The following is a 52,735-nucleotide window of genomic DNA, read 5'->3' on the forward strand; positions in this document are numbered from 1 at the left end:
TAGTGTTTCCGAACCGACTTTTGCCGGTTTTATTGTTTAACTTTTAATTTTTCGGTAAAAATTTACCGAAGTATTGAATAGTATATCCATATTTAAGTTCTTCAATGTACATGTGATAAGGTTTGAGTATCCATTCAGCACAAAATGAATGAATAGTACCAATCCATAATTGCTTAGTATCTATTCCTAATAATTCTATTCGTTCTTTTATTTCATCTGCAGCACGATTGGTATATGTAATAGCTATAATATATTGCTTGTTTGATTTCAAATTAGACAATTCATAAGCAATTTTATAAGTTAGAGTTCTCGTTTTACCACTACCAGGACATGCTATTAATAAAACACTATTTTCATTAAATATGGCACTTTCTTGCTCTGGATTTAGTTCTCCATTTTTCCACACAAACATTTTAAAGTCGATTTAATATATATAAAATAGGTTCTTCCTTCTCTAATTTTTCATACAACTCTTTTATTAAATCAGTTAATGGCAACTCTCCCTTTTTGCATTTTAATATATTTTTATTTAAACTCTTTATTTTATCAGACTGTTCATATCTACTTACCACATAGCTAAATATTTGCAATAACAATTCTTCTGAATATTCTGGTTTGACAAATAAAATAGCATCCAATATATAATTTGGTATACAAGTCGTTGGAGTAATATAATTACTAAGGAGTATAGCATACCAACCCTTCCCTATATAATTTGCCATAGTTAGAATTCTTTTTCCATACTTCTTAATATCCTTTGAATTTATATCTTTTTCCGATTTTTGAATTGCTGTCTTATCCACATATACATCTTTTATTGTGGATAAAACTTCATCTTTATTATTAGCTTTTAAAAAATCAATTTCAAATGTATATGGTGCATAAAATACCCCAATCCATTTATTTCTTTTTTTCAATGCATCCAATTTTTCTTTTCTTGTTTTTCCCCTTTTAGAAGCTTCTGTTTTTTGTCCTGTAATTGATGTGTCTAAATCTGTTATAATTGCGCACTTTTTCTTGATTCTTTGATTATGAAAAAGCTGTGCTAAGTTTTCAAAGCCAGTGCTTCTTATGTTTATAATACTAATTCCTAATTCGTCTAAGCTAACACCTAAAGTTTGCTTTACCATAATAGGAATAAGTATTTCTTCAGCATCTCCTTCTACTAATATAACGCTTTTGGCAAACAATAAATTGCTTCTTATAGCATCTAGAAACCTTTGTGTTTTCACTATTTCTTCTTCTTTTAGCCCGATAAATGGCTGATATACTTCAGAGTAATTACGAAATTTTCCTAAAATATTCATGTTGGAAATATTTGATACTTCAGAAATATGAGTAGAATGTGTCGAATAAATAATTTGTGTATCAGTATAATTTAGTTTATCAAATAATGCTTTCTGTATATGTGTATGAATATGGGCCTCTGGTTCTTCTATTAAAAGAAAATTTGCTATTTTATCTTTTTCTTTTCTATATTTGTATTCAAGTAGTTTCAATGTTAAAAATATAAGATTTGCTCCTCCCAAACTTAATTCATGAATACCGCCTTCATAGTCTTCTCCTGGTTCTCCTATAAATAGCTTTAATGACTGAAGTAATTTTTCTGCTTCACTTGGTAAGTTAGATTTAATAGATAATGAAGATGGAGAATACGTAGTGCCTACAGCCTCCTTAATAGTTTCAGATATGTTATTTGTAATCATCTGTATATCATCCAATTCTTCTATGGATTTATTCAGATCATCAACTTTTGTTGATATTGGTTTAAAATCTTCTTCTTTTATGTCTTCACTTTTATTTTTAAGAAGTGTTAATAATGGATTTTTCCTATTGTCTTGGAAATCTGACACAACATCTCTTAACGCTTTTATGAAAGTGAATGAAACTTCTCGACTTATAGACAATTGGTGTGGTATACGGCCTCCATATTTTAATTCGTCTATATCGAATTTAAAAATAACATTATCAAAATCGCCCATTAATTCACGCTGAACATTCTTATTATTAAAATCAGCTGTACTTTTCCCTGTAAAAAATGTTTCATAATCTTCAGTTGTAATTTTATCTAATATCTTGTTTAGTCCATCTTTATCGCCAGCTTTCAACTCTGAAAGTTGTTTTCTAATTTCTGGTTTGGGTCTAAAAAATAAATTATATGTTGCTTTTGGGGTAGCTTTTCCTTCTACAACTCCACTTCCATAAATAAATAAAGATTGAACAGCTTCATCGTTAGATATTTCACTAAACTCCAAACTAATAATAATCCACTTTCCTTTCCAATTCTTCAAATTACGATTAAAATCATTTTCATTTAGTTTATATGCTGATGACAACAAAGTGTCATCTAAAATTAAGCGAATAGCTCGAAATAGATTGGTTTTACCAGATGCGTTTTCTCCTATAATTGTATTTATTCCTTTGTTAAAGAGAAAAAAAGAATTTTCAAAATTACGGTAGTTTACTAATGAAACTTTTGATATATACATGGTTTATGTCCTCCTTTTAATTTACTGTTTACAAATATAGTAATTATATAATTTTTTACTGTTGTTTTTTAGGAAATAATATATGTAGTGACTTTTATATTTTTTAGGTAACCACTGTTAAAAACAAGTCACTACTACTGTGTTGTTCCTATTTTTATATTTGCAATTATGTTCCGTAAAGTAAGTGAGTAGGCTGTATTGCTTTTCCTCTATAGCCAATACGTTATTGCGTAACTTCTTCGGCTCTACATATCCATTGTTGTTTAGCTGCTTGGTGTATTGTATGAAGATTTGACCACGTAAATCATCCAGTTCTTTATTCGACTTGGATATTTTTGGCACTAGTGTTTTTTCCGCTCTTATTAACTGTACGACCTGATTTTATATCCCAATCTTTCAGGGAGAATTGTTTTCTTCATGCTGAATTGCTTGGTTTCTCCATCGACTGTTATACGTACTATAATAGTCACTGTCCGTCTTTCTTCGGTTCGTTCTTTTTTAAATAGAAGAGGATTCTAAATGTACTTTTTATACCGTAACGTTTTTAATTTACAAAATTAATTTTCTGTGTTCGGAATAATATGCTTGAAACGGCTTTTTTCTGCTACCTGCCAGAAAAAATAAATCCCTGATAATGTCTGATTATCAGGGATTTGCTTGATTTTTCTTTTGTTTTCAGTGATCCGCCTGGGTCTTTAACCCATCCGGTTCACTGTCCTAAATATCAATATGTTATCTATCATCACCCTTTAGAGGGGGTACGATTTGGATACTGACTTTTTTAAGGGTTTCTGTCCGCATTTGGCGGATGTCTGTCTCCATTTATCTTGGGTTCAAAAGTACGCATTCATTTTGAATTATGCAAGTGTTTGATTATTAATCTTTCAACTTAGGTGCAAGGTGCAAGCTATATATACATATATATCCTTGCACCTTGCACCTACTTGCAGCCTAAATCTGCTTTTGCACTTTGTTATGCTTCTATTTATTTGTATTCCAAGTATATTTGACTATATTTGCAAAATATTCGTGTAATGCAAAACCATTATATTCGTGTTTTACAGTAATCGAATAATCGTGTAATACATAAAAGAATCAAGATTATGGCAACGATAGCAGAGCTGTTAGCATCTTCTTTGGATGCGCTCAAACAAGTGCAACAGGGTAATGATTTTACGATAATTAGAAGTAGCGACTTATCCCGGACACACATAAAAAGGTTGGTTGATAATCATTTTCTCAAACCTATCATAAAAGGCTGGTATGTGGTTACCGACCCAAGAGCAATGCCGGGCGACAGTACGGCATGGTATGCTTCGTTTTGGAACTTTATTACCCGATATGCAAATGAACGCTACGGCGATGAGTGGTGTTTATCTGCCGAACAATCGTTGTCGATATATACAGGTGCTACCACCATACCTAACCAAATTCTGATAAGAGCGCCTAAAGGCAACGATTATATGGTTCCGTTAATTCCCCCTACTTCTATTTTCAATTTAGGGGCTGAATTGCCCTCGAAGATTGATGCGAACAATCCGTATAATCTCAACCTCTATACACTGGCGGAAGCTATTATTGTAGCTACGCCTACCATGTATCGCAATGATGCGCTAACGATGCGGACTGCCCTTGCAATGGTTCATGATAGTTCGGATATTTTGAAGATATTGGTAGATACAGGTCAAACAGTCCGTGCAGGCAGGGTGATTGGCGCATTTCGTAATATCGGACGAACGGATATAGCCGATGAAATAGCCGGAACAATGAAACGTATGGGTTACACCATTAATGAAGAAGACCCGTTTGAAAAGGTGATGGAAATTCATGTGTCGCAATCTCCCTATGCTGTCCGTTTGCGCTTGATGTGGCAGCATATGAGAGAGGATGTAATTGCTAATTTCACCCGGCTTAAAAGCAATCTTTCCGCCAAAGAATTTTTAGAGCGAATGGAAACCCGATACAAATTAGATGCTTATCACTCCCTGTCTATCGAGGGGTATCGGGTTACCGATGAATTGATAAACAAGGTAAAAAGCGGTGCATGGAAGCCGGATGGAGAAGATATGGATTCAAAGAATGCGCTCGCCGCACGTGGTTATTGGCAAGCCTTTCGGGAAGTCAAAAAGAGCGTATCTGATATTCTTAAAGGTAGCAACAGTGCGGATGTGGCGGAACGGGATTTATCGGTATGGCACAGCGAAATGTTCATGCCTTGCGTTACGGCAGGCATTATCAAACCATCCGATATTGTCGGTTATCGTTCCCATCAGGTCTATATTCGCAATTCGATGCACACCCCTCTGAATCCGGGCGCACTTCGTGACGCCATGACCACTTTATTTGAATTGCTCAAAGAAGAACCGGAAGCCTGCGTAAGAGCCGTTTTAGGTCATTTCCTGTTTACTTATATTCATCCTTTTATGGATGGAAACGGTCGTATTGGGCGATTCTTAATGAATGCGATGTTGGCATCAGGCGGTTACGATTGGCTGATTATCCCGGTGGAAAGACGGGATGAATATATGGCAGCCCTCGAAAAAGCAAGCGTTGAGGGGAATATAGTTCCTTTTGTGAGATTTTTATCGAGTATTTAATTCAATTCCAGTGAAAGGTCTTTTGATACATAAGAGACGGATTTTTCAGTATCAGTGCTTTATCATGGATTGAACTAATAAATATAATCTTAATCGAATATTCCTTAAAGTATAGTGGCTGCATACGTTTTATTTCCGTAATCGTTCCTGTTTAGTCATTGTCTTTTATACTTTTGCAAAAACTATTTAAATTTCTAATTCACAACATGTATGGATATTACAACCATCGAAGCATTACAAAACGGTGACCATAAGGCTTTTGAAGAGGTGTTTTTGACCTACTTTGATAAGGTTAAATATCTCTTGACCGGGTTATTGAGGTCTGAAAGTGATGCGGAAGAATTGGCACAGGATATTTTCGTAAAGTTGTGGATAAACCGTCAATCCATAGACCCAAGTAAAGCATTCAACACTTATATATATACAATTGCACGTAATACAGCTTTAAACTACTTAAAACATAAACTGGTTGAAGATAACTTTCTGAATAGCTTAAATGACTTTGATGTAGAGGAAGCAGACAGTTCAGACGAAATCCTGTTTGCGAAAGAAATCAGCCTTTTGGTGGAAATGACTGTGTGCAGAATGCCCGTTCAAAGAAGAAAAATTTATCAGATGAGCCGTGAAAAAGGAATATCTAATAATGAGATAGCGGAAGAATTGGGAATATCCAAGAAAACCGTTGAGAATCAGATCAGTTTGGCTTTACAGGAAATCAAGCGTGTCATTTCAGCTTTCTTAATTTTTTTCGTTTAGGAGAAAAATATCCGATTTAGGTCGGGAGTAATAAGCTACATGGTTGTATATATAGTATAAGCACTCTAAAAGAAAGGAAAACAATCATGAATAAGCGAGTTACTATATTGTTATTACTGTTTTTGACATCTGTTCCTGCCCTTTTCGCTCAATCCATTGAGGATAAACGGATAGATGTACAAAGTAAATCTTCTGTAAATGCAGGGGAACAGCTATTAAACACCGAACATATTAAACCGGAATTACCGGACGAGGTGAATAAAAAGGGGGTAATAAAAAAGGAACTATCTTCTTCATCAGAAATAGCACCTGTCAATTCTTCACAGGGGTTATCTCCTTTTTTCTATGCTTATCCAATGATTATGAAAAATATTCCTATTCTTACTGATTTCTACCGATTTCAGCAAAATCATATATACAAACAGTTTTCGTTTGTCGGTAGTGGTCAGAAAGTATCTTATATAGGATTGGGAGAGTATATTTCGATTAATGGTGCTATACGTTGGATGCCATCTAAAAGATTATCTATTGATGCCGGGGGAATGTTCAGCCGCCAGTTTTATTTTTCATCACCTCTTTTCCGTCAGGATATTATGGGGGTAAATACAAGAATGCAATATGCCCTTACAAATAATATCAGCTTGAATATATGGGGACAATATATTTTTCCGGGAGAACAATCTCCATTTTCTACTTATAATCCATTATTCCCCCATACAGGTGTAGGTGCATCTGTTTCTGTCGATTTAAAGAAAGATGCAGAAATGAGTGTTGGAGCAGAATATCAGTATGATAATAAATCGCAGAAATGGAAATTAGAATCGTCCGGACGTGTTTCTATTGGTTTCTAACAATATAAAAATGCAACTATGAAAGAGAATTATATATATCAGATACTCAAACAGTTCTTTCTAAATTCATATCCTCCTGAAATCGAAAGCAAGGTACAAAAGTGGATAATCAAAGATAAATGGACTGCTGAAAAGAATAATGCCATGTCTGCCATTTGGGATGAAATAGAAATTCCTCCAAATGATAATACATACAGGGCGTTGGATAGAGTGAAGAATACCATCAGGCAAATAGAAAGTAAAAAGAAGCATTTAAAAATGCGACGTGTTTTGCTGGGAAGTGCTGCTGTGATTATTCCTATACTCTTGTTGCTGGGCGGTTATTTCTATATAAATCAAGACGTAAAAATGATAGAGGTGATAACTTCAAGCAATCAACAAAAGCAATGCACCTTATCTGACGGAACGACCATTTTATTAAATTCTTGTACAAAAGTAACTTATCCGTCTGAATTTAAGGATTCCGTCCGAGTGGTAACATTGGTAGGAGAAGCCTATTTCTCGGTAGCAAGCGATGCCGCTAAACCATTTATTGTAAAGACGAAAGACTTATCTGTAAGAGTTCTTGGAACGCAATTCAACATATCGGCTTATCCATCGGACGACCGTACAATTGCTACGCTGAATCGTGGCAAAATACAGGTTGATATTCAATCCGAAAAAGCAGATAGCAGGTATATTCTTAAACCTAATCAGGAGATTGTATTTAATAAGATTGATAAATCCGTATTGATAAATACTGTTACAGGTGAAAATATCGGTTGGAAAGAGGGTTCACTTGTCTTTCAGGATGCTACATTCAATGATATTATAAATACGATTGAACGCCGATTTGGGGTAACTGTTGAGTATGACAAACAAGGATTCTCCAATATACCTTATACCCTGAAATTCATTAATAATGAAAGTCTTGAAGATGTCTTGGATATATTGCAAGATGTTGTAGGTGGTTTTGAATACAAAAAGGAAGATAGTAAAATAACGTTGATACAGAAAGGGGGTGGTAAATAGAAAAAAGAACCGGAAATTGTTTAGAAGCCACTTCCCGGTTCATAAAAGTCAAATTTGTTCCATTTAGAAATAGTATTTAACTTTTTAATTATTAAAATATGTCTTTATCGAAGTTCAAATTTAGGCAAAATAGTTCGGGCTATAAAATAATCTGCCTGATTATTTTCCTTTTTATCTCTATTCATTCAAATGCCCAAAATGAGAAATTCACTATTTCGGGGCGTGGCATCACTATTAAACAGGTCTTTGAGCAGATTGAAGCACAAAGCAAATACACGGTGGCTTATAGTAAAGCTCAAATAGATGTCGGACGGAAGATTACAATAAACGTCAAAAAAGCAGAACTCAAAGAAGTTCTTGAAAAGGCGCTGAAAGACACCGGATTCACTTATAAAATCAACGGGCTGCATATTATTATCATTCCTGTGCCCTCCAATTCTTCCCAACCCGTTACTCCCCGACAAACCATAAAGGGAATTGTCAAAGATGCTGCATCCGGTTCTTCCATTCCATACGCCAATGTGGTTCTTTCAAATACTCATCCGCAAATAGGAACGACAAGCGACAGCTTGGGGTATTTCAGGTTTACTAATATTCCTATTGGCAGATATGATATTCAGGTATCTTATCTTGGTTATGAGCCTGCCGTAATGAAAGAAATCTTGCTTACTTCTACCAAAGAAGTAAATTGTGAGATTGCGTTGGTTGAAAACTCCCAAAAGCTGGATGAAGTCGTGGTACGTGCAAGAGTGAATAAAGAACGTCCGCTTAATGCAATGGCTTTGACGGGTGGGCGTATGATAAGTGTCGAGGAAGCTAACCGATTTGCTGGCGGATTGGACGACCCGGCTCGTCTTGCTACATCTTTTGCCGGTGTAGCCGGAACTCCGGGGACAAATGCTATTGCTATACGAGGTAACTCACCTCAATTTTTGCAGTGGAAAATGGAAGGCATAGAAATTCCTAATCCTACTCACTTTGCCGATGTAGCAGGCGTGGGCGGTGGCTTGTTTTCAGGATTGAGCAGCCAAGTAATGGGTAATTCGGACTTTTTCAATGGGGCTTTTCCGGCGGAGTATAATAATGCCTTGTCCGGAGTATTTGATATGTCTATCAGAAATGGAAATAATGAAAAGTATGAGCACGCCGTTCAGATAGGGCTTTTGGGATTGGACTTTGCTTCCGAGGGTCCTATCAGTAGGAAAAGCGGAAGTTCATATATTTTCAATTATCGTTATTCCGCAACAGGATTGATGGGGGCTTTTACCGATAACACAGGTATAAGCTACCAAGACCTTACTTTCAAACTGAATTTCCCGACACGCAGGGCGGGAACATTTTCTGTTTGGGGCATCGGCTTATTGGATATGAACAAAGATGATGCGTTGGAGAATCATTCGGAATGGGAAACTTATGCTGACAGGCAGAAGTCTAAAACAACGATGGCTAAAGGCGCGGGCGGAATTACGCATAGGTACAATTTAGATAAAGATGCTTATTTCAAAACGTCTTTGGCGGCAACCTATTCGGATAATCGCCCCAAAGTGGAACAACTGCTTGGGAAAAATTCATCCTACTATTTGCCTGTTGTGGATATGAAAAGCACCAATTTGGATATTGTCTTAAACTCCTACTTTAATAAAAAGTATAGTGCCCGGCACACCAACCGTTCGGGCATTACTATTACCGGGCTATTGTATGATTTGGATTTTAACTTATCCCCTAATTTCGGGCAAAATCTGCCGATGCAAAAGATTGTCAAAGGCAATGGGGAAGCTATGGTTCTATCGGCATACAGTAACTCTATTTTCAAATTGGCAGACGAATTGACAGCCAGCGTAGGAGTGAATGCTCAATTCTTCACCCTTAATTCAAACTGGACGGTAGAACCACGTTTAGCTTTAAAGTGGAACTTCGGTCCCAAGCAATCTCTTTCCTTAGCTTACGGATTACATAGCCGCCGTGAGAAATTGGATTATTACTATGTGAAAACTTCTCAAACAGGAAATGAAGAAGTGAATAAAGACTTGGATTTTGCTAAAGCACATCATTTTGTATTGGCTTATGATTTAAGCATTTCAGAAAACACCCATTTGAAGATAGAGCCTTATTATCAGGCATTGTTTAATGTACCTGTCGAACCCGGAACGTCTTTCTCTATTATCAATCACGATACTTACTACTTAGACCGTCAATTAGTGAATAAAGGTAAGGGACGGAATTACGGCATAGATATAACGTTGGAACGTTATCTGAATAAAGGATATTATTATATGCTGACCGGTTCCGTCTTTAAATCCGAATATCGTGGCGGTGATAACATTTGGCGCAATACACGGCTTGACCGGGGATATTTGTTCAATGCTTTAGGCGGTAAGGAATGGATATGGGGAAAGCAACGCCAACACATGTTTAACACAAATATTCGTCTGTCTTATCAGGGTGGCGACCGTTATACACCTATTGATGAAGCAAGTTCTTTAACGGAAAAGGATATTATCTATGATGAAACGCAGGCATTTAGCAAACAATTCTCACCTGCATTTACTGTCGATTTAGGTGTTAGTTATAAGCTAAACAAGAAACGTGTCTCCCACGAGTTCGGGCTTCAACTCCTGAACCTGACCGGATATACCGGGCAGCACGGGTATCAGTATAACGAACAGACGAAAATGATAGAAAAAGTAGATATAAGCAATATATTACCTAATCTTAGTTATAAGATTCAGTTTTAAATGGATGAAACAGTTTTTCCATAGGATATTAGCAATAACAGATAAGGAAATAGATAGTGCAGATGTCAATGAAGACCTAAATATTGATACTGCACTATAATAATGTAAATTAAGAAGATGAAACATATAAATATCAAAATTTTTTCAATCTTATTCTTATGTATCACTGCTTTATGCAGTTGTCATACAAAGAAACAAATCAGCCGATTTACAACAGATAAAGTTGAACTTGGAATTAGCAAAAGCAATTTCTTAGCTAAATTTGGTCAGCCATTTAGCCAAACACAGTCTTTTACTCATGGAAATGAATTAGAAGAGAAGTTGCACTATAAAGAAAAATTTAATTTAAGTCCTTTATATAAAGAAACTGGCTTCATAGTTACTACAATTTTTACTTTTCAAGATTCAAAACTCATCAAACAAGAGATAAAAGAGGATAAGATGTTTGAACAATGTGATTGTCAGAAGCAATGAAATGTTTAATCTTATTTATATAGATTTGATTATGAACAATTTCAATATAAGTAGTTATATATGATGAAACCGTTTTCTAATGAAATAATATCTAAAATCAATTCAGAGATAGAAATGTCCTGTATAGATGGTGATATATCTTCGGATAAGGCTTTGCACATGATTAACTTCATCAGACCTTTGTTTGAAGAGTTAAGGGAATTTACTCATCAATATAGCTTTCAGGATGTCAATGAAGAAATATCGTTCTTTAAAGATATTAAACCGTTTGTTTTAAGCAAATTGATATATTTTAATGACATATATCTGCTTGAACTAAGAAAGCCAAATGGCAGTAAAGAGGTTCTTAAAGAATATTACAAGAAGAAACAAATGGCAATCACAGAATTTTGTAATGCTAATCTTGACTTCTATCAGTATTATCGTTCTAAATCCACTCATTTAGATAAATACTATTTTCTTAGAGGTCGTGAAAATTACAAACTTTGTCATGGCTGTGGTATGTTTGATAAAGACCCTTTGTTTGCCACTTGCTACGACCATAAGGTAGCGAAGATTTTAGCCTATGATATGCTGGAAATCTATTTGGAGCAAAGACTGCAAAGCATTGATAAACAAGTTGTATTAGACAAAAGCCGGGCTTCACTACCTGATAATCCTTTCCGTTGGACTGCCCCCAAAGTAGCTGCCATTGAATTAGGTTATTCAATATATGCAGCAAGTGTTTTGAATAATGGCAATGCAGACATCAAGGAGATAATGACCTATATCGAAGCGTCCTTTAAAATTGACTTAGGAGATTATTATAGGACTTATCTTGCTATGCGAGAAAGGAAAAGGGATAGAACGCCATTTCTGAATAGTCTGATACATAAACTGCTTCGTAAGATGGATGAAGACGATAACATCTAATAAAAATCTTTCCTAAAACAACCAAGTTCATACCAACTTGGTTGTTTTTTTATCTCCTCTTTTTTAAGGCATAATTCTATCTAAAAACCTCTTTTTGTCTCTATTTCCCTCTAATTTCCCTCAAAAAATAAATCTACCAACTTGGTTTGAACTTGGCAAGTTAAGTTTTTGAAAGCCTGCACCTTTGCATCCAAACAATTATAGTATAATTATGGATGTAATAACAGTAGAAACAAAAGCCTTTAAAGAATTGATGGCAAAAATCAATGTGATTGCCAACTATGTATTTTCCCGTCAGGACGAATGCAAGGAGAATGAAGATGATATTTGGGTGGATAGTTACGAAGTCTGTACTTTCCTGAAAATAAGCGACCGCACCTTGCAACGGCTTCGTTCCAAAGGAGAAATCGCCTACTCTACCATCAGGGGACGCAATTTCTATAAAATCGGTGAAATAAAACGGTTGCTGGAAAGCCGTTTGATAAAGAGCAATGACGAATGTATGCGTAACCTGATAACTAACCACAAGCTATATGTTAAGGAAAGACGAAATCTTAGAGAGGACAAATAACGGTCTGAACGTGTTCAAGCATTACATTTCCGGCACGTGGCGGGTCGGTCGTAATTTCCTTAATCCGTTGTATGAGGACAGCAAAGCGTCCTGTAACATCTATTTCGACCGCCGAAGTGGTATCTATAAGATGAAAGACTTTGGAAATGACGATTATTCCGGCGACTGCTTCTTTTTCGTGGGTATGCTCAAAGGGCTGGACTGTAACAATTCAAGCAGTTTCATAGAAATATTGCGGATTATAGACCGGGATTTGTCGCTGGGACTTTCAGAGGGAAATCCCATACCTGTACCTAAAACATTCAAAGAACCGGAAAAGCCTGTGCCTGTTCCGGTAGAACGTACTGGCAGACCGTACACATTCAAGGAGAGGAAACTCACCGCTTCCGAACTGGAATACTGGCAACAATACGGCATTACCTCTGAAATACTGGAACAGTATAAAGTCTGTTCGGTGGTTCAGTTCCAAAGTGAAAATGCAGATGGCAATCCGTTTTCTTATTCTTCCACTAAGGAAGAACCCATTTACGGGTATAAGAACAAACGTTTCATCAAACTGTACAGACCGTTTTCCAAGACCCGCTTTCTATATGGCGGAAATATCGGCGAAAGCTATTGTTTCGGGCTGGAACAGCTACCCAGTAAAGGCGATACCCTGTTTATTACGGGTGGGGAAAAAGATGTCCTTTCGCTTGCCGCAAAAGGTTTTCATGCGATTTGTTTCAATAGCGAAACGGTGACTGTTCCGCCGAACATCATCTATAAACTCACATTCCGGTTCAAACACATCATCCTGCTTTACGATATGGATGCTACCGGAATAGAAAGTGCAAAGAAACACGAGAAACAACTCTGTGAATACGGGGTGAAACGGTTGCTTCTTCCTTTGCAGGGAACAAAAACGGAAAAGGATATTTCCGATTACTTCCGGGCGGGCAACAGCCGGGAAAACTTTATCAAGCTATTTATCGACTTTTTGGATACAATCTATAATGAAACAATGACTATGCTTAAATCGTGTGAGATTGATTTTAATAATCCTCCGGCAAAAGCGCAGGAAATTATTTCGGCGGGTGACGTTCCACTGGGAACACAGGGGAACTTGTGCTGCATCACTGGCGGAGAGGGAACAGGGAAAAGTAACTATGTGGCTGCACTCGTGGCGGGGTCAATCCGTGCGGCGAACGTGCAGGTTGATACGCTGGGTATCAATGTAAGTGAGAACACGAAACATAAAGCCGTTTTGCTTTATGATACGGAACAATCGGAAGTACAACTGTTCAAGAATGTAACCAACCTGATAAAAAGGGCGAAACAGACTGACAAGCCGGATGAATTTAAGGCTTTCTGCCTTACGGGTATGTCCCGCAAAGAACGCCTGCACGCCATTGTTCAGAGCATGGACAGGTATTATTACCAGTATGGCGGCATTCAGTTGGTGGTGATAGACGGTATCGCCGACCTTGTGCGATGTGCCAATGATGAAGCGGAAAGCGTGGCAATCATAGATGAACTTTACCGACTGGCAGGAATATATAAGACCTGTATCATCTGCGTGCTGCATTTTGTTCCCAACGGGTTGAAACTCCGGGGGCATTTAGGCTCCGAACTGCAACGCAAAGCGGCTGCCATCCTTTCGATAGAGAAAGACGAAGACCCGGCTCTTTCAGTGGTAAAAGCCCTGAAAGTGAGGGATGGCAGCCCGCTGGACGTTCCCCTGATGCTCTTTTCGTGGGACAAGGCAGCCGGGATGCACCTTTACAGGGGTGAAAAGACCCGTGAAGAAAAAGAAAAACGAAAAGAAAAAGAACTGGTCGGCGTTGCCCGTGACGTGTTCGGCAGGCAGGAACATATAACCTATATAGACCTGTGCGAGCAGATACAACAGATTTTGGATGTCAAGGAACGGACAGCTAAAAGCTATATCCGCTTTATGCGGGAACGGGACATCATCATCAAAGACCCGTCCAACCAAAGTTATTTTATGATTGGTTTAATTTAATCAGACAGCCTTATGTATATAGACAGAGAAGATTTTATTGCATGGATGGAACGTATCATGGATAGGTTCGATATGCAGGACAAGAAAATAGACCGGGTAATAAAAGGGCGTAACTGTTTGGACGGGGAAGAACTGCTGGATAATCAGGACTTGTGCCTGCTTCTGAAAGTAGCTCCCCGAACGCTGACCCGTTACCGTAAAAAGGGAATACTCCCTTTCCTTATGCTGGATGGCAGGTGTTATTACCGTGCCACGGACGTACACAAGTTAATCCGGGAGAAAACCGATTAATTTTTTCTTTTCTAATGGCTTTTAATCCTGTTTTGTCGTGAGATAAGACAGGATTTTCTTTATTGTATGCAGGAGTTTTCAGGGATTTGGCTAACTTTGCAAAAGTTACATAAGAAGATAACGGCGATTGAACAGTAGTCTGTCATTTCGTCTTTATATATAACATATTCGTTCGCAGAACGTCTCAAAGTAGAAAACTGGCACTTTTCAATAATGACGAGATTTTCAGCGCAATGTCTATGCTATGTTTTAACATAGCGTGGGCTTGCCTGTTTCGTCATTTAGGTATGCCAGTACCTCTACTTTGAAGCAGTGTAAGTTCACGCTTCTTTTTTGACGCACTGGCGAACAGTTTATTAGTAGAAACTGTTAAATACCCAATTATGAAACATTTAAAAACTTGTATTGCCGTATCTCTTGATGGCTTCATTGCCACAAAGGATAATGAATTGGACTGGATGCCTGAAAATGTAAAGCTGGAGATTTCGGCAACCTATGAACAGTCGGATGTACTACTTGCCGGAGTAAACACCTATTCTTATATTTTTGAACATTGGGGCGGATGGCCGTACAAAAGTAAAAAGACTTTTGTAGTGTCCCACTACGATACCAATGTAACCGAAAAGGAGAATGTAACCTTTCTCACCGATATGCCTTTACGTGCAGTCAATGAACTTAAATCAAGTTCGGAAACGGATATTCAGGTCATTGGCGGCGGTAAGTTTATAACCTCGCTGATTGAAGCGTCCCTGTTGAATGAAATAACGCTGTATATCGTTCCGGTTATGTTGGGGGACGGTATCAGATTTATAGGAAAGACTTTTGGGTCGAAGTGGGAACTGACCGGACACCGGGTGATAGACAATCAGGTCGTTTGCCTGACCTACCAGTATAAAGGGGAATGATTTTAAAAAAGCACCCGGTGTCCCTCCGGGTGCTTCAACCACAAAAATTTCAATTATAAATCTATCTATAATGAAACTTTCTGTGGCAAATATAACGATTTTCATTCTATTTCTTCGGTTTGCCTTTCTTTTCAGGAAACACGAAAGTAACATTAAACTGCCCGTCAAAGGCAAGTGAAGCGTCAAAGACTTTGCCGTCCCTGTTCTTGAATCCTTTGATTAGCCCGGTTTTTCCGGTAGTCACCAGTTCGGTAATCTGTTTGTCCGTTAGCTGCTTGTCGCTCTTGTTGCGGAAGATGGTAACGGAACAATCCACATTGGAACATTTGGCGACTTTCGGATAGAAAAGGATGCGTCCGGTCTTGCATTTCGGGCAAATGCAACCACTACCCGAAGCGAAAGAAAGCTGAACATCCAAAAGTTCAGCCGTGATTTGCCGTGCATACACTTCGATACCTTTACGGAACGTGTCGGGGTTCATTTCTCCGTTTTCTATTTTGGCAAGCGTATTTTCCCACATTCCCGTCATTTCAACGTCTGCTATCTTCTTGTCCCGGATGATATTGTAAACGGCAAGACCTTTCTCGGTCGGGACAAGGTTCTTTTTCTCCCGGACGATATACTGGCGGGAAAACAGCGTCTCAATGATGGCTGCCCGTGTTGCAGGCGTGCCTATACCCGTATCTTTCATGCTGGCTTTCAGGTCGGCGTTTTCCAGTTCCTTACCCGCCGTTTCCATTGAAGAAAGCAAACTGCTTTCCGTGTGCAACGGTTTGGGCTTGGTCTGTTTCTCCAGTAGTTCAATGCCGGAAAGCGGTAAACTATCTCCGTCCTGCATGGCGGGCAAAGTGGCGTTATCTTCCCCGTCCTCTTTCTCGCCGAATACGGCACGCCATCCGGCGGACTTGATTACAGACCCTTTGACCGTGAAAAGTGACCCTGCACATTCCAGCGTTACACTGGTAACGTCTTTGACGCATTTTTCAGAAAAGGCTTCCAACATCCGTCCGGCTATCAGTTCATAGATTGCCTGTTCGTCCGTTTCCAGTTTACCGGGCAGGTTTTCCGTTACTATCAGGGCGTGGTGGTCTGTTACCTTGCCATCGTTCACGGAACGGGAATTTAAGGCTTTGCCTTTCATCCCGGCAGCATACCCGCCAAAACGGGCGTACTGTTCCAAATTGACAAGACGTTCCGGGATTTCCTCGAACACGTCCTGTGAGATATAACGGCTTCCGGTTCGGGGGTAGCTGATTAGTTTACCCTCGTATAACTTTTGTGCGATGGATAGGGTTTTGTCTGCGGAAAAGTTCAGTTTCGTATTCGCTTCTTTTTGGAGTGAAGTTAAATCATAAAGCAAGGGCGGTTCTTGATTCACTTCCTTACGTTCTACGGTTTTCACCTGTACTGTTTCCGCTTCCTTTATCTTTTGTAGCGTGTCGATGGCGGGCTGCTGCGTATCGTATTTATCGGCGGACAGGGCAGTAAAGGAAACATTATCCTTTGCTGCCTGTAATTTCAGTTGCCAATACTTTTGCGGGACAAAGTGCTTGTTCTCCAAAAAGCGGGTACATATCATTGCCAATGTGGGCGACTGTACCCGTCCCAAAGAAAAAATGCCTTGTCCGGCTGCCACGCTTAAAGCCTGTGTACCATTTATGCCAATTAAATAATCGGCTTCGCTGCGTGCCTGTGCCGAAAGGAAAAGGTTATCATACAGGCTACCGGCTTTCAGGTTTTGCAGTCCCTCACGAATTGACTTGTCGGTAAGACTGCTTATCCATAAGCGAACAAAAGGCTTGTTGCATCCGATATACTGGTAGATGTAGCGAAAGATAAGCTCTCCCTCTCTCCCTGCATCAGTGGCGACAATTATCTTATCCGACTGGTCGAATACGTCTTTGATTACCTTTAGTTGTTTCAATGCGCCGGGGTCTGCCTTGTACCCTTTTTCCGCTTTCACTTGTCGGGGTGTAAGTTGAAAACTCTCCGGGATAATAGGCAGACTTTCCCGGCGGAAACTCTGTATGCCGTATGCTTCCGGCATTGCCAAACCTACAAGATGCCCGAAAGCCCATGTAACGAGATACCCGTTACCCGAAAGGTAGCCATCCTGTTTTTCATTCGCTCCTAAAATGCGGGCAATGTCCCTTGCCACGCTTGGTTTTTCTCCGATTACTGCAATCATTCTAATTTCGATTTTAATTGTTCCACTTCTTTTTGTCTTAGGATTTTCCGGTCATAATAGATGTGATAGTCATCTACATAATATTGTCGGTTCTGCTCGTCTATGGTTTTCCAGTCTGTTTTGTAACAGACAAGGGTAAACAGGGCGAAACCGACAACCAGGATAAGGATGAATACCGCTATCATCTTTTGCGTCCCCTGCTTTGTTTGGGTTTGTCCGTCTGCTCCTGCTTCTCCTTTTTATCCTGCTTGGTTTTTTGTTTTTCAGTGGGCTTGTCCTGACCCTTTTTCAAGGGTTCTTTCACTTTCTTGGTGGCTTCGTTGGTCTTGCCCTCCGAATTGACCGCTACCTGTGTACGGTTCTTGCTGGCGGGGGTAATTTCTTTCACGGCGGAACGGTCAAAGCTGGGATTGTCACTGTAAAAGCCTAACTTCTTCTTATCATGGTTCACCTGAATGTAAGCATCGTATTCTACCCCTCTCCGGTCTTTCAGCCCGGCAACAAAAATAGTCTTGTCATTGACTAGATCCTGCTGTTGCTGGCGGGATAGCTCTATTCCTGAAATGCTTTTGGGAATGGTTACACCGTCACTGGTGACAAGGCTGTTCTGCTGCGTCTGTTTCTGCCCTTGCTCCTGCGACTGTTTGGCATTGGGATAGATAAATTCCAGACTTTTTTTATCGGCATTGACCTGAACGGTTGCGGAAAAGGGATTTTTACGGTTGGAAATCATATTTTCAAGGAATACCCTTTTTCCCTCCCGTAAGGCTTGCTGCTGTTCCTTGTTCAGTTTGACACCCTTTATTTCATCAGGGATTTGGACGCTGCTTGCACGCATGGAAACCAGTTCATTTGTTACCTTATCCACACTGACGAAAGAGGGTATCATTTCTCCAGTGATATAGTTTTTCAGGTTCACTATCCGTCCCATGTTTCCCGTTTCAAGAAGATTGGCTTTGTCCTCTTTGGAAAATTCATGTCCGAAGAACGGACGTTCGAGTTCCGGCTTTTGGCGGATGCCGTGTATAGCCAAAACTACATTCCCGTCTTTGTCGTGCCGGAAAGATAGGCGTGCATCCATCTTCATAATGGCGGAATTGTAGTTTCCCGAAATGGTGAACGCTCCGGGTGACTTGTACCCTCTTAACATGGGTTCTAAAGCCTTTGCCTTTTCAAGCTGTTCTTTGGATAGCCCGAAGTTCTTCAGGGCTTCCCAATCCACTTTGTCGGGGTCGATGTAATATTTGCTTTTGTCGGGTTGCTGTGGTGTTTGTGCCGTTGCTCCCGCTTCTTTGGCTGGCTGCTGCCCGTTTTGGGTTTCCTGCTGCTCTTTCTTCACTTCCTGCTTCACGGTTTCAGGTGTCACCCGGTAACGCTCTATGTTCGCTTCATTTTCCGGTGTAGGGTTGTTGAAGTTATCCCTGATTATCGGCTCGATTTTGGGAAGTTCCAACTTCGGGATTTTGAAGAAGTTGAAGCGGGTCGGGTTCTTCAACTGGTTCATCATGTTGGAAAAAAAGTTGGAAAAGAAATCACCGTGACGGTCGAATTTCAGAAGTTCGCTGTTGTTCTCCGGCGGTACGGTTTGAAGTTCCCCGTTTTCATCCACGCCTTTTACTGCGCTGATTGTCTTTTTCTCCTTATCCAGTACAAGAAGAATATCCATCATCTGTTCGTCAGTGATGGACTGGTTGGCTGTGTTTACATCCATAACTTTTTGAATTTTAGTGAATAAATAAAATTTTCGGAAGTAAAAGTAAGGATGAAATAGAGTATATTTAAGGATTTGGGAATAGGTGGCTTTATTAGTCCTCGTTTGGCTTCATTTGTCCTAATAGGATAAAATTCATTAGCCTAAAAAACTTCGTTCAAAATAAATAATATATCTTTGACGTAGAAATTAGAAATTATACTTATGGAAACCAAAGATATAGCAACGTTTTTAAGGTCGAAAGACTTCATCATCCTAAAAGATATAGGACAAGGGGGCACGGGAAAGACTAAATTATTAAAGGATGAAACAATTAACGAAAACTTTGTATGCAAGAAATATTCTACCTTTTATCCTGAACAACAGGCTTTATATTATAATAATTTTGTAGATGAAATAAAAATATTATATAAAGTCAATCACCCGAATATTGTAAGAGTGTTTAATTATTATCTATATCCTGAAAAATTAACAGGTTATATTATAATGGAATATATTGATGGAGTAGATATTGAAAATTATATATCATCAAATTCTAATGAAATTAATAATATATTTCTTCAAGTAATAAACGGTTTCAAATATTTAGAAGAACAAAATATATTACATAGAGATATTCGTCCAAACAATATATTAGTTTCTAACGAAGGAGTTGTTAAAATAATAGATTTTGGATTTGGGAAGAATATTTCTTCTACAGAAGACTATGGTAAAAGTATAACATTAAATTGGGAATATGCTTTACCGGATGAATTTAACAACTCTATATATGACTTTAGAACAGAAATCTATTTTGTTGGTAAACTATTTGAGCGAATAATACAGAGAAACAATCTCCATACAATATTTAAGTATAATAATATCTTACATAAAATGATTACTCCTTATTATGAAACGAGAATTTCCTCTTTCTATGCTATTTTTAGAGAAATAACATCTAAAAATGCTACATTTATTAGATTTAGTAACAATGAAAAACAAATATACGGTAATATTGCTGATTTATTTATGAGTGTTTGTAGTAGTATTGAATACTCCACAAAATACATAGACAACATTGAAGTCATAACCAAACGATTAGAACAACTTGTCCAAAAATCACTACTCGAAGAACTCGTTCAAAATAATTGTTCATTCATAGAGTGTTTTATAACTGCCCCATATCGTTATAAAAAAGCACCTATTATTCCAGTAGAAAATATGATTGTATTTATTGATTGGTGGAAAAATCTATCAGATGAACATAAAATTATTGTTTTAAATAATTTATGGGAAAGATTTGATACGATAAAGCGAATAGTAAAAGATGATTTACCTTTTTAATATAGACAAAAAAGTAATGCGTATATTATCATAGTAAAAAATATCGCATTACTTTTTCAGTTCAAATAGTGTGGAATAGAAAACTTAGTTCAAGTTGCCAACTATTATTTATTGCTATTCATTATTTTTTATTAAATGTTGTAAATCAGGGTCGTTCTTTATCCGTTCCATTTCATCCGTGACAATCTGCTGGACTTCCTGCTTGACCCGGTTGTAATTCGCCTGTATTTCTTCCTGCATTCGGTCGTTCCCGTCCTCGTCCCTGAAATCTATGATTTGGGGCAGCTTCTTGTAATTGGCTGTTTCCCGTTTCACCTTATCATTATCCACCACAATTTCCGCATGGAATATTTTCTGCTCAATGCGTTCGTCGAAATTGTCACTGACCGCACCCACAAACATACCCTGTGTTAAGTTGGATATTTTACTGGGTGGTATCAGGCTATCCATCTGCGTACTGATAGAGGTTGATTTATCATTCCGGTTGATAGTCATGCTTTGCCGTTTTTGTAAGACCTTTCCGAAACGGTCTGAAAGCGTTTTTGCCGTTTCTGAAACCACCTGACCGGAAAAGATATTACCCACAGTATTTTCGATTACACGACTTTCCTTGTCCCCATAATCCCGGCGTAACTGGCTAAAATCCTGAAAGCCCAAACAGACCGCTACTTTGTTGCTTCGTGCCGTTGCTATCAGGTTATCCAGTCCCCGAAAATAGATGGTCGGTAATTCGTCAATGATTACGGAACTTTTGAGTTGGTGCTTCTTGTTTATCAGCTTCACGATACGGGAATTGTACAATCCCAAAGCACAGGAATAGATGTTTTGACGGTCGGGATTGTTGCCTACTACCAATATCTTAGGTTCTTCCGGGTTGTTTATATCCAGTGAAAAATCGTCCCCTGTCATTACCCAATATAAAGCGGGTGAAATCATCCTTGAAAGCGGGATTTTAGCACTTGCAAGCTGCCCTTGCAACTGGTCTTGTGCATTCGATTCCCATGCGTCCATGAACGGTGAAAGGTAGTTTTCCAGTTCGGGATAACTGGTTAAAATTGTAAACGTATCGGCATATTTCTTATTCAAAAATTCAATGGCGTGCGGGAATGTACAATACTTGCCGCCTTGATAGATTTTCAAAAACCAAATGATAGAAGCGAGCAGGATAATCGGGCTTTCCACAAAGAAATCTCCCTGCTTGGTTATCCAACTGCGGTTAAGGTTTAACATGATGGTATAACTGGCTTCGTATGCGTCCGATATGTCCGTCATAAATGCCGGATTTATCGGGTTGCATCGGTGACTTTTACGTGGGTCGTCAAAGTTAATCATGTAGAATTTAGGTTTCACTTTATACCCGTCTAAATGATTGATTAAGTGATTGTAAGCTATCTCCGAAAGGTCAGGGAATTTGTAGTCATAAATATAAACAGCGAAGCCTTTTTCGATTTGCTGTTTGATGTAATTATTGACTATCGCATACGATTTTCCCGAACCGGGTGTGCCTAAAACCATGCTTGCCCTGAACGGGTTTACAACGTTTATCCATCCGTCATTCCATTTCTTTTTGTAGTAGAACCGTGTCGGCAGGTTGATGGAATACTCGTTTTCTATCAGGCGTGTTTCCTGTGCGAAACTTTCATTCTCGGTATTAAACACATCATCCATCAGGTTGTTTTTCAACAGGCGGGAAATCCATACTCCGGCAGCAAGTAGCGAAAGATACCCGGCTGTCATGGTAAAGATATACAATGCCGTGTTTGCAGCCAGTGGCAACGGCAGAACCAACAGCCACCAGTTCAGGAAAAACAGGATAAAACCGATTGTCAGGAACACATAAATCCTGTTCCATGTGATTTTTTCCTCTTTCACTCCCTTTGTACCCAAACAGGAAAGCGCAAGGAATACCACTGAAAAGAGTTTGGTGTACAGGATATTGGAGAACAGCCCGGCGGTGCGCTGGAAGTTCAGCAGGATTTTATCGACTATCCCGATATTGATACCCCACTCCCTGAACGACTGGTAACAAAACCAATAGATGTTTATCACTACAAATAAAATACTGATTGCCCGCATAAAGTCCATGACCTTTGCAAGTCCTCTTAAATCATCTTCATTCTGCATAATTGAATTTTTTATAGTTATTAAATACGTCTTTGTTTCTTCTTCTTTTTCTTCTTGGGGGGCGGAACTTGGCTGTTGTCGGGTGGGGTATCGTTCCCACCGGATAACAGGCTGAACAGTCCCGCAATGGCTTTACCTGTATTTTCAAAGTGTCCGGTCGAGTTATATTCCGGCGTGTGTTCCTGCATTTCCTGTTTGCTGTTTCCCGATAAAGTACGGGAGCCGGAAAACAGGTCGTTGAACACATTGGCGGAAAAGTCCTTTCCCAACCTTGAACCGTTCAGGACGGTACGGTTTTCGTGGTCGATGAATGTTACACCGTATATCCTGCCTGTATCGTTCTGCCGGAAAAGTACATCTATACCTTTCTTTTTCAGTTCTTGTTCCAGTTCCTTACGGTTATGGGCGGATTGCATCACTACGCCGACTGTCCGGCGGGTACGCTCTTTCAGGTTCTTGTCCTGAATGTCCTTTGTGGATTTCTTGATGTGTCGCTGGATGGCTTCGTAACCTACTGACTTTCCCAAAGAGGAAGATTTGAACGGGTTTCCCTGCTTTTCTCCCTTGTCATTGGTCGCCGAATAGACAATGCCGTTATAGGGTTTGCCGTTCACTTCCCCTTTCACTTCCTCCGCTTGTACATTATATATAGATAGCAGGGCTTTGTACTCCGTGAAACTTTGGAAACGGTAACTACCTGCAAGGGCTTTCACCGTATTGGATAACTGGTGCTTTACGTCCCCTGCCCGGTAGTCCACCTTTTTAAGTTCGGGGCGGTCGGCTGCCTGTTTCTTCTCCGCCGGATGCAGCCCGTACTTCTGTTCCAGTTCACGGGTGATTTGTTTGCTGCGGATATGCTCGAACTTATCGTTTATCTTTTTGCCCGTATCGTCCACCCGGATGGAAACGATATGTATATGATGCCTTGCAATATCTTCGTGCTTGTACACCATATACGGCTGGTTACCGTACCCCAATTTATCCATATACTCTTTAGCGATGTCCGCAAGCTGGCTATCGGAAAGCACATCGTCCGGGTGCGGGTTCAGGGAGATATGGATAATCGGTTTTTCCGTTTTCAGGTCTGCGGGCAGGTGCATATCGAAACATTCCATACAACGCCGGATGCTGAAATTTCCGTCCTCGCTTTCAAACATACGATTACTTAAAAGTACCTTTCCCTGTTCTTCGTCCACCTTGTTTTGATTGTAGGAAAGCGCACCGAACAGGGAACTGCCTACGCTTATCTTTGCAACCATCTTGTTTCAAACTCACGGGTCAGTTCAATAATTTGGCGGTTCAGGTCGGCAAGTGCTATCGTTGCCTTTTCCAGTTTATAGAGAAATGCGAGTGCTTTCTTCTCGGAGAAATTGGTATTGAGAGCCTTTACCACCTGATTATAATTCACGGCAATTCCCCTGTACTGGGAATATAAAGCGGTCAGCCGGGTATAATATTCGACTGCCGCCTTGTCTATTTTAATCACTTTGAACGGTTCGCCGAAGATGCGGGCGGTGATAAAATGCGCTTTGGTGCGCATACCGGACTGGTCGAACAATGCCAAAAAGCGGGCGTGGTCTATCGCATTGAAGCTGATAGAGTACCGGAACACTGCCGGGTCTGCTTTGGGCTTTCGTCCTGCGCCACCCGGACGGGGCGCATTTTCATTTTTCTGTTTCATACTTCTTTTTTTTAAGGGTTACGACTTCGGAGTGACCCTATCCCGGCTTCGTCCGGGCAAGGCGTTCAAAGCTGCTGAAAGAATTTCAAGCTGCGCAGCACACACCTTGCTATTTGCCAGTGCAAATAAAAATCCGCCTACGGACGGATTGGAGTTAGCGGATATTGGAACGCTCCCGACACCGGGGGCTTGGTTAGCCTGACCGATACCTTTCGGTTGCAAAGTAACGGGTATTAAAAATGCTGTGAAATAGCGGGTTATAGGACAAATGAGGACAAACGGGGACATTTGAGGACACATCTCGAAACGGGTTGTTTTTCTATGTTTATTTGTCCCGGATTTAAGAAAGAAAGCAATATGGACGGATGGAAATATGTATCGGCAAGCGGACGGAAAGAAAGCGGTTTTGAAAACTTGAAAACAAGATTTCAAGATAGCAATCTTTCAAGAAAGCAGGAAAGCAAACCGGATGGGATGATTGAAAGGAAACAGTCATTCAATCGGGAAAGCAAACTGTCTGCAAAGAAAACAAGCTGTCTTTGTGGAATGAATGAAAACAAAGAAGCAAGAAAGAAAACAATCTGTCTTTGCAGAAAGGAAACAATCATTCCGGCTTTCGAGCTTTCAACATGGAACGAAAGAAAACCATCCGTCAATCTGAACGGACGTAATGAAATAAAGATGTATCACAATAATTCAAAATGACAATGAAGAAAGAAACCTTGTATGTGGCTTTTTCCACCCAAAAGGGCGGGGTCGGCAAAACAACGTTCACCGTCTTGGTGGCAAGTTACCTGTATTATCTCAAAGGGTATAATGTGGCAGTCGTGGATTGCGACTACCCGCAACATTCTATTTCCGCCATGCGCAAACGGGATGCCGAACAGGTGAACAGTGATGAGTATTACAAACGGCTTGCTTTCAGCCAGTTCAAAACACTGGGAAAGAAAGCGTACCCAGTGCTGTGCAGTTCACCGGACGAAGCGATACAAACGGCGGATAAATACCTTGCGTCTGCCGGGATGGACTATGATGTGGTCTTTTTCGACCTGCCCGGAACGGTGAACAGTGAGGGCGTTATCAACTCCCTTTCAGGGGTGGATTATATTTTCACTCCCATAGCCGCCGACCGGGTGGTATTGGAAAGCAGCCTTTCGTTTGCAGTGGCTATCCATAAACTGCTGGTAAAGAATGAAGCGTGCCGCCTGAAAGGGCTGTACCTGTTTTGGAACATGGTAGATGGGCGGGAAAAGACAGACCTCTACACCCTGTATGAGCAGACCATCAGGGAACTGGAACTACCCCTTATGAAAGTATTTATCCCGGACACCAAAAGGTTTAAAAAGGAACTGGACGCACAGCGTAAAACCGTGTTCCGTTCCACGCTGTTCCCGGCAGACAAACGGCTGGTAAAGGGCAGCAACATGGAAGAACTGATAACCGAAATCGCATACCTTATAAAACTGTAACGATATGGCAAAGCAAAACGGCGGGAAACCGCAAATTGACGAGGATTTTATGAAAGAGATTATTTCACAGGGCTTACCCGTGAAGAAACAGGAAACGCCAATGGTGGCAATACCAACGGAAGTGAAAACTAAAGCGGAAACACCCGACATCCCGGCAAACGTACCTGAACAAGAACCGAAACGGGAAACGGAAAACGTAAAGGAAGAAAAGGCATTGAAAGAACCTGCCCGCCGAAAAAAGAACGCTCCGGGAGATTACCGGGAAACCTACTTCATGCGGGTGGACTTGACCGACCGACAACCGTTATATGTCAGCCGTGCCACACACGAAAAGCTGATGAAGATAGTAACCGTTATTGGCGGACGCAAAGCGACCGTCAGCAGCTATGTAGAAAATATCCTACTCCGGCATTTCGACCAGTTTCAGGATGAGATAAACGAACTGTACGAAAGCAAATTTGAAAAGCCGTTCTGATATGTTGAAATGGTTGATTATTGGAACGCTCCTGTATTATGCCATCCTCTTATGGCGATACCGGGATAGCTTGGGAACATGGTTCACGGGTGGGAAAAAGCAGCCGGAACAACCGGAAAGCAAACCGACCATAAAAACCGGAAACGGGGATTTTCTTGTAGGTGAAAGCCGTTACCGGATGGGACAAATGAGGACAAACGGGGACATCTTAGGACACCTTTCAAAAGGGGTTGATAATGCTTCTATATTTGTCCCGAAAAGCGATGGAGCAGAGGAAGAAAGACCTGCCCCGCAAGCGATTGACACCGAATTTGAAATGGAGTTTGAAAAGGAAGATGCGGAAGAAACGGACGTTTCGCCGGATGAAATCGAAGCGGAAGAAATCGCCTGTTACATGGGTGACGGTGAGCCGGAAATGGCACAGGGTATCACGCTGGGGGAACTGGGGCAAATGGTACAGGTCATTCAGGTTAAGCAAGCGTCCGAAATGGAAGAACGGCAAGCGGTACAGACTATCTGCCGGACGGAAACAAACCTGTTTCATTCGCTGGTGGAACAGATTAACGGGGGCAGGTCACGGGTAGCGGAACTTTTACAAAAGCATGAGATACCCGTACCCGCTACTGTCCCGGCTGCCGGAAATGATGAAATGGCAGACTTTGACATGAACGATTTTCTTTAATGGTAAACTTTAAATAATAAGATGATGAAACAAAGAGAGTACGGTTAAACAGACCTTTTAGAACACGGGGAACATTCCCCCGCAGCCACAAAAATTCAATTATTAATCACTCCGCCGGGCGGACTATCCAACCGTCCGGCAATTTAAAAACAATGTATTTATAATGAAAAAGAAAGTTCTCTTTTCGGCAGCCGTTCTTTTGGCTGCATCCTCCGCTTTTGCACAGGGTAACGGCATGGCGGGTATTACAGAAGCTACGAACATGGTAACGAGCTATTTCGACCCAGCGACAAAATTAATTTACGCCATCGGTGCGGTGGTGGGCTTGATTGGCGGTGTGAAAGTATATGGCAAGTTTTCTTCGGGCGACCCTGACACCTCAAAAACGGCGGCTTCGTGGTTCGGTGCTTGTATCTTCCTGATTGTGGCAGCTACCATCCTACGTTCATTCTTCCTCTAAAGAACGGACTATGGCAGACTATCCGATTAACAGGGGGATAGGCAAGCCAGTTGAGTTTAAAGGGTTGAAAAGCCAGTATCTTTTCATTTTTGCGGGCGGGCTGTTAGCCCTATTCGTACTTTTCATCATCATGTACATGGTAGGCATTAACCAGTGGGTGTGTATCATCTTCGGCGTTACTTCGGCAACGCTGCTTGTATGGCTCACATTCCAGTTAAACGAAAAGTACGGGACACACGGGTTAATGAAATTGTCCGCACGCAAAAGCCACCCTTTCCATATCATCAACCGAAAAGCCATATCCCGATTATTCCATTTAAAACAAGCATCGAAATGAGAAATATATTAAAAGCTACTACGCTGGAAAACAAGTTTCCACTGTTCACGGTGGAAAACGGCTGCATCGTTTCCAAAGATGCCGACATAACGGTGGCGTTCCGGGTGGAACTGCCCGAACTGTTCACCGTCACGGCAGCCGAATACGAAGCGATACATTCCGCTTGGAACAAGGCAGTCAAGGTGCTGCCCGATTACAGCATCGTACATAAACAAGACTGGTTCATCAAAGAAAACTATGCGCCTGACATCCAAAAAGATGATTTGAGTTTCCTTTCCCGTTCCTTTGAACGGCATTTCAATGAACGACCGTTCTTAAACCATACCTGCTATTTGTTTCTGACGAAAACAACAAAGGAACGCAGCCGGATGCAGAGTAACTTCTCCACTCTTTGCCGGGGCTTCCTTGTCCCCAAAGAGATAAGGGACAGGGAAACGGTTACAAAGTTCCTCGAAGCGGTGGGGCAGTTTGAAAGCATTATGAACGATAGCGGTTTCATTACCCTTACCCGCCTGACTTCGGACGAGATAACCGGAACAAGGGAAACGGCGGGTATCGTGGAAAAATACTTTTCACTCTCACAGACAGACACCACCACATTGAAAGATATTTCACTGGGTGCTGACGAAATGAAGATTGGCGACAATATCCTTTGCCTGCATACCCTTTCGGATGCGGAAGATATGCCGGGCAAGGTGGGAACAGATACCCGCTATGAAAAGCTATCCACTGACCGGAGCGATTGCAGATTGTCTTTTGCTTCTCCGGTTGGGGTGTTACTTTCCTGCAACCATATCTATAACCAATATATCTTCATTGACGACCATACGGAGAACCTGAAACAGTTTGAAAAGATGGCTCGCAATATGCACTCGCTTTCCAAATACAGCCGTGCCAATCAGATTAACAAGTCTTGGATAGAGGAATATTTGAACGAAGCACATTCACAGGGGCTTATCTCCGTCCGTTGCCATTGCAATATCATGGCGTGGAGTGATGACCGGGACGAACTGAAACACATTAAAAATGATGTGGGGTCACAGCTCGCACTTATGGAATGCAAGCCACGCCACAACACCACCGACACGCCGACCCTGTTTTGGGCGGGCATACCCGGCAATCAGGCGGACTTCCCGGCGGAAGAAAGTTTCTACACCTTTATCGAACAGGCTCTTTGCCTGTTTACCGAAGAAACGAATTATAAAAGTTCGCTTTCTCCCTTTGGTATCAAGATGGTGGATAGGGTCACGGGAAAGCCGTTACACATTGATATTTCTGATTTACCCATGAAGCGGGGCATTATTACCAATCGCAACAAGTTTATACTTGGGCCGAGTGGTAGCGGCAAGTCATTTTTTACCAACCACATGGTGCGCCAATATTACGAACAAAATGCGCACGTCCTGTTGGTTGATACCGGAAACAGTTATTTGGGGCTGTGTGAAATGATAAACCGGAAAACGCACGGGGAAGATGGAATATATTTCACCTATACCACTGAAAACCCGATAGCGTTCAATCCTTTCTATGTGGAAGATGGGGTGTTTGACATCGAGAAAAAGGAAAGTATAAAAACGCTTATCCTGACTCTTTGGAAACGGGATGATGAAGCACCCACACGGGCGGAAGAAGTGGCTTTGTCGAACGCTGTAAGTTCCTATATCGAACTGATTACCAAAGACAGTTCGGTTACTCCCTGCTTCAATACGTTCTACGAGTATGTGAAAACCGATTACCGGGAACACCTGCAAGAAAAGAACGTCCGGGAAAAGGATTTTGATATAGACAATTTCCTGAATGTATTAGAACCTTACTACAAAGGGGGCGAATACGACTACCTGCTGAACTCCGACAAGGAGCTTGATTTATTGCATAAACGCTTCATTGTCTTTGAATTGGATAATATCAAAGACCACAAAATTTTGTTTCCGATTACTACGATTATCATCATGGAAGTGTTCATTAACAAGATGCGTAAACTAAAGGGTATCAGGAAATTAATATTAATTGAAGAAGCATGGAAAGCGATTGCATCGGCGAACATGGCGGATTACATCAAGTACCTCTATAAAACCGTCAGAAAGTATTTCGGTGAAGCGATTGTAGTCACACAGGAAGTGGAAGATATTATATCTTCTCCCATTGTAAAAGAGAGTATTATAAACAATTCGGATTGTAAAATCCTGCTCGACCAACGGAAATACCTTAATAAATTCGACAGCATACAGAACCTTTTGGGACTGACCGACAAGGAACGTTCACAGGTGCTTTCCATCAACCTTGCCAACCATCCGAACCGGAAATACAAGGAAGTTTGGATAGGTTTAGGCGGTACACAGTCCGCCGTATATGCCACAGAAGTGAGTTTGGAAGAATATTACACGTTCACAACGGAAGAAACGGAAAAGATGGAACTTTTCGCCTTGTCCGAGAAGCTGGGCGGCAACCTCGAACTGGCTATCAAACGGCTTGCCGAAAGCAAGCGCAATCCTGAAAAATAATCAATTAACAATTTAATAATCAATCAGTATGAAACATTTAAAAATCCTGTTTCCGGTGCTGTTATGCACCTTGCTACTGGGGCTTTCTTCCTGTAAGGAAACAAACGCCGACCGTCTTAGGGCGATGCGTGGCGACTGGGAGAGCGTGAAGAACCGTCCGGCGTTCTCTCTTTTTGAGGAAAACGGGCATTACCGGGTAACGACCTATCGAAAGACCTACCGGGGGACAATCCAAACGGAAACCTATCAGATTTCAGAACAAGACGGAAACCTGTTCATTGAAACGGGGCTTTCCGTCCTGCTGACCTACGACAAGGAAAACGACCGGATTTTGCTTTCACCCGGCGGAGAATATAAACGAAGTAACCAACCAATAAAGAAGTAAACGTATGAGAACAAAGATTATAATGCTGCTTGTAATAGGCAGTTTGTTTGCTGTTCGGGCAAACGCACAGTGGGTGGTGAGTGACCCCGGCAACTTGGCGCAAGGGATTATCAATGCGTCAAAGAACATCGTGCAGACATCATCCACCGCACAGAACATGATAAAGAATTTTCAGGAAACGGTAAAGATTTACCAACAGGGTAAGGAATACTACGACAGGCTTAAATCAGTGCATAACCTTGTGAAAGATGCCCGAAAGGTGCAAAAGTCCATCCTGCTTATCGGGGAGATTTCCGACATCTACGTGAACAGTTTTCAGAAGATGCTTTCGGATGAGAACTATACACCGGACGAACTTTCCGCCATTGCCTACGGATATACCCAACTGTTGCAGGAAAGTTCCGATGTGCTGGAAGAAATGAAAAGCGTGGTGAACATCAACGGGCTTTCCATGTCGGACAAGGAACGGATGGACGTTATCGACCGGACGTATAACGCCATCAGGAACTACCGGGATTTGGTAAGCTACTATACCCGGAAGAACATTTCCGTTTCCTACCTGCGGGCGAAAAAGAAAAAGGACACCGACCGGGTAATGGCTCTTTACGGCTCGGCGGATGAACGCTACTGGTAACTTCTAATAAATCAAAGATATGTTATTAGCAATCGAATTTGACAACCTGCATCAGATTTTACGAAGTCTGTACACGGACATGATGCCGTTATGCGGGAACATGGCGGGGGTAGCCAAAGGAATAGCGGGACTGGGCGCATTATTTTATGTGGCTGCCAAAGTATGGCAGTCGCTCGCCAGTGCCGAACCGATAGACGTTTATCCGCTCCTGCGTCCTTTTGTGATTGGCTTCTGTATTATGTTCTTCCCCACATTCGTACTGGGTACGATTAACAGCGTGATGTCGCCAGTAGTCAAGGGGTGCAACAACATGCTCGAAACGCAGACTTTCGATATGAACGCCTATCGGGAACAAAAGGACAAGCTGGAATATGAAGCGATGGTACGCAATCCGGAAACGGCTTACCTTGTTTCGGATGAAGCGTTTGATAAACAGATTGACGAATTGGGATGGTCTGCCAAAGATATTGCCACGATGGGCGGTATGTACATGGATAGGGCAGCCCACAATATCAAGCAATCCGTCCGGGACTGGTTTAGGGAACTTTTGGAACTGCTCTTTCAATCGGCAGCCCTTGTGATAGACACTATCCGAACCTTTTTCCTTATCGTACTGGCAATATTGGGTCCGATAGCCTTTGCCATCAGCGTGTATGATGGCTTTCAGGCGACACTGACCCAATGGATAACAAGGTACATTTCCGTTTACCTGTGGCTGCCTGTTTCAGACCTGTTCAGTTCCATTCTTGCCCGAATACAGGTGCTTATGCTTCAAAAGGATATTCAGGAACTATCAGACCCCAATTTCATACCGGACGGAAGCAACAGCGTGTACATCATTTTTATGATAATCGGTATCATCGGTTACTTCACCATCCCCACCGTATCGAACTGGATTATTCAGGCGGGCGGAATGGGTAACATGAACCGGAATATAAACAGTGCGGCTAACAAGACAGGTAGCGGTGTCGGGGCAGTGGCAGGGGCAGCAACCGGGAACGCTGGCGGCAGGGTCGGCGGTAAACTAATCAAAAGTAACCAATAAATAAAAATCAAGATGGAATTTAAAAGTTTAAAGAACATTGAAACCAGTTTCAAACAGATACGGCTTTTCGGGATTGTGTTTGTCGTCATGTGTACCTTGATAACGGGTTATGCGGTTTGGAACTCCTACACGTTTGCCGAAGCGCAACGGCAGAAGATTTATGTCTTGGATGGCGGTAAATCGTTGATGCTTGCGCTTTCGCAAGACCTCTCGCAAAACCGTCCGGTCGAAGCAAGGGAACACGTGAAGCGTTTTCACGAACTCTTTTTTACATTGTCCCCGGATAAGAACGCTATCGAAAGCAATATCAAACGGTCGCTGTTCCTTGCCGACAAGAGCGCATTCAACTATTATCGTGACCTTTCGGAAAAAGGGTATTATAACCGTATAATCTCCGGTAACATCAGCCAGACCATACGGATAGACAGTGTTTCTTGCAATTTCGATGTGTACCCGTATGCAGTGGCTACCTATGCCCGCCAAATGATTATCCGTGAAAGTAGTGTAACTGAAAGAAGCCTTGTCACCCGTTGCCGGTTGCTAAACGCCGTAAGGAGTGACAACAACCCGCACGGCTTTATCATGGAAAGTTTCGAGATAACGGAAAACAAGGACTTGAACACCATAAAGCGGTAAACCATGATACGGAAAATTCTCTCTCCGGTGAATCAGGCGATTACCCATGTGCAGGACTGGGCGGATGAAAAACTCCGCCACCTGTGCGGGCACATGACACCGGAAATAAGGCTGGCGGTAATCCTGCTTATGCTCCTGTTCTTCGGCGGGCTATCCATCTACTTTACGGTATCATCCATTTACCGGATAGGAAAAGAGAATGGCGAAACCATACGGATAGAGCATATCAGGCAGTTACAGCTACAAGGTAAAGACAGTACGAACATTTTTAATCAGTCAGACAATGGAAGAAAAAGAAGTAAGGAATGAAGTTCCTGCACCGGAAACGGACAGGAAGAAAGAGGAAAAAACGAAAAAGGAACTTACCCCGCAACAGATACAGCAACGGAAGAAGATGCTGGTTTACCCGCTTATGGGACTGGTTTTCTTGGGGTCTATGTACCTGATTTTTGCACCGTCCGACAAGGATGAAGCAAAGGTGGAAAGCGTGGGCGGATTTAACGCCGATATTCCGCAACCCAAAGGGGACGGGATAATCAGCGATAAAAAGACAGCCTATGAACAGGAACAGATGGAGAACAAACAGGCGGACAAGATGCGCTCCTTACAGGATTTTGCCTTTTCGTTGGGAGAGGAAAACGGGAACGGGGAAGATTTGACCCTGATAGATGATGCTCCGGCGGAAAAGCCGAAAAACGCCGTGATTGACTTCGGGGCGGGTGCGCCGAACAATAGCCGTTCCTCTATCCAGTCTTCGGCGGCGGCTTACCGGGACATGAACCGTCAGTTAGGCAGTTTCTATGAAACGCCGAAAGAGGACAAGGAAAAAGAGGAACTCAAACGTCAAGTGGAAGAACTTACTGCCCGGCTCGATGCCAAAGAAAACGGGGCGGGCAGCATGGATGAACAGGTGGCACTTATGGAAAAGTCATACGAACTGGCGGCAAAATACATGAACGGACAGAACGGGCAAAGTTTGCAGCCGGGACAGATTGCACAGGTTACGCCATCCGCACCCGTTAAAGGAAGCGGAAACGCTACACCTGTAAAATCGGTATCGGACAGGACGGTTTCAGGATTGCAGCAGCCCATGAGCAACGCTGAATTTATCGCCGAATACAGTAAGCCACGCAATTACGGGTTTAATACGGCGGTCGGCAGTGGTTATTCGATAGGAAAGAACACTATCCGGGCGTGCATTCATAACGACCAAACACTGACGGACGGGCAGACCGTCAAGCTCCGACTGTTAGAACCGTTGCAAGCGGGCAATGTCATTGTTCCGAAAAACAGCCTTGTATCGGGAAGTGCCAAAGTTCAGGGTGAACGGCTCGATATACTGATTTCCTCGCTCGAATATGCGGGTAACATCATTCCGGTGGAACTTGCCGTGTATGACAGTGACGGGCAAAAGGGGCTTTCCGTACCCTCGTCACTGGAACAGGAAGCGGCAAAAGAAGCGATGGCGAATATCGGTGCGGGACTGGGAACGAGCATTTCCTTTGCGCAAAGTGCAGGGCAACAGGTCGCAATGGATATTACAAGGGGCTTGATGCAAGGCGGGTCGCAATACCTTGCCAAGAAGTTCAGAACGGTAAAAGTACACTTGAAAGCGAACTATCAGGTGATGCTTTACGCCAAACAACAGTAATTTATTTATCAACCATAAAAATTTCAATCCAAAATGAAAAAGTTAATGATTTTATTCGCTCTTATCATGGGCGTGGTTTCCGTGAAAGCACAAAGTAACGATTTGTATCAAGGCATTACAAAGAAACTCCCTTACCGTCAAATGGTGACACCTTACGGCGTGCAGGTGACATTCGCCAAAACAGTACATATCATTTTCCCGTCTGCCGTTAAGTACGTGGACTTAGGCAGTAACTACATTATTGCCGGAAAAGCGGACGGGGCGGAAAATGTTGTCAGGGTGAAAGCCACAACAGAGGGCTTTCCCGGTGAAACCAATTTTTCCGTTATCTGTGAGGATGGCAGTTTTTATTCCTTTAATGCGAAGTACGCACATGAACCGGAAATGCTGAACATCGAAATGAAAGATTTCTTGGAGAATGAGGACACAACGGATTTCAGCCATACCCGGATGAACATCTATTTCCGTGAACTGGGCAGCGAAAGCCCGCTTTTGGTAAAGCTGATTATGCAGTCCATCTACAAGAACAATGACCGGGAAATAAAGCATTTGGGATGCAAGCGTTTCGGGGTGCAGTTTTTGGTAAAGGGGATTTATGCGCATAACGGGCTTTTCTATTTTCATACACAGGTAAGGAACAGTTCAAACGTGCCGTTTGATACCGATTTCATCCGTTTCAAAATTGTGGATAAAAAGGTAGCCAAAAGAACGGCTATTCAGGAAACGGTGATTGACCCGGTACGGAGCTATAACGAGATACTGGTTATCGGCGGCAAAAGTACCGTCCGCACCGTGTACACCGTTCCACAGTTCACTATCCCTGACGATAAGATATTAGTTATCGAACTGGTGGAAAAGAACGGGGGCAGACACCAAACTATCCGGGTTGAGAACTCGGATGTCGTGGCAGCCAAAGTGATTAACGAACTTAAAATCAAATGAACATGAAAAGGATATGCTGTATTATATCCCTTTTTGTGCTGTGCCTGACTTTTAACCAGGCACATGCACAAAGATGTCTGCCGGGAATGAAAGGTTTGCAGGTTACGGGCGGCATGGCGGACGGTGTTCACTGGAACAGTAAAAGCGATTTCGCTTATTACTTCGGGGCGGCTCTTTCCACTTATACAAAAAACGGGAACAGGTGGGTTATCGGCGGGGAATACCTCGAAAAGCATTACCCCTACAAGGATTTGCAAATTCCAGTCAGCCAGTTTACAGGCGAGGGCGGTTACTATCTGAATTTCCTTTCCGACCGGAAGAAAACCTTTTTTCTCTCGCTGGGATTGTCCGCACTTGCCGGGTATGAAACAAGCAACTGGGGCGATAAATTGCTGCCCGATGGCTCGACCCTGACCGATAAGGACGGTTTTGTTTATGGCGGTGCGCTGACACTGGAACTGGAGAGTTATATTACTGACCGGGTGGTGTTCCTTATTAACGCACGGGAAAGATGCCTGTTCGGTTCTTCCGTTGGAAAGTTCCATACACAGTTCGGCGTGGGGCTGAAATTTATAATGTGATAAACTAACCTATTATATATAATGTATATGAGAAAGATTTTAAGCCGTATTTTGATGGGCTGCTATGTAATGGCCGCCATCTTATTTGTGGGTGCGTGTAATGACGATGTGGATATACAGCAGTCTTACCCGTTCAGTATTGAAACGATGCCAGTACCGAAGAAATTAAAGGTGGGTGAAACGGCGGAAATACGCTGCCAGCTTCACCGGGACGGACGGTTTGAGGAAACAAAGTATTTCATCCGTTATTTCCAGCCGGACGGGGCGGGAATACTGAAAATGTCCGATGGGACGGTTTTACTGCCGAATGACCTATACACGCTTCCGGGCGAAATATTCCGGCTTTATTATACTTCCGCATCAACCGACCAACAGACGGTAGATGTGTATTTTCAGGATAGCTTCGGGCAGGTGGAACAACTGACGTTTTCATTCAATAATGACAATAACAAGGAAGAAGAAAACAAATAAAGTAAAAAGAGTATGGTTAAAATAGAATTGGATATAAACGGTATTTCATTCTTTGTAAATACCACATGGAAAACAGATGCAGTTCCGGCAGTCGGTGACATTGTGATAGTGGATAAAGAAAGCATTTCCCAATTTGACCGGGCGGAATTAAGAAAAACACCGTCCAATCAGGCTTTCAAATGGGTGGATGAAGAAGATGATGCACCCGTGCTGGAATGGTTCGATTATGACAATGAAATGGTTGTCAAAAAACGGACATGGAAATTTGATGCCGAAGATGAAGAAATGGTATGTGTTCTGAAAGTAACTTTTCTGCACCATGAGGAATAACAGTGCATTATCTTTATGGTATTGGCTTTGATTGCCCTTTACCTGCTGGCTGGTTGCTGGTGCTGGTATGAAATGAAACACGCTCCAACAGATAAAGAACTGTGGGGCGAAGAATTGGAATGATACGTTATGCGTAACGTTATGATAGATAATCCGGCGGGTATTTCCCGGCGGATTATCTTTTTTATAGGGAATGGAAACAGGTTTCTTTGCTATCTTTCTTTGTCCGCTTCGGCTCACTGAAAGAAAGTAGCGGCGGCAAATGCCGCCGTTCTTCATTAACCGATTATAATGTTCTTTATGGGTGTGTTATGTTCCAGCCACTCTTTTACACATTCCATATTATATTCACTTGTTATCACTGCCTTATCTGTGCCTATGGGAGTGAAACGGGTGCTTTCGTAGCTGTCTATCCATCCTTTCAAGGAACAGACACCCCATGTTTTCACATCTTCAAAAATAGTGTCTAATGTGCCGATGGGGTCGCCGAAAGTGACTATCATTGCATCGAATGTTGTTTTGTCCGGCAACAGTTCCAAATACTTCAAAGAGCCGGAACCGTCTGCTTTCCGTCCGAAAGACCAGTCATAGGAATAAAATTCATCACCCCACTGGTGCGGCGTGTCGAAACGTACTTTCACGCTGACCGTATATTTATCCTCTGTGGTGTCCTCGATAACACCCGTTACCAACAATCCGGTAAATATGCACTTGCAACGTCTGCCGATAATCTTGTTATTTACTTCTGTCGTTTTCATAAATGTACTTATTTTTATCGTTATTGTTTCTTTTCTTTTTTCGCTATCCATTCATCCCGCTGTTTGCGGCATTCGTCAAGCGTTTTAGCTACTGTGCTGAACAGTTCCATATCTGTATGGCGATAATCATACTGGAAATAAATCTGTCCCCTGAATGCGCCCAAACAGCATTTTACATATTTTTCTTCTCCCGGTGTTTGGGTAATGCTTACCCCGTTTTTGTTTAAAGTTTCCATATTGGTATAATTTATAATGAGTTATCAGATAATCAGAAGTGAAAGCAGCACAATGAAAATAATCGCCATGCAAAACAGGTAAACGGCAGAGATAAACAGCCGGAGAACGAACCGGATAATAAAAAAGCCTATGGTTAGGGCTATCCACATTCCGGCGGTGCTGGTGGCTGCCTGATAGATGATAAAAGCAAGTATAAACCATCGTAAAAAAGTCGTTATCTTATTATATACTTTCATTGTCTTGGTGTGTTGTGGGTGGATTGCTCCACCCGGTTAATAATCAGGCGCAACGGAAAACAAAACCGTTATCCATCCAGTAATCAGTCATAAACAGGTCACGGGCAAAAGCGGAATAATCAAAGTAGGTTTTTGCGAACTCCGGCAGTTCGTAACATTCCTCTACGATTTCATAGGCGTAATCTTCCTCGTCTTTATATTCTCCCTGATATTCGTCCTCAAAGGAAGAAACAAGGTCGTCCGCATCTGCTTCGCTTATATCGCTGTTGTGATGGTCGCACCATACGAAAAACGCTTCCTGTTCGGTTTCGCTTAGCTTTTCAATGGCATCCCGTAGCTCAAAGAACTTATCGGAAAGCCAACTTTCGGAAATCAGGGCTTCGGGTATGTCCTCGATGTCCTGAAACATAAATTCCGGGTTTTGCTCGTCCTTATGCAGTTCCCGGCACGCTTCTAAAAATTCGTCCTTATCCGAATAGTCGGAAAGGTCTAACCACTTGCCGAAAAGTGAACCGTTGTTATACTTGTTGTAAGTACCTACATAAACTCTTGCTTCTGATAATGTTACTGCTTCCATGACTTCTGTATTTTTTAATTTATGCGGATTTGAGAGGTAAGGGAGTTGAGTTTCATAACCTTTTTTCCTGTTTCTCGTAAATCTGACTTTTTTTTTATGCGTTTCCGGTCGGGGCGGTCGTTTTCGTTTCATATAGGCTTTAAAGGGTAGTGTTTAGGCTTTGCAAGATTTTAAAGAAAAATACTCTCTGGACGAAGTACAGCAGGAAGATTTTTGTTTAAACCCTTTAGGGCTTGACCTTGCAAAGACGTGAAGAACACGGAAATACCTTTGCCTATGTGATACGATAATGACTGCTTCGGCTGGGGACTGCCTAAGAGGAAGATTTACAATAGGAGAAACTGGAAAAATGGTTTTATTTTAAAATTTAAGTTTTGGTCTGAAAGAAAAACCTAAGATTTATTTTATACCGTTCTGATTAATACGTACTTTTGTCCCCTGATAATAAAACGATGCAATCTATTAATTCAAAAAGACTATGAGCTATATTCAAAACAACCTACAAACAGGTGAAGAAATAAAATATAAGGCAGATATTCATTGGTATATATTCGTATATCCGGCAATACTGCTATTACTGGGTGCTTTCTTTTCATCTGCACAGACAGGCTTCATTTATTATATCGGCTTACTTTTGTTATTGTTGGGGCTATTCCAGTTGATAAAAAGAGTTCTCCTAAAGATAGGGGCTGAATATGTTGTCACAAATAAAAAGGTCATTTTGAAATCAGGCATTTTAAGCCGGGACGCTCTCGAATTGATTTTAAGTAAATGTGAGGGACTGCGGATTAATCAAAGTATTATGGGGCGTATTTTAGGCTTTGGTTCTATTGTCGTAACTACGGGTGGGGCTACCAATATATTTAAGTTTATAGCTAATCCAATGAGGTTCAGAAACGAAATCAATGCACAAATTCAATAGCATTTAAGAAACTAAAAAAGGGCTTATAAAAGCCCCTCGTCCGTAAAGCTGTAATAGCGTTCATCCGTTAAGATGATATGGTCTAACAGAACTAAATCCAAGTATTTACACGCTTCCTTAATTTTTGAGGTAATTTGTTTGTCCGGTTCGCTCGGACGTAGGTTGCCCGATGGATGGTTATGTGAGAGGATTATGCCCGAAGCATGGACTTTTAAGGCGGTTTGCAGGATGATTTTCACGTCCATTACAGTTTCCGCCATCCCGCCTTTAGAGATAAGGGAAACGCCTAAAGCCTTGTTAGCCCGGTTGAGGAACATTACATAGCTTTCTTCGTGGTGTTCCATACATTCCGCATAGAACGTTTTCAGGTAAGAATAGGACGTTTCGGATGAGAGTATTTTCACCCTTTCGGATGCTTTTACATTGTCTTTATAAGAGATAGTGATTTCCGGCATGGTAAATTCTGTTGTTTTCATGACTACTGAATTTTAAATTAAACAATAAGAAATTTTGCCGGACACCCACAGTTTGGCGGGGACTTCAACCATATCTTTTCAAAAAATACGACCCGTAGGTGTGGAGATTTTTTAGAAAACCGGAACGGCTCGGATTTGGTATTTGTCCCCACCGGGCTGTAACTTTGCTAAAATTTGTGATTGAGATACATTACTTTAGGGAACTGAAAAAGGGGTATCACTGGTGACACCCCTTAGACAACTGAATACCTTAAACCGTTATTCGTCATAGGTTCTATATCCTATCGGTTTGCGTGGCTTCGGTTCGGGTTTGCTTAGTAACTGGGTCAGTGCTTGATAAACTTCGCTGAATTGTGCATCCGTACTCTGTTCCAGTTCTTCGATGCGTCTAAGAAGTTCCTCGTAACCGATTGACATTTGGCGCATGAGGACGAAAGCCCGCATGATGGAGATATTCACCTTAACGGCTGTATCGCTTCTTAACACGGAAGAAATCATTGCCACCCCCTGTTCGGTAAACACGAAATTCTGATAACGGGAACCACCCCATCTTGAGGTCACAAATTGTGACCTCAAGTTTGTTTCGTCTTCTGTCCCTCTTTCTGCGGTCATGATTTGTGACCTTAAAGATTCGGTTTCTTCTTTGGTAAGTTCAAACATGAAATCTTCCGGGAAACGGTCGATGTTACGTTTGACTGCCTGTTTGAGTGCTTTTGTTTCCACTTGGTAAAGTGCTGCAAGGTCGCTGTCGAGCATGACCCGGCAACCTCTGATTTCATAAATCTTGCTCTGAATGATTTGTAAGTCCATAATTCCTATATTTTAAGTTGTTAAGTGATAAGCTATCTTTAGGTAACTGGTCACGAGTTGTGACCAGTTACTAATTTGCTAAATGGCAGCAACCTTTTGGGTATTGATTTTCTGTGCCAGCAAGTCCATATCATTGCTTAGTTTGGTATCAATGACTTTTGCATAAATTTGAGTAGTACGAATATCCGTGTGTCCCAACATCTTAGATACGCTCTCAATGGGTACGCCATTGGCTAAAGTAATGGTCGTGGCGAATGTGTGGCGGGCAAGGTGGAACGTGACATTTTTGTCGATACCACATAGAACGGCAATTTCTTTCAAGTAATCATTCATCTTTTGATTGCTGATAACAGGTAATAGCTGACCGTTTTTAAGTTTCCCCTCGTATTTGTTCAGGATAGCTTTAGGAATATCCAGCAAGCGGATATTTGATGTTACTTTTGTCTTGTGGCGTTTCTTTATAATCCACAGATTATCATCAAATGCCATACGTATATCGTTGCGGGTTAATTCGCATATATCCACGTATGAAAGTCCCGTGTAGCAGCTAAAAATGAAAATATCCCGTACTTGCTCCAAACGCTTTGAAGCAAATTCTTTATTGCATATCCTGCTTATTTCGTCCTTATCAAGATACCCTCTTTCTATATACTCGAATTTCAGTTTATAATGGGCGAACGGGTCTGCGGTTATCAGCCCTGTACCCTGTGCGAAATTTACCACTGTGCGGAAACGCTGGATAAACTTCATTGCCGTATTGGGTGAACAATCGTGGTTCTTTATTATATATAGGTAGAAGTTTTCAATGAATACCTTGTTGATTTGGCGTATAGGCAAATCCGATACATGATATTCATCTTTCATGTATTGAGTTAAGCGTAACTTTGTCAGTTCGTATCTGCTATACGTTTTGGGTGTGGCTTCTCCTGCTTCGACCTTTTTCTTGTATTGGTCGTTGTGCTGGGTGAAAAAAGAAATAATGGTATTTGCTTCTTCCTCTTTTCCCAATAGTGCATTTTTTACGCTTTCGGGCGTAACATAGCTATCACGCATCAACTGGTTATGGAAGTGTGAACGGATATTAGCTTTGATGTCGTCCAGCATGGAATTAAGCCTTTGTATCTCCATAGATTTGCCTACGGCTCTGCCGGATTTCCAGTTAGTTTCTAAGACCTCTAACTTGGTATTGAATTGGGTCTGTTTGCCGTTGATTGTGATACGGGCATGAATGGGTACTAAACCATTCTTTTTCATCTTGTCTTTTTTCAGGTAAAACAATACGCTGAATGTACTCTTTTCATTTTTCATAATCTCACTTTTTTAGATTGCAAAACTAATTTTAATCACTGTAAATGAGATAAATAGAGTATAGACAAATCACGTCAAAAGTAAGCCATTTTCCGACAATCGTACCCCCTAATCGTTTTTGGGGGAAGGGGGTACGATTTGGATACTCAACCGTGTCTTTTCGTGCCCCTTTTTTGTCTTTCAGGCAAGACTGAAACAATAAAAAAAGTCCTACAATACGTTGATATTGTAGGACTTGTCTCTTTTTTGTCGCCGTTTGGCTTTGTTCTTATGTGATCCGCCTGGGGCTCGAACCCAGGACCCCAACATTAAAAGTGTTGTGCTCTACCTGCTGAGCTAGCGAATCAATCCTTATTTGCGAATCAGTTATTTCCTGATTGCGGGTGCAAAGGTAGTTACTTTTATTTAATTTGCAAGCATTCCGTAGAAAAAAGTTTCAATTATTTTTCCTCGTTGTGGCTTGTTTCTTGATTATCAGTAGTTTCTACTTCATCATATTTTATCTTTTCTTTGTTGATAATAAAGCGTTGGTAGTAGGAGAGCATCAAAGTTGTTAGTGGCAAGGCGATAATCATGCCGAGCATTCCCATTAATGAACCCCAGATAGAAAGAGATAAAAGGATGATGGCAGGATTCAGTCCGGTAATCTTTCCCATGATTTTGGGGACAAGGAAGGTATCCTGTATGATTTGTACGATCGCAAAGACGGCTAATGCACATGCAATGATAATCCAGAAGTTCTGTCCGGTGTCGGCAGCTTTGAGAATTGCCAATAAAATGGTGGGAAGGAAACCGATGATTTGCAAGTAGGGAACCATATTCAATGCTCCGATGAAAAGTCCCAAAGCGATAGCCATGGGAAAATCGATAATTAGGAAACCAATGCTGAAAAGGATACCTACGCAAAAAGCAACCAAAGCCTGTCCACGGAAATATCTGTTCATACCATCCTGTACGTCGTGAACCAGGTTGGAGGCAAACGTACGGTATTTATTGGGTAGCAGATGTAACCATCCTTCAGCTATTGCTTCGTAATCCAATAATATAAAGATTACATATAATAATATAATGAAGGAGGCAAGGATGCTGAATAGAATGTTGAGAGATTCTGCAAGCAAAGTCCACACTCTGGGGACGGTATCCTTGATTGCCGCCAGGATATTCTCTTCACTTAATACACGGTTCAACGCCTGAAGATCAATGTTCTCGTGGATAAATTCAGAAAGGTTCTTAGGTACATTGTTACCGGCTCCATTGGTGAGGTAAGTCACCAACAAATCGTTCATTCTGCCTATTTCCGAAATCATCGGTGGCACTAATAGGTAGAATAAAGTGACTCCGATAACCGTAATGAGGAATAAGGAACAGAAGATGGAAATAATGCGGCTTTTTAATCGTAGCTTATACTGGAAGAATTTGACTAACGGATAGACCATATAAGCTATCAGCCACGCAATAAAGAAAGGCAATAACACTCCGCTAAGACGTTCCACGAGCATTAATATTCCTACAACTAACACACATCCGATGGAACCGCGTATAAAACTGTCGAATGTTATCTTTTTCCTTTCCATAATCTGTTTCTTTATAGAGTTTATACTTTCTGCTCATCTTCCTCTCGTGCACGGAGATAACATTCCCTGCACAGAGGCTCATATTCGGCTGTTTCGCCTAAAAGAACCTGTTTCTCATTCTTGACTGTACGATGTGAGAAAGAAGCCAGCTGACCACATTTCACACAGATCGCATGAACTTTGGAGACTTCATCGGCAATGGCGCACAATTGTGGCATAGGTCCGAACGGATTTCCTTTGAAGTCCATATCTAATCCTGCAATGATAACACGGATTCCATTGTTGGCAAGCTGGTTGCATACATCAATCAAACCACTGTCGAAGAACTGTGCTTCATCAATACCTACTACATCTATCTCAGAAGTAAACAGTAAAATGCTGGCTGACGAATCGATGGGAGTGGAGGCGATAGAATGGCTGTCGTGAGAGACTACGTCTTCTTCTGAATAACGGGTGTCGATAGCAGGTTTGAATATCTCGACACGTTGTTTCGCGAATTTCGCTCTCTTCATTCTGCGAATCAATTCCTCTGTCTTTCCGGAGAACATAGAACCGCAGATTACTTCGATCCGGCCTCTTCTTCTAGTCTCCTGTATGTGGTCTTCTGAAAATAATACCATGAGATTTTGTGTTTTCTTGATTAAATAAATATGTGGACAAAGGTAAGCAATTCAATGTGCAAGAACTGTTAAATTATCCATTATTTTAAGTTATTGCATAAATTATTCCTACATTCGCACCGTATAAACAATGGACTGACATGAAACAGAAGCTATTAACAGATATTGAGTTGGATGTTCATGAGTTGAAGTATCTCATGGATTCATTTACCAAGGAGCCGACTCCGACTTTGTCTGAACTGTTGAAGCGGAGCATTACACGGATGCAGGGGCGTTTGGACGAACTGCAGCAGGAGGTGGATGCTGTTCAGGTAATTTCTCCGTCAGCTGTGGAAGAGACAGCGGAAGAGGAGGATGAAGTTGCCGGGTCTGAAGAGGATTCCCCCGTGATTATACAATCTCTCGAATCGGTTGTTGTGAAAGAAGATGAGGAAGGAGAAGCCATTGTTGCGGAAGAGAAACCTGTCGTAATAGCGGCAGCTGCAGAGACAGCAGCAGAAGAAGCAGCAGCAGAAGAAGAAGCAGCAGCAGCAGCAGCAGCAGCAGAAGAAGAAGAAGAAGAAGAAGAAGAAGAAGAAGGGAAAAAAGAGGAACCGGCAATTGTTGAGGAACCTGTCGTTGAAACTGTTGTGAAAGAGGAAGAACCTAAATCGGCTGTGTTGGGAGAAAGTCTCAAACTGTCTGCCGGCTTGCGACATGCTATCAGCTTGAATGATTCTTTCCGTTTTTCTCGTGAACTGTTCGGAGGCAACACTGATTTGATGAATCGGGTTATCGAACAGATATCAGTAATGAGTTCCTACAAGACTGCAGTCGCATTTCTGTCCTCGAAAGTCGAATTGAATGAAGAAAAGGAGGCGGTGAACGACTTTCTGGAGCTACTAAAGAAATATTTTAATCAATCAGTATAAAACAAAAACAAGATGGGAAAGCTATATGTGGTGCCTACGCCGGTAGGGAATCTGGAGGACATGACTTTTCGGGCTATCAAAGTCCTGAAAGAGGTCGATCTGATTTTGGCGGAGGATACACGTACTTCCGGTATCTTGCTGAAACACTTTGAAATAAAGAATGCAATGCAATCCCACCACAAATTTAATGAACATAAAACGGTGGAAAGTGTTGTTAATAGAATAAAGGCAGGTGAAACGGTGGCACTAATTTCGGATGCCGGAACGCCTGGAATTTCCGATCCCGGATTTCTGGTTGTTCGTGAATGTGTGCGCAACGGTATTGAAGTGCAGTGCTTGCCGGGAGCAACCGCTTTTGTTCCGGCACTCGTAGCATCGGGATTGCCGAACGAGAAGTTCTGCTTCGAGGGATTTCTCCCCCAGAAGAAAGGACGGCAGACACGACTGAAGACATTGGCGGAAGAACACCGCACGATGGTGTTTTATGAATCACCCCACCGTCTGTTGAAGACGTTAACACAGTTTGCCGAATATTTCGGTGCTGAACGTCAGGCAACCGTGTCGCGTGAAATATCCAAACTCCACGAAGAAACAGTTCGGGGCAGTTTGGCTGAATTGATAGAACACTTTACCGCTACCGAACCCCGGGGCGAGATTGTGATAGTATTAGCAGGAATAGATGATTAAATAACTTCATTAAAAAACGTAAAACGTAAACGTATGAAAAAGTTAGCTGTTTTATTTGTATGCGTAGCCTTGTTGGCTTCGTGTGATGGCTTTAAAGGTGGAAGTAAAGACCTGAAAGCTGAAAATGATTCTCTTTTGATGGAACTGAACCAGCGCAATGCTGAACTGGATGATATGATGGGGACTTTCAATGAAGTTCAGGAAGGTTTCCGTAAGATCAATGCTGCTGAAAGCCGTGTTGACTTGCAACGTGGAACCATCACTGAAAACTCTGCCAGTGCTAAGCAACAGATTGCTTCTGACATCGAATTCATCTCTAAACAAATGGAAGAAAACAAAGCGCAGATTGCAAAATTGCAGGCACAGCTGAAGAATAGCAATTACAATTCTGCACAGATGAAAAAAGCTGTTGCCGCTTTGACTGCTGAATTGAACGCTAAACAACAGCGTATCGAAGAGCTTCAAACAGAACTGGCTTCCAAAAATATCCGTATTCAGGAATTGGATGCTGCTGTCAGCGATCTGTCTGTAGCAAAAGAAACTCTGGCCGCAGAAAACGAAGCGAAAGCTAAAACCGTTGCAGAACAGGAAAAGAGCCTGAATGCTGCCTGGTTCGTATTTGGTACTAAATCTGAATTGAAAGCTCAAAAGATTCTTCAGAGCGGAGACGTGTTGAAGAGCGCTGATTTCAATAAGGATTATTTCACGCAGATCGATATCCGTACAACCAAAGAAATCAAGTTGTACTCTAAACGTGCTGAATTACTGACTACTCATCCGACCGGTTCTTATGAATTGGTAAAAGATGATAAAGGCCAGTTGACATTGAAGATTACTAATCCTACTGAATTCTGGAGTGTATCCAGATACTTGGTTATCCAGGTAAAATAAGGTAGATATCCCTTTTGAATTGCCAATGTGCTGATTCCTGGATTCAAGAAATTAGCACATTGGCTTTTTTGTTTCTTATTATATAACTACTGATGAAATATAAAAATCTTTTTTTTGATCTTGATGATACCATCTGGGCTTTTTCTCAAAATGCTCGTAACACCTTTGAGGAAGTATATCAGAAATATTCGTTCGACCGCTATTTTGATTCATTCAATCATTATTATACTCTTTATCAACAAAGAAATACCGAACTCTGGGTTGAGTACGGTGAAGGAAAGATAACGAAGGATGAATTGAACAGCCAACGTTTCTTTTATCCTTTACAGGCCGTGGGAGTGAAAGATGAAGCGCTCGCTGAACGGTTTTCGAGAGATTTTTTCGCTATTATCCCTACTAAAAGTGTTTTAATGCCTCATGCAAAGGAGGTATTGGAGTATCTTGCTCCCAAATATAACCTCTATATCCTTTCCAATGGGTTTCGTGAATTGCAATCACGTAAGATGCGTTCGGCAGGAGTGGACGGGTATTTCAGAAAGGTGATTCTCTCGGAAGATCTCGGAGTGCTGAAGCCTTGGCCGGAGATATTCAATTTTGCTTTGTCTGCTACTCAATCCGAGTTGCGCGAATCCTTAATGATTGGTGATAGTTGGGAAGCGGATATAACCGGAGCGCACGGAGTAGGGATGCATCAGGTTTTCTACAATGTGACAGAACGGACAGCTTTCCCTTTCCTCCCTACTTATCACATCCATTCCTTGAAAGAATTAATGGATTTATTATAGGTTTTCTGGATTAAGTCGTATTTTTGTTGCGTTTTAGTTTTGCATAAAATACGATATAATCATGGATAGTACGCTTCTGCCTTTCGCCTTACTTTGTTTCACTTCATTCTTCACGTTGACCAACCCGTTGGGAACGATGCCTGTCTTTCTTACCATGACTCATGGTATGACGGATAAAGAACGTCAGTCTATCGTACGTCGTGCTACTATTGTGTCGTTTATTACATTGATGGTATTTGTCTTTGCCGGGCAGTTTCTTTTCAAGTTCTTCGGTATCTCTACCAATGGTTTCCGTATTGCCGGTGGGGTGATTATCTTCAAGATAGGCTTTGATATGCTTCAAGCCCGCTATACACCGATGAAGTTGAAGGACGAAGAAATCAAAACGTATGCGGATGATATCTCTATTACTCCTCTCGGTATTCCTATGTTATGCGGTCCCGGAGCGATTGCCAATGCAATCGTTTTGATGCAGGATGCGCATTCTTATGAAATGAAGGGGATATTGATCGGTACTATCGCCCTGATTTATCTGCTGACTTTCTTTATTCTTCGTGCTTCCACGAAATTGGTAAAAGTCTTGGGTGAAACGGGTAATAATGTGATGATGCGTCTTATGGGACTGATTCTGATGGTGATTGCAGTGGAATGTTTCGTTAGCGGATTGAAGCCGATTCTGGTAGATATTGTGAGAGAAGGAATGAAGTAGCAATACTGCTTATATCTCCTCTATGAAATGAACAGGGTATTTATTCCAATATTTTTTATATACCCTGTCTTGTTGGTCATCGAAATTTAATTGATACATTCTAAATGTAACCAGATAAAGTTTTGGTTGCCAATATTCTTCATAAGAATATTGGTATTTCATGCCTATAGCCTGCATAACTTTTCCACTTCTCGGATTGTTTACATCGTGCGTAGCTGTGATATAGGGAATATTTATTTGTTTCAGCATATCGATTACTGCCTGACAAGCTTCTGTACAAATCCCTTTGTGCCAAAACTCCTTCTTAATGCTATACCCCAAATCATGGCTGTCATCTCCGTTTATATGGATACAACCAATGGGTACATTGTTTGTTTTCATACAAATAGCATAGTAGAATCCTTTCTGCTGAATCCAGCTTTTTATATATTGGAGATAGTCTTTTGCTTCCTCTATATCTTTTAATGGGAACATCGGTAGAAATGTATTAACGTCTTTATCACTTAGAATTGAGAACAAGGCGTTTATGTCTTCTTCTGTGAAATGTCGCAATATCAATCGTTGGGTTTCTATATGATTCATCGTATTCTATATTATTCAAGCGTCTGCAAATATAACAAAAGTATAGTTTATGATGTATCGTATGAACCGGGAAAATCAGTAGACATGTATAGTTGTTATAATTCTCTTGGCATAATTGTGACTGAATGTTCTGTTTACACCTCTCAAACTTGATATAAAGAAATGAGACTGAATTCCCGCCTTTCCCCTAGAGAATTCAGTCTCATTTATATGATTCAAGTCAATGGATTATCTGCTTCCACCTGCCCACCAAACGTTTTCACTATACACATATTGTCCATTTCCGTAAGCTGCTTTCACTTCGGCATTTGTTGTTGTGTCGCTATTGCCATAAGGACAACGTAATGGGAAAGAGTTTGGATTTTTTAGCTCAATAAAGTTTTCGCCTAGTCCTTTCATTCTGCGAACATCATTGTAAGATTCTGTCGCTTCTCCTGAGGCTCCCCATAATGCGAAGTATTTTTGAATCATTGTTGTTTTCAACGGTTCGGCTGTATATTTGGCTTCTATTGTATTGTCAAAGTAACTTTCGGCTTCAGTATCTGTAATACTACTTGCCGGGTTGATGAGCGTTTTGCCCAATTCCTTTCTTGAAACGCTAAAGCTATTTTCTGCATTTAACAATCCGGCTACTACAGCGTCTTTTAATGCACTTTTTGCATCACGTCCCAATCTGCATAGAGCTTCTGCTTCCAGGAACTTTAATTCATGATAGCTCAATAACAGTGTGGGTGCTGATATAGAATACATAAATAAAGAAGTCCCATACTTGGAAGTGCCTTGTTCCGGAGAACCGTTAGGCGCATATACGGCATTGTCAGCAGTTCCCGGGGCTTGTTCTTTTCCAGATGCACCTTGTTTAGTGATGAAAGCTCTGGACAGGCGTGGGTCGTTGTATTCTGCCAGTTTGCTTCTCATGCTTTCGCTTGCACCTAATCCGGCACGTGCCACAAAGAAACCGTAAAGCGGATTTATATTGTTGGCGTCATATACGTCGAATGCTGCTTGCTCTTCTGCACTTTCGAAAGAGTTATCCACATATTCCAAAACCTTCTCCATGTCAGCGTCTTTGTTGGCAGATCTTTTAAGAAGGTGCATTGTGTAACGCGCTTTCAGACCATACGCCAACTTTAGCCATTTTTCGGCATCGCCCTGATATAACAAATCTTGAGCTCCCGGGTCTATCAGATCCTCTTTCTGCAAGTCTGCAATAGCATCGTCCAGGTATTGCATTGCTTGTGTATAGATCTCTTCTTGTTTATCCATTTTAGGAGTCAGGTAAACAGGAGAACCATTTTCGTCAACTAAGGCTGCCTGGCTGCATGGAGCATCTCCGAACATATCGGCTATCAATGCACAATTATAAGCAGCCAACACCTCTGCCATACCTTTGGTTGCAAAATTTCCATAATCTATTCCTCCCTCACTGCATTGATTGATAATGATACGGGCGGATTTCAATGTGGAATACAGACCATTCCATGTATTATTGAAAGTGGAAGATGAGGTCGGTTCGCTTTCTCTGGTTTCTGCATAATACAACTGGTTGTCAACACCTACTTCATATTCAATGTAAGCAGATAGATAAGTATTGAAATCACCTCCTGCGTTAGAGAATGCGGTAGAGGTTATTACATCTGTCAGAATGAATCTTCCGGCCACGCTTTGCGTATGTCCGTGATCCTTATTGATTCTATCCATTGCATCTTCCGAACATCCGGAAAAGACAACTGATAAAACAGTAGCGGCAAAAATGCCTTTGATTATATTATATGTTTTCATCTTTCTTTTTAGCTAATTAGAATTTTACATTAAATCCAAAACCATAGCTGGCTGTTCCCGGAAGAGAGAAACGTTCGAATGCACCTCCCATATTGTCATTACCCTGTGAAGCTTCCGGATCGAAGCCTTTCATTTCAGACCAAACCAAAATGTTGCGGGCAAAAACATTCACATTCACATTCAGCCATTTCTTTGAGAATACCGGATAGCTTACTGATAATTCACGCAGTTTGATATAAGAATTATCATAAATGTAGGATTCGTCAATGGATCTTCTTCTTGTGAAATATGCTTGAGCGTCTGTTACCTTTATATCATTGGGTGCATAAATTGAGTTACCGTCTGCATCTTTTCCTGTTTCTTTAACGGAGTTTTCCACAATGAATTCGGTATTACGCATATCACCAGATAATTTGCTCACACCGTAATAGTTCATTTCACCTGCGGTACCACTATACATCTGTCCTCCTTGTTTCCAGTCGAATACTGCAGAAATACGGAACTTGTACAATTCGATATTTGTATTGAAACCTAAACGGAAGTCAGGAGATACAGTTCCGATAACCGCATCTTCTCCCTGCATGGGAAGTCCGTTTTTGTCTACTACAATCTTGCCTTCGTCATTACGCATATAGCTTTTTCCATAGATCACAGGGAACTTGTCACCAATTCCGGCACGTACCTGCGGAGTTACAAATCCTCCTAACATAATACTTTCTACTCCTGGAGCCAATTCGTCTACGTAATTGTCGATTTTGGAGAAGTTGAAAGCGAAGTCGAGTTTGAAGTTTTTGGTATCTACCGGAGATACGCCCAATGTCAACTCGTGGGTATTTGTGTGGATTTTACCTCCATTCATAATCATACTTGAGGCACCAGTCGAACCTGCCAAAGGAACTTCGAATATCTGATCTTTTACATTCTGACGTGAATAGGTGTAATTCAAAGTAACCAGTCCGTTTAAGAAAGTAAGATCAGCTCCCAACTCGTAAGATTTTGTATTTTGTGGTTTTAAGTTAGGGTCATACACCTTATAATATGGAATATAAGCCATTGCTCCATTAATTGGATAAACAATCGGATTTCCCATATAAAAACCACCACCATAAGATGGAGTATAGTAATAGCTTTGAGTGTAATCACCAGCCATACCAACTTCCGCATAAGAAGCACGTATCTTACCGAAGGTTAATATGTTATTCTTCAGGGGAGCCAGTTCTGTGAAAATGAATCCCAATGACACCGAAGGATAAGTGAAAGAACGATTGTCACGTGGCATACTTGAAACGATATCATTACGTATACTTCCGCTTAGATAAAGCATGTTTTTCCATGCTACTGACAAGTTTGCGAAATTACCAACAGTTCGTTTCTTGTTGTATAGGCTCTCATTGGAGAATACAGAAGCATTATTCAGATGATTCCAGCCCGGGAAATTGAAGTTCATGCTATATGCATATTCATATTTTGTCTTTTTATCAACAAACTCATTACCAATCAAAGCGTCCAACGTCCATTCTTCGTTAATGTTCCATGTATAGGCAGCAGTTAACAGTGAATTTAGCTCATTAACGGTGTAATGGTATTCTGAATCTTCACCTGTAGGCGCCCAAGTACTTCCATATCCGTAGATTTCAGAATAATTGGTAG

The 52,735-nt window shown here is 41.4% G+C and carries 57 protein-coding genes and 1 tRNA gene; 35 read left to right on the plus strand and 23 right to left on the minus strand.

Annotated features, from left to right (window positions below; genetic code table 11):
- Window positions 1–43 precede the first annotated feature (43 nt).
- The 3 genes from AB5217_RS21700 to AB5217_RS21710 all read right to left on the minus strand — a co-directional run bounded on the left by AB5217_RS21700 (window position 44) and on the right by AB5217_RS21710 (window position 2,831).
- On the minus strand, window positions 44–412 hold the full coding sequence (locus tag AB5217_RS21700) for a UvrD-helicase domain-containing protein (protein ID WP_368112829.1): 369 nt from the start codon (window positions 410–412) through the stop codon (window positions 44–46).
- 1 nt (window position 413) lies between these two features.
- Window positions 414–2,489 carry an ATP-dependent nuclease gene (locus AB5217_RS21705; protein ID WP_117811210.1) on the minus strand — a complete coding sequence of 692 codons (2,076 nt, stop codon included), beginning with the start codon at window positions 2,487–2,489 and terminating at the stop codon, window positions 414–416.
- A gap of 117 nt (window positions 2,490–2,606) precedes the next feature.
- A complete protein-coding gene (locus tag AB5217_RS21710) occupies window positions 2,607–2,831 on the minus strand; it encodes a hypothetical protein (RefSeq protein ID WP_032843015.1) in 225 nt (74 codons plus the stop codon).
- A 761-nt stretch (window positions 2,832–3,592) separates the two neighbouring features.
- Between AB5217_RS21710 and AB5217_RS21715 the strand changes: the two genes are divergently transcribed.
- From AB5217_RS21715 to AB5217_RS21765, 11 genes are all read left to right on the plus strand, one after another.
- Window positions 3,593–5,086, plus strand: a complete 1,494-nt coding sequence (locus tag AB5217_RS21715; RefSeq protein WP_032845481.1) for a Fic family protein — start codon at window positions 3,593–3,595, stop codon at window positions 5,084–5,086.
- 210 nt (window positions 5,087–5,296) lie between these two features.
- Window positions 5,297–5,842, plus strand: a complete 546-nt coding sequence (locus AB5217_RS21720) for an RNA polymerase sigma-70 factor (RefSeq protein WP_032845482.1) — start codon at window positions 5,297–5,299, stop codon at window positions 5,840–5,842.
- Between the two features lie 86 nt (window positions 5,843–5,928).
- Entirely contained in the window at window positions 5,929–6,693 is a 765-nt protein-coding gene (locus AB5217_RS21725; protein ID WP_032845484.1) for a hypothetical protein, read from the plus strand.
- 18 nt (window positions 6,694–6,711) lie between these two features.
- A complete protein-coding gene (locus tag AB5217_RS21730) occupies window positions 6,712–7,704 on the plus strand; it encodes a FecR family protein (protein ID WP_032845485.1) in 993 nt (330 codons plus the stop codon).
- Between the two features lie 98 nt (window positions 7,705–7,802).
- Window positions 7,803–10,439, plus strand: coding sequence for a carboxypeptidase regulatory-like domain-containing protein (locus tag AB5217_RS21735; RefSeq protein ID WP_050486500.1), 2,637 nt, complete (start codon window positions 7,803–7,805; stop codon window positions 10,437–10,439).
- Window positions 10,440–10,556: 117 nt separating this feature from the next.
- A complete protein-coding gene (locus tag AB5217_RS21740; protein WP_051671263.1) occupies window positions 10,557–10,913 on the plus strand; it encodes a hypothetical protein in 357 nt (118 codons plus the stop codon).
- 63 nt (window positions 10,914–10,976) lie between these two features.
- Entirely contained in the window at window positions 10,977–11,825 is an 849-nt protein-coding gene (locus tag AB5217_RS21745) for an RteC domain-containing protein (RefSeq protein ID WP_139147516.1), read from the plus strand.
- 211 nt (window positions 11,826–12,036) lie between these two features.
- Complete coding sequence (locus AB5217_RS21750; protein ID WP_032843246.1) at window positions 12,037–12,396, plus strand: helix-turn-helix domain-containing protein; 360 nt, start codon at window positions 12,037–12,039, stop codon at window positions 12,394–12,396.
- A complete protein-coding gene (locus AB5217_RS21755) occupies window positions 12,359–14,398 on the plus strand; it encodes a bifunctional DNA primase/helicase (RefSeq protein WP_032843245.1) in 2,040 nt (679 codons plus the stop codon). The genes AB5217_RS21750 and AB5217_RS21755 overlap by 38 nt, the downstream gene beginning before the upstream one ends.
- A gap of 12 nt (window positions 14,399–14,410) precedes the next feature.
- A complete protein-coding gene (locus tag AB5217_RS21760) occupies window positions 14,411–14,689 on the plus strand; it encodes a helix-turn-helix domain-containing protein (RefSeq protein WP_032843244.1) in 279 nt (92 codons plus the stop codon).
- A 383-nt stretch (window positions 14,690–15,072) separates the two neighbouring features.
- The gene (locus tag AB5217_RS21765; protein WP_032843243.1) at window positions 15,073–15,594 is read left to right on the plus strand and encodes a dihydrofolate reductase family protein; all 522 of its coding nucleotides are present in this window, start codon (window positions 15,073–15,075) and stop codon (window positions 15,592–15,594) included.
- Between the two features lie 106 nt (window positions 15,595–15,700).
- Here AB5217_RS21765 and AB5217_RS21770 read toward each other — a convergent pair whose 3' ends face one another.
- Genes AB5217_RS21770 through AB5217_RS21780 form a run of 3 tightly spaced genes read right to left on the minus strand, consistent with a single transcriptional unit; the run spans window position 15,701 to window position 19,493 of the window.
- Entirely contained in the window at window positions 15,701–17,782 is a 2,082-nt protein-coding gene (locus AB5217_RS21770) for a type IA DNA topoisomerase (protein ID WP_042994218.1), read from the minus strand.
- Window positions 17,779–17,967, minus strand: a complete 189-nt coding sequence (locus AB5217_RS21775) for a hypothetical protein (RefSeq protein ID WP_032843241.1) — start codon at window positions 17,965–17,967, stop codon at window positions 17,779–17,781. Before AB5217_RS21775 ends, AB5217_RS21770 begins: the two co-directional genes overlap by 4 nt.
- Window positions 17,964–19,493 (minus strand): DUF3945 domain-containing protein, encoded by a 1,530-nt coding sequence (locus tag AB5217_RS21780; protein ID WP_042994215.1) that lies wholly within the window; start codon window positions 19,491–19,493, stop codon window positions 17,964–17,966. Before AB5217_RS21780 ends, AB5217_RS21775 begins: the two co-directional genes overlap by 4 nt.
- A gap of 204 nt (window positions 19,494–19,697) precedes the next feature.
- On the opposite strand from AB5217_RS21780, the gene AB5217_RS21785 reads away from it, so the two are divergent.
- Window positions 19,698–20,816, plus strand: coding sequence for a protein kinase family protein (locus AB5217_RS21785; protein WP_042994214.1), 1,119 nt, complete (start codon window positions 19,698–19,700; stop codon window positions 20,814–20,816).
- 114 nt (window positions 20,817–20,930) lie between these two features.
- Here the strand turns inward: AB5217_RS21785 and mobC are convergent, their stop codons facing one another.
- From mobC to AB5217_RS21805, 4 genes are read right to left on the minus strand one after another with little or no spacing between them, the layout of a single operon-like run.
- Window positions 20,931–22,940 carry a conjugal transfer protein MobC gene (mobC, locus tag AB5217_RS21790; protein ID WP_032843233.1) on the minus strand — a complete coding sequence of 670 codons (2,010 nt, stop codon included), beginning with the start codon at window positions 22,938–22,940 and terminating at the stop codon, window positions 20,931–20,933.
- Window positions 22,941–22,960: 20 nt separating this feature from the next.
- Window positions 22,961–24,199, minus strand: coding sequence for a conjugal transfer protein MobB (gene mobB, locus AB5217_RS21795; protein ID WP_032843232.1), 1,239 nt, complete (start codon window positions 24,197–24,199; stop codon window positions 22,961–22,963).
- Complete coding sequence (gene mobA, locus AB5217_RS21800; RefSeq protein ID WP_032843231.1) at window positions 24,184–24,621, minus strand: conjugal transfer protein MobA; 438 nt, start codon at window positions 24,619–24,621, stop codon at window positions 24,184–24,186. Before mobA ends, mobB begins: the two co-directional genes overlap by 16 nt.
- A gap of 18 nt (window positions 24,622–24,639) precedes the next feature.
- Complete coding sequence (locus AB5217_RS21805) at window positions 24,640–24,909, minus strand: hypothetical protein (protein WP_234115662.1); 270 nt, start codon at window positions 24,907–24,909, stop codon at window positions 24,640–24,642.
- Between the two features lie 69 nt (window positions 24,910–24,978).
- Between AB5217_RS21805 and AB5217_RS21810 the strand changes: the two genes are divergently transcribed.
- The 17 genes from AB5217_RS21810 to AB5217_RS21890 all read left to right on the plus strand — a co-directional run bounded on the left by AB5217_RS21810 (window position 24,979) and on the right by AB5217_RS21890 (window position 37,220).
- The gene (locus AB5217_RS21810; RefSeq protein ID WP_032843236.1) at window positions 24,979–25,326 is read left to right on the plus strand and encodes a hypothetical protein; all 348 of its coding nucleotides are present in this window, start codon (window positions 24,979–24,981) and stop codon (window positions 25,324–25,326) included.
- Between the two features lie 2 nt (window positions 25,327–25,328).
- Complete coding sequence (locus AB5217_RS21815; RefSeq protein WP_032843235.1) at window positions 25,329–26,090, plus strand: ParA family protein; 762 nt, start codon at window positions 25,329–25,331, stop codon at window positions 26,088–26,090.
- Window positions 26,091–26,094: 4 nt separating this feature from the next.
- Window positions 26,095–26,565 carry a DUF3408 domain-containing protein gene (locus tag AB5217_RS21820; protein WP_032854646.1) on the plus strand — a complete coding sequence of 157 codons (471 nt, stop codon included), beginning with the start codon at window positions 26,095–26,097 and terminating at the stop codon, window positions 26,563–26,565.
- Window position 26,566: 1 nt separating this feature from the next.
- On the plus strand, window positions 26,567–27,247 hold the full coding sequence (locus AB5217_RS21825; protein ID WP_032843228.1) for a hypothetical protein: 681 nt from the start codon (window positions 26,567–26,569) through the stop codon (window positions 27,245–27,247).
- Between the two features lie 163 nt (window positions 27,248–27,410).
- Window positions 27,411–27,707 carry a DUF4134 domain-containing protein gene (locus AB5217_RS21830; protein WP_005926215.1) on the plus strand — a complete coding sequence of 99 codons (297 nt, stop codon included), beginning with the start codon at window positions 27,411–27,413 and terminating at the stop codon, window positions 27,705–27,707.
- 10 nt (window positions 27,708–27,717) lie between these two features.
- Window positions 27,718–28,044 (plus strand): DUF4133 domain-containing protein, encoded by a 327-nt coding sequence (locus AB5217_RS21835; RefSeq protein ID WP_032843227.1) that lies wholly within the window; start codon window positions 27,718–27,720, stop codon window positions 28,042–28,044.
- Window positions 28,041–30,545, plus strand: a complete 2,505-nt coding sequence (locus AB5217_RS21840; RefSeq protein ID WP_032843226.1) for a TraG family conjugative transposon ATPase — start codon at window positions 28,041–28,043, stop codon at window positions 30,543–30,545. Before AB5217_RS21835 ends, AB5217_RS21840 begins: the two co-directional genes overlap by 4 nt.
- A 28-nt stretch (window positions 30,546–30,573) precedes the next feature.
- Entirely contained in the window at window positions 30,574–30,930 is a 357-nt protein-coding gene (locus AB5217_RS21845) for a DUF3876 domain-containing protein (RefSeq protein ID WP_032843224.1), read from the plus strand.
- 4 nt (window positions 30,931–30,934) lie between these two features.
- The gene (locus AB5217_RS21850) at window positions 30,935–31,564 is read left to right on the plus strand and encodes a DUF4141 domain-containing protein (protein WP_139147513.1); all 630 of its coding nucleotides are present in this window, start codon (window positions 30,935–30,937) and stop codon (window positions 31,562–31,564) included.
- 19 nt (window positions 31,565–31,583) lie between these two features.
- Window positions 31,584–32,609 (plus strand): conjugative transposon protein TraJ, encoded by a 1,026-nt coding sequence (gene traJ, locus AB5217_RS21855; protein ID WP_042994211.1) that lies wholly within the window; start codon window positions 31,584–31,586, stop codon window positions 32,607–32,609.
- A gap of 12 nt (window positions 32,610–32,621) precedes the next feature.
- Entirely contained in the window at window positions 32,622–33,245 is a 624-nt protein-coding gene (traK, locus tag AB5217_RS21860) for a conjugative transposon protein TraK (protein ID WP_032843221.1), read from the plus strand.
- 3 nt (window positions 33,246–33,248) lie between these two features.
- A complete protein-coding gene (locus AB5217_RS21865; RefSeq protein WP_032843220.1) occupies window positions 33,249–33,554 on the plus strand; it encodes a TraL conjugative transposon family protein in 306 nt (101 codons plus the stop codon).
- Window positions 33,529–34,896 (plus strand): conjugative transposon protein TraM, encoded by a 1,368-nt coding sequence (traM, locus tag AB5217_RS21870; protein WP_032843219.1) that lies wholly within the window; start codon window positions 33,529–33,531, stop codon window positions 34,894–34,896. Before AB5217_RS21865 ends, traM begins: the two co-directional genes overlap by 26 nt.
- A gap of 33 nt (window positions 34,897–34,929) precedes the next feature.
- Entirely contained in the window at window positions 34,930–35,838 is a 909-nt protein-coding gene (gene traN, locus AB5217_RS21875; RefSeq protein WP_032843218.1) for a conjugative transposon protein TraN, read from the plus strand.
- Window positions 35,839–35,840: 2 nt separating this feature from the next.
- The gene (locus AB5217_RS21880; RefSeq protein WP_032854648.1) at window positions 35,841–36,419 is read left to right on the plus strand and encodes a conjugal transfer protein TraO; all 579 of its coding nucleotides are present in this window, start codon (window positions 35,841–35,843) and stop codon (window positions 36,417–36,419) included.
- A 21-nt stretch (window positions 36,420–36,440) separates the two neighbouring features.
- Entirely contained in the window at window positions 36,441–36,890 is a 450-nt protein-coding gene (locus tag AB5217_RS21885; protein WP_032843217.1) for a DUF3872 domain-containing protein, read from the plus strand.
- A 12-nt stretch (window positions 36,891–36,902) separates the two neighbouring features.
- On the plus strand, window positions 36,903–37,220 hold the full coding sequence (locus AB5217_RS21890; protein WP_032843216.1) for a hypothetical protein: 318 nt from the start codon (window positions 36,903–36,905) through the stop codon (window positions 37,218–37,220).
- 278 nt (window positions 37,221–37,498) lie between these two features.
- Here the strand turns inward: AB5217_RS21890 and AB5217_RS21895 are convergent, their stop codons facing one another.
- The 4 genes from AB5217_RS21895 to AB5217_RS21910 are packed head-to-tail and all read right to left on the minus strand — an operon-like array spanning window position 37,499 to window position 39,028.
- Entirely contained in the window at window positions 37,499–37,978 is a 480-nt protein-coding gene (locus AB5217_RS21895) for a DUF6956 domain-containing protein (RefSeq protein WP_032843215.1), read from the minus strand.
- Between the two features lie 20 nt (window positions 37,979–37,998).
- Window positions 37,999–38,214 carry a DUF3873 domain-containing protein gene (locus AB5217_RS21900; RefSeq protein WP_008766850.1) on the minus strand — a complete coding sequence of 72 codons (216 nt, stop codon included), beginning with the start codon at window positions 38,212–38,214 and terminating at the stop codon, window positions 37,999–38,001.
- 24 nt (window positions 38,215–38,238) lie between these two features.
- Complete coding sequence (locus tag AB5217_RS21905) at window positions 38,239–38,451, minus strand: hypothetical protein (protein ID WP_008775050.1); 213 nt, start codon at window positions 38,449–38,451, stop codon at window positions 38,239–38,241.
- 43 nt (window positions 38,452–38,494) lie between these two features.
- Complete coding sequence (locus AB5217_RS21910) at window positions 38,495–39,028, minus strand: antirestriction protein ArdA (protein ID WP_032843214.1); 534 nt, start codon at window positions 39,026–39,028, stop codon at window positions 38,495–38,497.
- A 478-nt stretch (window positions 39,029–39,506) separates the two neighbouring features.
- Here AB5217_RS21910 and AB5217_RS21915 point away from each other — a divergent pair, with 478 nt between their 5' ends.
- Window positions 39,507–39,950, plus strand: coding sequence for a PH domain-containing protein (locus tag AB5217_RS21915; protein ID WP_032843414.1), 444 nt, complete (start codon window positions 39,507–39,509; stop codon window positions 39,948–39,950).
- 23 nt (window positions 39,951–39,973) lie between these two features.
- Here AB5217_RS21915 and AB5217_RS21920 read toward each other — a convergent pair whose 3' ends face one another.
- From AB5217_RS21920 to AB5217_RS21945, 6 genes are all read right to left on the minus strand, one after another.
- Window positions 39,974–40,426, minus strand: coding sequence for a RadC family protein (locus AB5217_RS21920; protein WP_032843416.1), 453 nt, complete (start codon window positions 40,424–40,426; stop codon window positions 39,974–39,976).
- Between the two features lie 258 nt (window positions 40,427–40,684).
- On the minus strand, window positions 40,685–41,236 hold the full coding sequence (locus AB5217_RS21925; RefSeq protein WP_032843418.1) for an ORF6N domain-containing protein: 552 nt from the start codon (window positions 41,234–41,236) through the stop codon (window positions 40,685–40,687).
- 78 nt (window positions 41,237–41,314) lie between these two features.
- The gene (locus AB5217_RS21930) at window positions 41,315–42,544 is read right to left on the minus strand and encodes a site-specific integrase (RefSeq protein WP_032843420.1); all 1,230 of its coding nucleotides are present in this window, start codon (window positions 42,542–42,544) and stop codon (window positions 41,315–41,317) included.
- 273 nt (window positions 42,545–42,817) lie between these two features.
- Window positions 42,818–42,890: transfer RNA gene (locus AB5217_RS21935), tRNA-Lys, on the minus strand.
- Between the two features lie 94 nt (window positions 42,891–42,984).
- Window positions 42,985–44,118 carry an AI-2E family transporter gene (locus AB5217_RS21940; protein WP_004306487.1) on the minus strand — a complete coding sequence of 378 codons (1,134 nt, stop codon included), beginning with the start codon at window positions 44,116–44,118 and terminating at the stop codon, window positions 42,985–42,987.
- 20 nt (window positions 44,119–44,138) lie between these two features.
- Window positions 44,139–44,738: a thymidine kinase gene (locus tag AB5217_RS21945; protein WP_032843017.1), complete on the minus strand. Its 600-nt coding sequence runs from the start codon at window positions 44,736–44,738 to the stop codon at window positions 44,139–44,141.
- A gap of 140 nt (window positions 44,739–44,878) precedes the next feature.
- Between AB5217_RS21945 and AB5217_RS21950 the strand changes: the two genes are divergently transcribed.
- The 5 genes from AB5217_RS21950 to AB5217_RS21970 all read left to right on the plus strand — a co-directional run bounded on the left by AB5217_RS21950 (window position 44,879) and on the right by AB5217_RS21970 (window position 48,721).
- Window positions 44,879–45,649 carry a hypothetical protein gene (locus AB5217_RS21950; RefSeq protein ID WP_368112828.1) on the plus strand — a complete coding sequence of 257 codons (771 nt, stop codon included), beginning with the start codon at window positions 44,879–44,881 and terminating at the stop codon, window positions 45,647–45,649.
- Between the two features lie 12 nt (window positions 45,650–45,661).
- Entirely contained in the window at window positions 45,662–46,336 is a 675-nt protein-coding gene (gene rsmI, locus AB5217_RS21955) for a 16S rRNA (cytidine(1402)-2'-O)-methyltransferase (RefSeq protein ID WP_004299177.1), read from the plus strand.
- Between the two features lie 33 nt (window positions 46,337–46,369).
- Window positions 46,370–47,227 carry a hypothetical protein gene (locus AB5217_RS21960; RefSeq protein WP_004326281.1) on the plus strand — a complete coding sequence of 286 codons (858 nt, stop codon included), beginning with the start codon at window positions 46,370–46,372 and terminating at the stop codon, window positions 47,225–47,227.
- A 92-nt stretch (window positions 47,228–47,319) separates the two neighbouring features.
- On the plus strand, window positions 47,320–48,012 hold the full coding sequence (locus AB5217_RS21965) for a YjjG family noncanonical pyrimidine nucleotidase (RefSeq protein ID WP_008777220.1): 693 nt from the start codon (window positions 47,320–47,322) through the stop codon (window positions 48,010–48,012).
- A 61-nt stretch (window positions 48,013–48,073) separates the two neighbouring features.
- A complete protein-coding gene (locus AB5217_RS21970) occupies window positions 48,074–48,721 on the plus strand; it encodes a MarC family protein (RefSeq protein ID WP_008777221.1) in 648 nt (215 codons plus the stop codon).
- A gap of 9 nt (window positions 48,722–48,730) precedes the next feature.
- Here AB5217_RS21970 and AB5217_RS21975 read toward each other — a convergent pair whose 3' ends face one another.
- The 3 genes from AB5217_RS21975 to AB5217_RS21985 all read right to left on the minus strand — a co-directional run.
- On the minus strand, window positions 48,731–49,303 hold the full coding sequence (locus tag AB5217_RS21975; protein WP_032843020.1) for a GNAT family N-acetyltransferase: 573 nt from the start codon (window positions 49,301–49,303) through the stop codon (window positions 48,731–48,733).
- 228 nt (window positions 49,304–49,531) lie between these two features.
- Window positions 49,532–51,085, minus strand: coding sequence for a SusD/RagB family nutrient-binding outer membrane lipoprotein (locus tag AB5217_RS21980; protein WP_008650046.1), 1,554 nt, complete (start codon window positions 51,083–51,085; stop codon window positions 49,532–49,534).
- A gap of 16 nt (window positions 51,086–51,101) precedes the next feature.
- The coding region (locus tag AB5217_RS21985) for a TonB-dependent receptor domain-containing protein (RefSeq protein WP_368117384.1) at window positions 51,102–52,735 on the minus strand (1,634 nt) is incomplete at its 5' end.

It is taken from the genome of Bacteroides sp. MSSM.1001136sp1_RTP21357st2_D2_RTP21359_211015 (assembly GCF_040913205.1).
GTDB classification, from domain to species: Bacteria; Bacteroidota; Bacteroidia; order Bacteroidales; family Bacteroidaceae; genus Bacteroides; species Bacteroides ovatus.

What these genes read in the sequence shown, in the direction of transcription:
- AB5217_RS21890 (WP_032843216.1), top strand. Translation starts at nt 36,903, where the DNA reads ATGGTTAAAATAGAATTGGATATAAACGGTATTTCATTCTTTGTAAAT.
- AB5217_RS21725 (WP_032845484.1), top strand. Translation starts at nt 5,929, where the DNA reads ATGAATAAGCGAGTTACTATATTGTTATTACTGTTTTTGACATCTGTT.
- AB5217_RS21975 (WP_032843020.1), bottom strand. Translation starts at nt 49,303, where the DNA reads ATGAATCATATAGAAACCCAACGATTGATATTGCGACATTTCACAGAA.
- AB5217_RS21820 (WP_032854646.1), top strand. Translation starts at nt 26,095, where the DNA reads ATGGCAAAGCAAAACGGCGGGAAACCGCAAATTGACGAGGATTTTATG.
- mobC (WP_032843233.1), bottom strand. Translation starts at nt 22,940, where the DNA reads ATGCAGAATGAAGATGATTTAAGAGGACTTGCAAAGGTCATGGACTTT.
- AB5217_RS21830 (WP_005926215.1), top strand. Translation starts at nt 27,411, where the DNA reads ATGAAAAAGAAAGTTCTCTTTTCGGCAGCCGTTCTTTTGGCTGCATCC.
- AB5217_RS21915 (WP_032843414.1), top strand. Translation starts at nt 39,507, where the DNA reads ATGAGCTATATTCAAAACAACCTACAAACAGGTGAAGAAATAAAATAT.
- AB5217_RS21730 (WP_032845485.1), top strand. Translation starts at nt 6,712, where the DNA reads ATGAAAGAGAATTATATATATCAGATACTCAAACAGTTCTTTCTAAAT.
- AB5217_RS21750 (WP_032843246.1), top strand. Translation starts at nt 12,037, where the DNA reads ATGGATGTAATAACAGTAGAAACAAAAGCCTTTAAAGAATTGATGGCA.
- AB5217_RS21840 (WP_032843226.1), top strand. Translation starts at nt 28,041, where the DNA reads ATGAGAAATATATTAAAAGCTACTACGCTGGAAAACAAGTTTCCACTG.
- AB5217_RS21760 (WP_032843244.1), top strand. Translation starts at nt 14,411, where the DNA reads ATGTATATAGACAGAGAAGATTTTATTGCATGGATGGAACGTATCATG.
- AB5217_RS21720 (WP_032845482.1), top strand. Translation starts at nt 5,297, where the DNA reads ATGGATATTACAACCATCGAAGCATTACAAAACGGTGACCATAAGGCT.
- AB5217_RS21900 (WP_008766850.1), bottom strand. Translation starts at nt 38,214, where the DNA reads ATGGAAACTTTAAACAAAAACGGGGTAAGCATTACCCAAACACCGGGA.
- traM (WP_032843219.1), top strand. Translation starts at nt 33,529, where the DNA reads ATGGAAGAAAAAGAAGTAAGGAATGAAGTTCCTGCACCGGAAACGGAC.
- AB5217_RS21825 (WP_032843228.1), top strand. Translation starts at nt 26,567, where the DNA reads ATGTTGAAATGGTTGATTATTGGAACGCTCCTGTATTATGCCATCCTC.
- AB5217_RS21745 (WP_139147516.1), top strand. Translation starts at nt 10,977, where the DNA reads ATGAAACCGTTTTCTAATGAAATAATATCTAAAATCAATTCAGAGATA.
- traK (WP_032843221.1), top strand. Translation starts at nt 32,622, where the DNA reads ATGGAATTTAAAAGTTTAAAGAACATTGAAACCAGTTTCAAACAGATA.
- AB5217_RS21980 (WP_008650046.1), bottom strand. Translation starts at nt 51,085, where the DNA reads ATGAAAACATATAATATAATCAAAGGCATTTTTGCCGCTACTGTTTTA.
- AB5217_RS21910 (WP_032843214.1), bottom strand. Translation starts at nt 39,028, where the DNA reads ATGGAAGCAGTAACATTATCAGAAGCAAGAGTTTATGTAGGTACTTAC.
- AB5217_RS21755 (WP_032843245.1), top strand. Translation starts at nt 12,359, where the DNA reads ATGTTAAGGAAAGACGAAATCTTAGAGAGGACAAATAACGGTCTGAAC.
- traJ (WP_042994211.1), top strand. Translation starts at nt 31,584, where the DNA reads ATGTTATTAGCAATCGAATTTGACAACCTGCATCAGATTTTACGAAGT.
- AB5217_RS21920 (WP_032843416.1), bottom strand. Translation starts at nt 40,426, where the DNA reads ATGAAAACAACAGAATTTACCATGCCGGAAATCACTATCTCTTATAAA.
- AB5217_RS21815 (WP_032843235.1), top strand. Translation starts at nt 25,329, where the DNA reads ATGAAGAAAGAAACCTTGTATGTGGCTTTTTCCACCCAAAAGGGCGGG.
- AB5217_RS21775 (WP_032843241.1), bottom strand. Translation starts at nt 17,967, where the DNA reads ATGATAGCGGTATTCATCCTTATCCTGGTTGTCGGTTTCGCCCTGTTT.
- AB5217_RS21930 (WP_032843420.1), bottom strand. Translation starts at nt 42,544, where the DNA reads ATGAAAAATGAAAAGAGTACATTCAGCGTATTGTTTTACCTGAAAAAA.
- AB5217_RS21845 (WP_032843224.1), top strand. Translation starts at nt 30,574, where the DNA reads ATGAAACATTTAAAAATCCTGTTTCCGGTGCTGTTATGCACCTTGCTA.
- AB5217_RS21940 (WP_004306487.1), bottom strand. Translation starts at nt 44,118, where the DNA reads ATGGAAAGGAAAAAGATAACATTCGACAGTTTTATACGCGGTTCCATC.
- AB5217_RS21835 (WP_032843227.1), top strand. Translation starts at nt 27,718, where the DNA reads ATGGCAGACTATCCGATTAACAGGGGGATAGGCAAGCCAGTTGAGTTT.
- AB5217_RS21965 (WP_008777220.1), top strand. Translation starts at nt 47,320, where the DNA reads ATGAAATATAAAAATCTTTTTTTTGATCTTGATGATACCATCTGGGCT.
- AB5217_RS21925 (WP_032843418.1), bottom strand. Translation starts at nt 41,236, where the DNA reads ATGGACTTACAAATCATTCAGAGCAAGATTTATGAAATCAGAGGTTGC.
- AB5217_RS21950 (WP_368112828.1), top strand. Translation starts at nt 44,879, where the DNA reads ATGAAACAGAAGCTATTAACAGATATTGAGTTGGATGTTCATGAGTTG.
- AB5217_RS21715 (WP_032845481.1), top strand. Translation starts at nt 3,593, where the DNA reads ATGGCAACGATAGCAGAGCTGTTAGCATCTTCTTTGGATGCGCTCAAA.
- AB5217_RS21810 (WP_032843236.1), top strand. Translation starts at nt 24,979, where the DNA reads ATGGACGGATGGAAATATGTATCGGCAAGCGGACGGAAAGAAAGCGGT.
- AB5217_RS21970 (WP_008777221.1), top strand. Translation starts at nt 48,074, where the DNA reads ATGGATAGTACGCTTCTGCCTTTCGCCTTACTTTGTTTCACTTCATTC.
- AB5217_RS21700 (WP_368112829.1), bottom strand. Translation starts at nt 412, where the DNA reads ATGTTTGTGTGGAAAAATGGAGAACTAAATCCAGAGCAAGAAAGTGCC.
- AB5217_RS21740 (WP_051671263.1), top strand. Translation starts at nt 10,557, where the DNA reads ATGAAACATATAAATATCAAAATTTTTTCAATCTTATTCTTATGTATC.
- AB5217_RS21770 (WP_042994218.1), bottom strand. Translation starts at nt 17,782, where the DNA reads ATGATTGCAGTAATCGGAGAAAAACCAAGCGTGGCAAGGGACATTGCC.
- AB5217_RS21880 (WP_032854648.1), top strand. Translation starts at nt 35,841, where the DNA reads ATGAAAAGGATATGCTGTATTATATCCCTTTTTGTGCTGTGCCTGACT.
- AB5217_RS21780 (WP_042994215.1), bottom strand. Translation starts at nt 19,493, where the DNA reads ATGGATGTAAACACAGCCAACCAGTCCATCACTGACGAACAGATGATG.
- AB5217_RS21905 (WP_008775050.1), bottom strand. Translation starts at nt 38,451, where the DNA reads ATGAAAGTATATAATAAGATAACGACTTTTTTACGATGGTTTATACTT.
- AB5217_RS21885 (WP_032843217.1), top strand. Translation starts at nt 36,441, where the DNA reads ATGTATATGAGAAAGATTTTAAGCCGTATTTTGATGGGCTGCTATGTA.
- AB5217_RS21805 (WP_234115662.1), bottom strand. Translation starts at nt 24,909, where the DNA reads ATGTCCCCGTTTGTCCTCATTTGTCCTATAACCCGCTATTTCACAGCA.
- mobA (WP_032843231.1), bottom strand. Translation starts at nt 24,621, where the DNA reads ATGAAACAGAAAAATGAAAATGCGCCCCGTCCGGGTGGCGCAGGACGA.
- AB5217_RS21895 (WP_032843215.1), bottom strand. Translation starts at nt 37,978, where the DNA reads ATGAAAACGACAGAAGTAAATAACAAGATTATCGGCAGACGTTGCAAG.
- AB5217_RS21960 (WP_004326281.1), top strand. Translation starts at nt 46,370, where the DNA reads ATGAAAAAGTTAGCTGTTTTATTTGTATGCGTAGCCTTGTTGGCTTCG.
- traN (WP_032843218.1), top strand. Translation starts at nt 34,930, where the DNA reads ATGAAAAAGTTAATGATTTTATTCGCTCTTATCATGGGCGTGGTTTCC.
- AB5217_RS21850 (WP_139147513.1), top strand. Translation starts at nt 30,935, where the DNA reads ATGAGAACAAAGATTATAATGCTGCTTGTAATAGGCAGTTTGTTTGCT.
- AB5217_RS21945 (WP_032843017.1), bottom strand. Translation starts at nt 44,738, where the DNA reads ATGGTATTATTTTCAGAAGACCACATACAGGAGACTAGAAGAAGAGGC.
- AB5217_RS21705 (WP_117811210.1), bottom strand. Translation starts at nt 2,489, where the DNA reads ATGTATATATCAAAAGTTTCATTAGTAAACTACCGTAATTTTGAAAAT.
- rsmI (WP_004299177.1), top strand. Translation starts at nt 45,662, where the DNA reads ATGGGAAAGCTATATGTGGTGCCTACGCCGGTAGGGAATCTGGAGGAC.
- mobB (WP_032843232.1), bottom strand. Translation starts at nt 24,199, where the DNA reads ATGGTTGCAAAGATAAGCGTAGGCAGTTCCCTGTTCGGTGCGCTTTCC.
- AB5217_RS21765 (WP_032843243.1), top strand. Translation starts at nt 15,073, where the DNA reads ATGAAACATTTAAAAACTTGTATTGCCGTATCTCTTGATGGCTTCATT.
- AB5217_RS21865 (WP_032843220.1), top strand. Translation starts at nt 33,249, where the DNA reads ATGATACGGAAAATTCTCTCTCCGGTGAATCAGGCGATTACCCATGTG.
- AB5217_RS21735 (WP_050486500.1), top strand. Translation starts at nt 7,803, where the DNA reads ATGTCTTTATCGAAGTTCAAATTTAGGCAAAATAGTTCGGGCTATAAA.
- AB5217_RS21785 (WP_042994214.1), top strand. Translation starts at nt 19,698, where the DNA reads ATGGAAACCAAAGATATAGCAACGTTTTTAAGGTCGAAAGACTTCATC.